This window comes from Klebsiella sp., assembly GCF_027492335.1.
Taxonomy (GTDB): Bacteria; Pseudomonadota; Gammaproteobacteria; order Enterobacterales; family Enterobacteriaceae; genus Klebsiella; species Klebsiella huaxiensis.
The window spans coordinates 114,659-164,201 of sequence record NZ_JAPUEW010000041.1 but is presented as its reverse complement, the minus strand read 5'-3'; the positions used below and the strand labels follow the sequence as shown (position 1 = coordinate 164,201).

Below are 49,543 nucleotides of genomic sequence, written 5' to 3'. Positions count from 1 at the left end.
TCGCTTCGCACAGAGGATTAGGTTGCCTGAAGCGTTTACCCCGCAGGACGCAATACCTGCGGGGTGAGAGGATGTATTACATCGCATCCAGCGCTTTCTGTAGCTTCCAGATATAGCGCGGAGCCTGCGGGGCCGGGTGCTTCTTCACTACGTGCTCAAAGAAGTCATCAGCGTCCATATCGTTAATCTCTTCAATCGCATCCTGTCGATTAGACGAGAATGTCCTTAACAGCGCGCCCGCGCCGTTGGCGTAGGAGACCACCACCGCATAGCGCATTACCTGCGGGTCCTTAATACCGGCCAGCGGACCGTTTTCAAGGATGCTCAGATAGGCGGCTCCCATGGAAATATTGCGTTCAGGATTTTTCAGCTCGCTCACCGAAGGATCGCCGCTCCAGCCCATGCGCCGGTAGACGTCGCGACCGGATGTCGAAGGTTTAAGTTGCATCAGGCCAACCGCACCGGATTTACTGATAACCGTCGGGTTGCCACCGGATTCAATGGCGATGATTGCGGTAATCAGTTGCGGGTCAACACCCCACGCCGCACCGGCTTTTTCACTGATTGGCATCCACTGCATCGCCCGCTTAACCGGGACTTCCGCGTTCCACGGCGGATTACGATAATCATGTTTCGAGCTACAACCGGCCAACAAGACCACTAAAAAAACACACCATCTTAATTTCACACATCTATCCTTATTGGCTGAAGTTTGCCGCCTGAAGATGACAATAAACGCTCCAGGCGGCATGATAACCCTTTCATTCTTAGCAAGGAATTGTCATGTCTCAGTTTTATCTCATCGCCCCTTCCGGTTATTGCATCAACCAGGAGGCGGCGAACCGCGGCGTTCAACGTCTGCAGGAGGCCGGACATCAGGTCATGCACGAAGAGGTTATCCCTCGCCGGGCGCTGCGTTTCGCCGGAACTGAGAGTGAACGCCTTGCCGATATCAACCAGCTCGCCTCTCTTGACGGCAAAAACCGCATCGTGCTGGCGGTACGCGGTGGCTACGGCGCGACTCGTCTGCTGCCGCACATTGACTGGCCGGCGCTGGTCGCTCGCCAGCTGCAGGATCCTCTACTTATTTGCGGCCATAGCGATTTCACCGCCATTCAAATGGGCCTGCTGGCAAAGGGTAGCATAATCACTTTTAGCGGCCCGATGCTGGCCGGAAACTTTGGCGCTGAAACGCTTAATGAATTTACCGATCATCATTTCTGGCAGGCGTTGCATAATCCGGCGTTTACTCTCGAATGGCACGGAGACGGGCCGAGCTGTCGCGCCGACGGCACCCTGTGGGGCGGTAATCTGGCGATGCTGACCTCGCTTATCGGTACGCCGTGGCTACCGCAAATTAGCGACGGCATTCTGGTCCTGGAGGACATTAACGAGCATCCGTTCCGCGTCGAACGAATGCTGTTGCAGTTGCTCAATAGCGGCATTCTGGCGCGCCAGCGGGCGATTATTCTCGGCAGTTTTACCGAAGCTAATACCAATGACTACGACGCCGGATATGACCTGCCGATGGTATACGACTACCTTCGCGCGCAGCTTAACATCCCTGTAATCAGCGGTCTGGATTTCGGCCATGAACAGCGTACCGTGACCCTACCGCTTGGTGCGCGGGCGCTGTTAGTGAACAACGCGTCCATCACCACGTTAACCATTAGCGGGCATCCAGTGCTGGTCGAATAAAAATTCCTCTAACGCATATCCTGACAAGCGTCGGATTGTTAAAATGGTGTAGTTTTTAATTAATCTTCACGCCAGTAAGGAGTACGTCAACATTGGACGCCGCTGCGGTCATTAGTCTGTTTATTCTGGGTTCTGTTTTAGTAACCTGTAGCATCTTATTAAGTTCCTTTTCCTCACGCCTCGGCATCCCCATTCTGGTTATCTTCTTAGCTATTGGGATGCTGGCAGGCGTTGACGGTATCGGCGGCATCCCGTTTGACAACTATCCTTTCGCCTATATGGTGAGCAACCTGGCGCTGGCGGTGATTCTGCTGGATGGCGGGATGCGCACCCAGGCCAGCTCCTTTCGCGTCGCGCTGTGGCCCGCGCTTTCGCTCGCCACGGTGGGGGTATTGATAACCTCCGCCCTGACCGGTCTGATGGCAGCCTGGCTATTCAACCTCAATCTGATTGAGGGAATGCTGATCGGCGCAATCGTCGGCTCCACCGATGCGGCTGCGGTATTCTCGCTGCTTGGTGGCAAAGGCCTGAACGAACGTGTCGGCTCCACGCTGGAGATAGAGTCCGGCAGCAACGATCCGATGGCGGTGTTCCTGACCATTACTCTTATCGAAATGATTCAGCAGCACGAAACCGGCCTGAGCTGGATATTCGTGGTGCATATCGTGCAGCAGTTCGGACTGGGCATTGCCATTGGTCTCGGCGGTGGCTATCTGCTGCTACAGATGATAAACCGCATTGTGCTGCCTACCGGTCTTTACCCTCTGCTGGCGCTGAGCGGCGGGATCATGATTTTTGCCGCGACCACCTCGCTGGACGGCAGCGGCATCCTCGCAGTGTATCTGTGCGGCTTCCTGCTGGGCAACCGACCGATTCGTAACCGCCACGGCATTCTGCAAAACTTTGATGGCCTGGCGTGGCTGGCGCAAATCGCCATGTTCCTTGTGCTCGGTCTGCTGGTGACGCCGTCCGACCTCTGGCCTATTGCCATCCCGGCGCTGATCCTGTCGATGTGGATGATTTTTATCGCTCGACCGCTGTCGGTGTTTGCCGGCCTGCTGCCATTTCGCGGTTTTAATCTGCGCGAGCGCATTTTCATCAGCTGGGTCGGCCTGCGTGGCGCGGTGCCGATTATTCTCGCCGTCTTCCCGATGATGGCAGGACTGGAGAACGCGCGCTTGTTCTTCAACGTGGCCTTCTTCGTGGTGTTGGTATCGCTGCTGTTGCAGGGAACATCGCTATCGTGGGCGGCGAAAAAGGCCAAAGTGGTGGTGCCACCGATTGGTTCGCCTATCTCCCGCGTCGGGCTGGATATTCACCCGGAGAATCCGTGGGAACAGTTCGTCTATCAGCTCAGCGCTGAGAAGTGGTGCATTGGTGCGGCCTTGCGCGATCTGCACATGCCACCAGAAACGCGCATTGCGGCATTGTTTCGCGATAACGTTCTGCTGCACCCCACCGGCAGCACGCGCCTGCTGGAAGGCGACATTCTCTGCGTAATCGGTCGCGAGCGCGATCTACCCGCACTGGGTAAAATGTTTAGCCAGTCACCGCCGGTGGCGCTCGATCAGCGTTTCTTCGGCGATTTCATTCTTGATGCCAACGCGAAGTTCGCCGATGTGGCGCAGATTTACGGCATTGACGGCGGAGAAGAGTTCCGCGACCAGCAGCAGTCGCTAGGCGACGTTGTCCAGCATCTATTAGGCGCAGCACCGGTTGTCGGCGATCAGGTGGAGTTTGCCGGGATGGTGTGGACGGTGGCGGAAAAAGAGGAAGATCACGTCCTGAGAGTCGGCGTTCGGATGGCAGAAGATGAAGCGGAGTGATCCGCCTCACATTAAGTTACAGCGTCACAACCGGCACTCGCGGCGCAAGAGCGCACATGAGTTCATAACCGACGGTGCCGCTGCTCGCAGCGACATCGTCAATTTTAATCTCTTTACCCCATAGTTCGACCGGTGTGCCAATCCCCGCCTGCGGGCAAGGGGTTAAATCCACCGCCAGCATATCCATCGATATTCGCCCTACCGTCGTCGTGCGTATGCCGTCAACCAGCACTGGCGTACCGCTCGGCGCCAAGCGGGGATAACCATCGGCATATCCGCAGGCCACGATGCCAATTCGCTGCTCCTGCGTAGTCCTGTAAATGCCGCCATATCCCACCGCTTCACCGGGTTTCAGATTCTGCACGCCGATAATCTCGCTGCTTAACGTCATCACCGGCTTCAGCCCGGTATTAGCCACATCCTGCCACAGACCGGAAGGCGAAGCGCCATAGAGTACAATCCCCGGTCTGACCCAGTTAAAATGCGACTCCGGATGCCACAGGGTTGCCGCTGAGTTAGCCAGCGATCGCGGGCAATCCAGCCCTTCGGCAGCCTGCTCAATGCGCCGCATCGGCTCCACAATTCCATGCGGATTTTCCGCTTCGGCAAAGTGCGACATCAGCGTCATTTCACTGACGTTAGCGAGCGCTCGTAGCTGCTGCCAGACGATTTGCAGACGGTCCGGCATAAAGCCCAGCCGATTCATCCCGCTATTAACCTTGACGTAAATATCAAGCGGCGCGTGGAGTTTTGCTTGCTGTAGCGCTTTTATTTGCCAGTTACTGTGCACACTGGTCGTCAGGCGGTATTTATCAAACAGCGCCAGTTCATCAGCATGGAAGAAACCCTCCAGCATCAGTATCGGCCCTTTCCAGCCCAGTTCACGCAGCAGGATCGCCTCTTCCAGATTTAACATGGCGAAACCGTCTGCCGCGCTTAGCGCATTCCAGACCCTCGCCAGACCGTGGCCATATGCATTAGCTTTAACGACCGCCCACAGGCGCGAGTCGGGTGCCGCGCGGCGAACAATTTGCTGATTTTGTCGTAAGGCTGACATATCAATGCTGGCCTTGACTGGACGGGACATGAAAGCTCCTTGTTAATTGTGAACACCGTGCAGATGTTGAGCGCGAGTCGGGATAAAACCACGGCCGTAGCGGGCAACGGCAAGATCATCATACGGGATCGCCGGAGTACGCCCGGAAATCAGATCGCTAATCAACTGTCCGGAACCGCAAGCCATCGTCCAGCCCAAAGTACCGTGCCCGGTGTTCAACCACAGATTTTTATACGCTGTGCGGCCGACCACTGGCGTACCATCTGGGGTCATTGGGCGCAGCCCAGTCCAGAATGCCGCTTGTTCAATGTGTCCACCGCGTGGGAACAGATCGCGTACCACCATCTCCAGCGTTTCACGCCTGGGCTGCAACAGTTCTTTATTAAAACCGACAATCTCCGCCATCCCGCCGACGCGAATTCGATTATCGAAGCGGGTGATGGCGATTTTGTAAGTTTCATCAAGGATAGTCGATACCGGCGCGCCGTCTTCATGGGCAATCGGAATCGTTAGTGAATAGCCTTTCAGCGGATAAACCGGAATATCCACCAGCCCTTTCAGCATCGCCGTTGAATATGAACCCATAGCCATGACGTAAGCGTCAGCTTTGATGATTTCAGCTCCGCACTTCACGCCGGAGATCTGCTCACCTTCATATAGCAGCGCATTCACTGAAGTATTAAAGCGGAAAGTCACCCCGGCCTGTTCCGCCATCGCCGCAAGACGAGTGGTGAAAAGCTGGCAATCACCGGTTTCATCATTGGGCAAACGCAGGCCACCGGTCAGCTTGTGGCTCACTTCAGCCAGTGCCGGTTCAACTTCCAGCAGTCGATTCGCTTCCAGCAGTTGATAAGGCACCCCCGCATCCTGCAGTACCGCGATATCACGGGTGGCATTTTCGAACTGTTTGTCGGTACGAAAAAGCTGGAGAGTGCCGCCCTGACGGCCTTCATACTGGATTCCGGTGCTTTCGCGCAGCGCTTTCAGGCAGTCGCGACTATATTCCGCCAGCCGTACCATGCGCCCTTTATTTTCCATGTAGTGGCGAGTGTCACAGTTGCGCAGCATCTGCCACATCCATTTCAGCTGGAACTGGGTGCCATCCAGACCGATGGCCAGAGGGGCATGTTTCTGGAACATCCATTTAATCGCCTTCAGCGGCACGCCTGGTGCCGCCCACGGTGCGGCATAGCCCGGAGAGATCTGTCCGGCGTTAGCAGCACTGGTCTCTTCAGCGGGACCCGGTTGGCGGTCGATAACCGTTACCTGATGTCCTGCCTGGCTTAAATACCATGCACTCGCGACCCCAACCACCCCACTTCCCAGTATGACGATTCGCATAGCGACTCCGTAATAGTTAAAGAACAATCATCTGATTACAAATTGATAACTCAGATGAAAATATTATTCAACATACGCTTTATTTATGGTGACTTATCTCACACGACACCGCATGATACCTGACACCAATGTTTTACTATCTCCTGCTACGCTTCATTTTTCAGCAGAATAAAGTTCTGATTAAAGGGATGAATATCGCCTTTAAGATTGTGAAATCGCGAAGAAAAGAAATTGCTGGCGGACGCAGTTTGTAGCACCGTGTTCTATGCTTGTTATGAGGTTTTCCGTACAGAGAGAACCATCAACAACGAGGGCGCGCTAATGGCTACGATTGATTCCATGAACAAGGACACAACCCGTTTAAGCGATGGACCCGACTGGACTTTTGAGCTGCTGGAGACCTATCTGGCAGAAGTCGATCGGGTAGCGAAGCTGTATCGTCTTGACACCTATCCGCACCAAATCGAAGTCATTACTTCCGAGCAGATGATGGATGCTTACTCCAGCGTCGGCATGCCGATTAACTACCCGCACTGGTCGTTCGGTAAAAAATTCATCGAGACCGAGCAAGCCTACAAACATGGTCAGCAAGGTCTGGCCTATGAAATCGTCATTAACTCCAACCCCTGCATCGCGTATTTGATGGAAGAGAACACCATTACCATGCAGGCACTGGTGATGGCGCACGCCTGTTACGGACATAACTCGTTCTTCAAAAACAACTATCTATTCCGCAGTTGGACCGATGCCAGCTCGATCATTGACTATCTGATCTTTGCGCGTAAATACATCACAGAATGTGAAGAGCGCTACGGCGTTGATGAAGTCGAAAAGCTGCTCGACTCCTGTCATGCGTTAATGAACTATGGCGTTGACCGCTACAAACGCCCACAGAAAATCTCCCTCCAGGAGGAGAAGGCTCGGCAGAAAAGCCGTGAGGAGTATCTGCAGAGTCAGGTGAATATGCTGTGGCGCACCCTGCCGAAGCGCGAAGAGGAAAAAACCATTGAAGCCGCGCGCCGCTATCCTTCCGAGCCACAGGAAAACCTGCTCTATTTCATGGAGAAAAACGCGCCGCTGCTGGAACCGTGGCAACGTGAAATTCTGCGCATCGTGCGCAAAGTCAGCCAGTACTTTTATCCGCAGAAGCAGACGCAAGTCATGAACGAAGGCTGGGCAACGTTCTGGCACTATACCATCCTTAATCATCTTTATGATGAAGGAAAAGTGACGGAGCGCTTTATGCTGGAGTTTCTGCACAGCCACACCAATGTCGTGTTCCAGCCGCCTTACAATAGCCAGTGGTACAGCGGGATTAACCCGTATGCGCTGGGTTTTGCGATGTTCCAGGATATTAAACGTATTTGTCAGTCGCCGACGGAAGAGGATAAATATTGGTTCCCGGATATTGCCGGTTCCGATTGGTTAGAAACCCTGCACTTTGCGATGCGCGATTTCAAGGATGAGAGTTTTATTAGTCAGTTCTTATCGCCGAAAATCATGCGTGATTTCCGCTTCTTTACCGTGCTGGATGATGATCACAATAACTACCTGGAAATTTCAGCCATTCATAATGAAGAGGGTTATCGTGAGATTCGCGCGAAGCTTTCAGCACAGTACAACCTGAGCAACCTTGAGCCGAATATTCAGGTGTGGAACGTCGATCTGCGCGGCGACCGCTCGTTAACTCTGCGCTATGTGCCGCATAACCGCGTGCCGCTGGATAAAGGACGCCGTGAGGTCCTCAAGCATGTGCACCGGCTGTGGGGATTTGACGTTCTGCTGGAACAACAAAATGCCGATGGCAGCGTTGAATTGCTCGAACGCACTCCGCCGCGGCAAAATCCGCTATAACCTTGAAAGCAAAACGCCCGGTTTCTCGCCGGGCGTTTTTTATCATATGGTCTTGCTTAACGCATATTCATGGCTAAGTCGCCCGGCAGGTTTTTCTGCATACGGTGCCAAATCTCACCGCTGTCATGCCCGTAGCGACGCACGATTTCATAAACCTGTTCATGTCGGCCCTCTTCACACACCTTTGCCAACTGGTGATAGAAGCCAAGCGCCAGGCTACGCGCTTCTGGATTAGCAAAGTAATGGCGGCCAATTCGGGTATACAACCCCTTCATCCCATTGATAATCAGGCCATAAATCGGGTTGCCTGAAGCAAAAGCCAAACCGCGGAAAACATTGTAATCCAGCTCAGCAAAGGCATCGGCATGATCTTCGATTTCGCGCGCCCGAGCCAGCACTTCCAGCGCTTTGTCCGGATGTTGACGGAAAGCGGTACGAATGAAGATAGTTGAAATATTGGTGCGAACCGACAGCAGATTATCAATCAGCTGCGGCACGCTGTCATGATCGAGGCGCGCCAGAGTTTCAAGAATATTAAGCCCTGAAGTTTCCCAGAAATTATTCACCTTCGTAGGTTTGCCATGCTGAATGGTCAACCAGCCATCGCGTGCCAGACGTTGCAACACTTCACGTAAGGTTGTACGGGTCACACCAATCAGTTCAGAAAGTTCACGTTCGGCGGGAAGGATCGTGCCGGGAGGAAAACGGTTATTCCAGATACTTTCAATGATGTACTCTTCAGCGAAACCCGCCGGGCTTTGCGCCTTAATGACCATAATAAGATTTCCATTACACAGCGTTGCAATTGGACTCATCATACCAGAGCCTCTATAGAGCAGATAGCGCCAGAAAGTAATTAAAAAGGGATCGCCGTTTCATTTTCGACTTTTCATTTCACACTTTCTCTATTCTAAAGAACGTGATGCGAAGAAAGTTGCATCCCGTTTTGCGCAACTGGTAATCTTGCGAATAGTCACGTATAAAATCATGTTTCAAATTTGGCGGAGAAAGGATGTCTGTCGTGGAAATGTCTTATGGTCGCGCACTATGGCGTAATTTTCTTGGTCAGTCCCCGGACTGGTATAAGCTCACCCTCATTATTTTCTTAATTGTTAATCCGTTAGTGTTTTTTCTTCATCCATTTATTGCCGGATGGTTGCTGGTTATCGAGTTTATCTTCACTCTGGCGATGGCTCTCAAATGTTATCCGCTGCTGCCGGGCGGCCTGTTGGCCATTGAAGCCGTAGTTATTGGTATGACCAGTCCGGGACATATCAGGGAAGAAATTGCCAGCAATCTTGAGGTTCTGCTGCTGTTGATGTTTATGGTGGCAGGGATCTACTTCATGAAACAGCTGCTGCTGTTCATCTTTACCCGTTTGCTATTAGGTATTCGCAGCAAAATGCTGCTGTCGCTGGCGTTTTGCGTCGCATCCGCCTTCCTTTCCGCCTTTCTGGACGCGTTGACCGTTGTGGCGGTGGTGATTAGCGTCGCCGTTGGCTTTTATGGTATTTACCATAAGGTTGCTTCGGCGCGGCCGGACGATGACGATCTACTCGACGATAGCCATATCGATCAGCACTATCGCGATGTGCTGGAGCAATTTCGCGGCTTTTTGCGCAGCCTGATGATGCATGCCGGCATCGGCACCGCGCTGGGTGGCGTCATGACCATGGTCGGCGAGCCGCAAAACCTGATTATTGCTAAGGCTGCTGGTTGGCATTTTGGTGAGTTTTTCTTGCGTATGATTCCGGTCACGCTGCCGGTATTCGTGTGCGGCCTGGTTACCTGTCTACTGCTGGAGAAGTTCCGTATCTTTGGCTATGGCGAACCGCTGCCGCCCACCGTGCGTAAAGTGCTGCAAGATTTCGACGATCGCAGCCGCCAGACTCGTAGTCGTCAGGATCGCCTGCGTCTTATCGCTCAGGGTATTATTGGCGTCTGGCTTATCGCAGCGCTGGCGCTGCACCTTGCTGAAGTTGGCCTGATTGGCCTCTCGGTGATCATTCTGGCTACCACCTTCTCCGGGATAACCGATGAACACGCTATCGGCAAAGCGTTTACCGAGGCCCTGCCGTTTACCGCACTGCTGACGGTCTTTTTCGCCATAGTGGCAGTGATTATCGATCAGCACCTGTTTGCCCCAGTGATTGAATTTGTCCTGCAGGCTTCGCCGCACGCCCAGCTGTCGCTGTTTTATCTGTTTAACGGTCTGCTGTCGTCGATTTCCGATAACGTGTTTGTTGGCACGGTCTACATCAATGAAGTGAAGGCCGCCCTGGAACAAGGCACCATCAGCATCCAACAGTTTGAACTGCTGGCGGTGGCGATTAATACCGGAACCAATCTGCCATCCGTTGCCACACCAAACGGTCAGGCGGCATTCCTGTTCCTGCTCACTTCTGCCCTGGCCCCGCTGATTCGCCTCTCCTATGGTCGAATGGTGTGGATGGCGCTGCCCTATACCATCGTCCTGGCCCTGGTGGGTCTGGCATGCGTTGAGTTTACCTTAATGCCGGCCACCCAGTGGATGCTTGATCAAGGCTGGCTGATTACGCCGCAGTTGCTTAAATAAAAACGGGAGTACCCAGACGGCAAGTTTGGGTGCTCCATATTCGTTTACGTAATATTTTCCGACTAGCTGCTGGCGTCGCTTCGGTTTTCGTTTACACTGCCATGATTTAGCATGTTCCAGGGAAATGATTATGTTGCGATTTTTAAACCAGTGCTCAAGGGGACGCGGTGCCTGGCTCCTGATGGCGCTAACCGCGTTTATTCTTGAATTGGTTGCATTGTGGTTCCAGCACGTGATGTTGCTACAACCGTGCGTGCTGTGTATTTACGAACGCAGTGCGTTGTTCGGTGTGATGGGTGCTGGTATTATCGGCGCCATTGCCCCGAAATCACCGCTGCGCTATATAGCGATAGTTATCTGGCTCTACAGCGCCTTACGCGGGCTACAGCTGGCATGGGAGCACACCATGATTCAGCTTCACCCTTCCCCCTTCCAGACCTGCGATTTTGCCGCGCGCTTCCCAACCTGGCTGCCGCTGGATAAATGGCTGCCTCAGGTATTCGTCGCTACCGGCGACTGTTCCGTGCGCCAGTGGGAGTTCCTGACGCTGGAAATGCCGCAGTGGCTGGTTGGGATCTTTGCCGCCTATCTGGTTATCGGCGTACTGGTGCTTATCGCTCAGCCGTTCAAGCCGAAAAAGCGCGATCTCTTCGGCCGCTAAAACCAGTTACAACTAAGGCGCTCCTTCGGGAGCGTTTTTTTGCCTGCGAGTTGACGTCAGCCCCTTAAAGTCGCATATTAAATGCAACTTATTCGTATTCACTAAGGAGCTCATGATGTCTCATCTGCGTATTCCCGCTAACTGGAAAGTAAAACGCTCCACCCCGTTCTTTACCAAACAAAACGTTCCTGCCGCTCTGCTGACGCACCACAACACCGCTGCGGGTGTTTTCGGTCAACTTTGCGTGATGGAGGGGACGGTAACCTATTACGGTTTCGCCGATGAGCAGGCGACGGAACCAGAGGCGAAGGTGATCATCAATGCCGGTCAGTTCGCCACCAGCCCACCACAATACTGGCATCGCATCGAGCTAAGCGATGATGCACAGTTCAATATTAACTTCTGGGTCGAAGACGATACCGACGGTGAAAGCGGGCTATTCCACGCCAGGAAAAATTAACTGAGCGCCTTACTGCGCCCAATCCGGTTTATTTAAGATGTGATCTTGCCAGTCCACTACGTTGGACTCTTTAACGGCGATATGGCGAACGGAGATACGTTCGCCATGCATCGCGGCCTTCGAGCCGGTCAACAACGGGTGCCAATGCGGCAGCGGTTTACCTTCAGCCAGTAAGCGATAAGCACAGCTCGGCGGCAGCCATTCAAACGTCGGTAAATTGTCACGGGTTAGCTTAATGCAGTCCGGTTCATATTCGAAGCGGCGCTCGTAGTTGCGGCACTGACAGGTTTTGATATTAAGCTGACGGCAGGCGACGTTAGTAAAGTAGATTTCGTCGGTATCCTCATCCATCAGCTTATGCAGGCAGCACTGTCCGCAGCCGTCACACAGTGATTCCCACTCCGCGTCGGTCATTTCATCCAGTGTTTTTTGTTGCCAGAAAGGTTGTTCGCTCATTGGGATGTCCGTCATTGCAATTCAGGGTGCACCTTATAACCAGTCTGGCACGCCGATGCAAGTTTTGCCGCCCGGAGAAGGCGGCAAGAGGACGTTACAGCACGCGGGTGGTCAACAATAATCCGTTGAAACCCACTTCCAGTTCGTCGCCGCTGCTTAGCGGACCTACGCCTTCCGGCGTGCCGGTCAGCACCACATCACCCGCCTTCAGAGTGAAGAAGCGCGACATGTAGGCAATCAGCGGCACAATTTTATGGATCATGTCAGCGGTAGTGCCCTGCTGGCGCACATCACCATTAATCTTCAGGCTCAACGGCGTGTTTTGCGCGTCGCCGTGAAATTCTGCCGCAGGAACAAATCCGGAGATTGGACAGGAGTTATCAAAACCCTTCGCCTTTTCCCACGGCTGACCGGCTTTTTTCAATTTACCCTGCAGGTCACGCAGAGTCAGATCCAGCGCCACGCCATAACCCGCGATGGCTTTTAGCACATGATCTTCGGTTGCCTGACGCAGCGTGCCGCCAATCAGCACCGCCAATTCGATTTCATGATGTACCGAACCCAATCCTTCAGGAAGCACCAACGGCTGGCGGATATCGCATAGCGCCGTTTCAGGTTTAATAAACAGCACCGGCTCGTCCGGCGTTGCACTGCCCATCTCCTTAATGTGGTTGGCATAGTTGCTGCCCACGCAAACCACTTTACTCACCGGATAATCCAGTAACGCGCCCTGCCAGTTATGATGTTGGTACATTTTTATCCCTCTATGGGTTAATCAGATTTATTCCCCTGTTCCGCCAGGTGTTTCTTGAGTAAATTTTCAGTCGGAGGGGGAAGTTGCAGGTAATAGCCTTGTTCGATCAGGGCCTGTTTCACCTTATCCAGGTCGGCGTGAATGGTTTTTTTCCGCCCATCAAGCGGCAGAATCATTGCCAATTTTGGTGTACCGAAGCCTTGCATTAATTCGTCGGGAACGCGGGAGAAATCGTCCCTTTTTTCGACATATAAATAGGTTTGCTCACGTTTAGTACTTCGATAGATCACACAAAACATAGTTTTACTCGGAATTAGACCTGTGGTCACTTGCCTCAATATATGAGTGACTATAACATGCCTTTTAGTCTTCGGAATATCACCGCACTTCGGCGGGTGATAAACAGCAAATTGAGTAAGGCCAGGATGTCAAATACGCCAATCGAACTTAAGGGCAGTAGCTTCACCTTATCTGTGGTTCATTTGCACGATGCAAATCCCGAGGTTATTCGTCAGGCGTTAGAAGACAAAATCGCCCAGGCTCCCGCCTTTTTACGTCATGCTCCGGTGGTTGTGAATATTAGCAGCATTGAAGATGCCGTCGACTGGCGCGCTCTTCATGAAGCGATTGCGGTCACCGGTTTGCGTATTATGGGTGTGAGCGGGTGTAAACTTCCTCGCCTGAAAACGGAAATTGACCGCGCCGGGATCCCTTTATTAACCGAAGGGAAAGAAAAAATAACCCGTCAGGCTGCGCCAGAGCCTGTCGCCCCGCCGCCTGTTGTTAATCAGATCACAAAAACGCGTTTGATTGATCAGCCGGTACGTTCCGGTCAGCGCATTTATGCGCCACACTGTGATCTAATTGTTACAAACCATGTGAGTGCCGGAGCGGAACTTATCGCCGATGGTAATATTCATGTCTATGGCATGATGCGGGGACGGGCGCTTGCCGGGGCTGGCGGCGACAGAGATGCCCAAATATTTTGCACTAACCTCTCGGCGGAACTGGTGTCCATCGCGGGGGAATACTGGCTGAGTGATAACATTCCGGCCGAATTTTATGGCAAAGCGGCGCGCCTGCGTTTGGGCGGCAGCGCTTTGACAATTCAATCGTTGAATTAATCCCTTTTTAACAAGGAATTTCTATGGCACGCATTATTGTTGTGACTTCGGGTAAAGGAGGCGTTGGCAAGACCACCTCCAGCGCGGCCATCGCTACTGGTTTGGCGCAGAAGGGAAAGAAAACGGTCGTTATCGACTTCGATATTGGCCTGCGTAACCTTGACCTGATTATGGGCTGCGAGCGCCGGGTCGTTTATGACTTCGTTAACGTCATCCAGGGTGATGCCACGTTGAACCAGGCGCTCATCAAAGATAAGCGCACTGAGAATCTCTTTATCCTCCCGGCTTCCCAGACGCGTGATAAAGACGCGCTGACACGCGAAGGCGTGGATAAAGTTCTCGAAGAACTGAAAAAGATGGAATTCGATTTTGTCGTCTGTGATTCCCCAGCAGGCATCGAAACCGGTGCACTGATGGCGCTCTACTTTGCTGATGAAGCCATCATCACCACCAACCCGGAAGTCTCCTCCGTTCGTGACTCCGACCGTATCCTCGGTATTCTGGCCTCCAAATCCCGCCGGGCAGAAAGAGGCGAAGATCCGATTAAAGAGCATCTGCTGCTGACGCGTTACAACCCAGGCCGCGTTAACAAAGGCGACATGTTGAGCATGGAAGACGTGCTGGAAATTCTGCGCATCAATCTGGTGGGCGTGATTCCAGAAGATCAGTCCGTACTGCGCGCATCTAACCAGGGTGAACCGGTTATTCTGGATGATGCTTCAGATGCGGGTAAAGCCTATGCCGATACGGTTGAACGTCTGCTCGGAGAAGAACGTCCTTTCCGCTTCATTGAAGAAGAGAAGAAAGGTTTCCTCAAACGCCTGTTCGGAGGATAAATTATGGCATTACTCGACTTTTTTCTCTCGCGGAAAAAGAACACGGCCAATATTGCGAAAGAGCGCCTGCAGATCATCGTTGCAGAGCGTCGTCGCGGCGATGCCGAACCGCATTATCTGCCGCAGCTGCGCAAAGATATTCTGGAAGTGATTTGTAAATACGTGCAGATCGACCCGGAAATGGTCAGCGTACAGTTGGAGCAGAGAGACGGTGATATTTCGATTCTGGAGTTGAACGTGACTCTGCCGGAAACCGAAGAGTCGAAACCCTGACCCTTTAGCACCCGAAAATGTCATTAAAAAACCGGCAACGCTGTGCGAAGCCGGTTTTTTTGTCTGAAACATTAGCCTGGTGCTGGTTAGCGCGGATACTCGCTTAATAATGCATTCAGACGATCGGCCATCAATTCTCCACGCCAGCCGGAAACGAGTTCAGGTTGACCGTTGCCGTTTTTCAGCCCCCAGTGCCAGTTCAACAGTTGGTTAATCTGTCGTCTTGACGCCAACAGCTCTGCGCTGACCCCTTTCTCGGCGCTGACAGCCTGTACAAGCGCTTTAATGTCCTTAAACACCTTGCGATAGCCCGGCATATCAATCAGGTTCTGTAGCGGCTCTGGTAACGCGTCTTCCGGCAGCGCCTGCGCTTTTTCGACGAGACTTATCAGCGTTTTGCCATGGAAGCGAATTTCACTACCCGATAATCCCAGGCTATCCAGCTCACCCAGGCTGCCTGGCATATAACGCGCCACGTTCCACAGATGCTCTTCACGAACCACAAAGTTGACGGCCAGATCGCGCTCACGGGCTTTGCGTAAACGCCAGTCAGCCAGCAGTTGCAAACAGCCCAATTGACGGGTACGCAGTTGCCAGGCATTGCCGATGTCGCGCCACGCCTGTGCAGGGTCCTGGATTTCCTGACGGCGCTGTTGCATCAGTTGACATTCATCCAGCGCCGCAGAGAGCCAGCCTGCGCTTTCGGTCTCGGCCATCAATTTGCTGGCAATCGGTAGCAGGTACCAGACGTCAGCTGCGGCATAAATGCACTGGCGTTCGGTCAGCGGACGTGCCAGCCAGTCGGTACGAGATTCGCTCTTGTCCAGCGCTACGCCAGTATACTCTTCAACCATCGCAGCAAATCCCCATGACATCGGACGACCGCAAAAAGCGGCCAGAATTTGCGTATCGATCAGCGGTTGTGGCATCAGATGAAATGCGTTGAGAAACACTTCTAAATCTTCGCTGCCAGCATGCAGAAATTTAGTCACATTTTGATTCAACAGCAGTTCACGCATTGGCGCCCAGTCGGTGATAACCAAAGGGTCAATCAGAGAAACCTGTTCACCGTCGAATAACTGGAGCAGACCGAGCTGCGGATAATAGGTGCGGGTGCGGACAAACTCTGTATCCAGCGCAACCGCCGGGACCGCGCTTGCCGCTTCACAGATGGCGCGCAGGCCATCGTCGGTGGTGATCATCTGATAGTTCACATCATACTCTCTTAACTTGCGCCCATAAAAAACGCCGGCTTAGCCGGCGTCTGGCGATTCACTCATAGCTTCAGGCTTTATTGTCTACTTTAGCGCGAGCTTCGTCACGTAGTTCTCGACGTAAAATTTTGCCGACGTTGGATTTCGGCAATTCATCACGAAACTCGACCAGCTTAGGTACTTTGTAACCGGTCAGTTGACGGCGGCAAAAGGTAATCAGCATCTCTTCCGTCAGCGCGGCGTCTTTTTTCACCACGAAGATTTTCACCGCTTCACCGCTGCTTCCTGACGGTACGCCTACGGCAGCAACTTCCTGAACGCCAGAATGCTGCATCACCACGTCTTCAATTTCATTCGGATAGACGTTGAAACCGGACACGAGGATCATATCTTTCTTACGGTCGACAATGCGCAGAAAACCTTCATCATCCATCACTGCGATATCGCCGGTATGCAACCAGCCATTCTTAATGATTTCAGCCGTGGCGTCCGGACGCTGCCAGTATCCCAGCATCACCTGCGGGCCTTTGACGCACAGCTCGCCCGGTTCCCCTGGCGCGACTTCATTATCGTCGTCATCGACCAGCTTGGCTTCAGTCGAGGGTACCGGCAAACCAATACTGCCGCTGTGGTAGTCGATGTCATGCGGATTCACACTCACCAACGGCGCACACTCCGTCAGACCATAGCCTTCCAGAAGATATTGCCCGGTCAGTTTAACCCAGCGCTCCGCAACCACCTGCTGCACCGGCATCCCGCCGCCCGCAGAAAGATGCAGAGAAGAAAAATCGAGCTGCTGGAACTCTTTGTTATTGAGCAATGCGTTAAACAGGGTATTCACCCCGGTCATCGCGGTGAAGGGGTATTTCGCCAGCTCTTTGACCAGACCCGGAATATCGCGCGGATTGGTGATCAGCAGATTCTGCCCGCCCAGCTCAATAAACAGCAGGCAGTTCATGGTCAGCGCAAAGATGTGGTACAGCGGCAACGCGGTAACCACCAACTCTTTTCCACGATGCAACAGCGGCCCGTAGGTACCGTTCACCTGCTCAAGGTTCGCCAGCATATTACGGTGGGTCAGCATCGCCCCCTTCGCTACGCCGGTTGTCCCGCCGGTGTACTGGAGGAAAGCGAGATCCTGAGGGACGATTTCAGGCTTGATATACTGCATACGGTAACCGTTCTGCAGCGCACTACGAAATGAGATAGCATCCGGCAGGTGGTATTTTGGCACCAGGCGTTTAATGTACTTCACCACGAAGTTAACCAGCGTACCTTTCGCCGTTGAAAGCTGATCGCCCATGCGCGTTAAAATCACGTGCTTAACCTGGGTTTTATCGACGACCTTTTCAAGGGTATGCGCAAAGTTGGAGACAATCACAATGGCGGCGGCGCCGCTGTCATTGAGCTGATGTTCCAATTCACGCGGCGTGTACAGCGGGTTCACGTTCACCACGATCATGCCCGCGCGCAGGATACCAAATAGCGCCACCGGGTATTGCAGCAGGTTGGGCATCATCAGGGCGACGCGGTCGCCTTTTTGCAGGCCCAGGCCCTCCTGAAGATAAGCGGCGAACGCCCGGCTGCGCTCCTCCAGCTTACGATAAGTCATCACCTCGCCCATGTTGATAAATGCCGGTTGGTCGGCATAGCGCGTGGTGGATTGTTCAAACAGTTCAACCAGGGATTGATAGCGGTCAGGGTTTATCTCCGCAGGAACATCCGCGGGATAACGGTTTAGCCAAACCTTTTTCACTGCATCACCTCTGAAATAATTATTCGTCGTCATCACAACCCCTGATCAACAAACATTTTGTTAACATTATATTAACTCAGCGTACCAGTTTATTAATTAGGCGTTTTACAGGTTGCGAAGCACGTCACTATTTATTTTTCTTATTTGACTGAAAACAAAGAAACAGCGGACCAGCCGCTGTTTCTTTTTGTTTATAAAAACTACAAAATCATTCAGTTACGACGTTTCTGACTTCTGCAGGGCCTGGGTTATACCAGCCCCAACCGCCGTATCCGTAGCCCCACGGGCGCGGGCCAAACATCCAGGGATCAATGGGCTGCGGCGGCATCACCACCTGCTGCACGACGTTCCAGCGCTTGTAACCGCTGGCATTCATTAGCATAAATTTGTACGGCGTGTTGCCAACTTTACCGTCCACAACGCCGACTATCGGGCCAACCACGGTCACCAATTGACCGCGAAAATCAACCGGATCGATAAAACCATTCACATCGGCAAAAATACGCCCACGAGAAGGTTCACCCAGTTCCGGACGCGCTGCGCCGTCCAGTTGGACAGTGGCAATCTCTAAGCGAGTTTTGCCCTGCTGATTCTGTACGCTAACAACCTTACCGCCAAACCGCGCTTCCTGACCAACGTAAAGCTGCGGCGCGTTCATCACCCGGACTAAATCTTGCTGCGGCGTCGGGGTAGTGCCTTTAATAGCATCCGGTACCGAAGCACATCCACTTAGCGTAGCGACAACCGCTGTCGCGACTAACCAACGTACTACCGTTTTTTGACCCGCCATGACGCGACTCCTTCCTTCTTCTCAGACTTATTAGTTACTGAGATTCACTCGCGGCCAGGAAGTTTCTTCCAGGCGACTTCATTACGTAAATAAACTGGTTCTGCGTGCTCAACGGCCACGGTTTTCCCCACCGTGAGCAGATGGCAAGCCAGCGGCAGCATATCCTGCGCTTCCGGTAACTGAATTTCACCATCAGTTAATGTTAGTCCGGAATCGTTAGCCATATCTGGCCATGCCTGCCAGCCGGTACCGACGGTCGCCCACTGCCCTTCGAGCTGTTGCAGGCGTTCACTGACGACTTCCGGCTTGAGCACCGCTTCGCTCTCTTCGCCATGCCAGACACCCTGCTCATCGCGCTGATATTCCGCCCAGTAGACTTCGCCCATTCTGGCATCAATCGCCGCCAGAACGCGGGTTGCGCCGGTTTTACGCCACGCGCCCTGCGCCATGGTTGCCAGCGTTGAAACACCAATCATCGGTAGCTCTGCGCCTAACGCCAGTCCCTGAGCAATACCGATACCGATACGCACGCCGGTAAAGCTACCTGGACCGCGGCCAAAGGCCAGCGCGTCGAGTTCAGTAAGCATGATGCCGCTTTCGTTGAGGACATCCTGCACCAGCGGCAGGATCCGTTGAGTATGTTCACGGGGACAGATTTCGAAATGAGCACTGAGGGTGCCATCATTCCACAGCGCCGCAGAGCAGGCCTCTGTGGCGGTATCGATAGCCAAAATTTGCATGGGTCGTCACGCTCTCGTTTTATACCCTTCGTCTTTCAAGCTGCATTTTTGTTGGCTACGTCCATTCACCCCAATCACATAGTTACCTATGCTCACGGTGATTCATGAACTTGCCGCCTCAATGCAACTCGAAATCCATTGGGTATAGCAGATTGACAAAATGGCGCGCAGCTTACCACATTTTGCCACGCATTACCTCGCTGGCGGCACCGCCAGGAAACGCACCGCCCGACGGATATCGCGAGTTCGCGGCGCGGGCGGCAGGCTAGCGAGGAACGTTGCGCCATACGGACGCATTACCAGGCGGTTGTCGCAGATAACCAGCACGCCGCGATCGTCGATATCGCGAATCAAGCGCCCGACGCCCTGTTTTAGGGTGATAACCGCATCCGGCAACTGAACCTCATCAAATGGGTCGCCTCCGCGCAGACGGCAGTCTTCCATTCGCGCTTTGAGTAGCGGATCGTCCGGTGAGGTGAAAGGCAGTTTATCGATAATCACCAGTGAGAGCGCATCACCGCGCACGTCCACCCCTTCCCAGAAGCTGCTGGTCGCCACCAGCAGGGCGTTACCAGCGCTAACAAACTGCTGCAGAAGTTGGCCTTTACTGGTTTCCCCTTGCAAAAGAACGGGCAGCGTCATGGTGGCACGGAATTGTTCAGCGAGATCGCGCATCATGGCGTGCGAGGTACACAGCATAAAGCAGCGACCATCGTTGGCTTCAATCAGGGGTTTGAGCATCGCCGCCAGATGCCTTGCTGCACCGGGTTGATTGGGCAATGGCAAATTTCGCGGTACGCACAGCAGCGCCTGATGAGCATAATCAAAGGGGCTGGGCAGCAGCAGCGTTTGCGCTTCGCCAATTCCCAGACGATCGGTGAAATGGTGCAGATCATCGTTAACCGACAGCGTCGCCGAGGTAAAGATCCAACTCCCCGGTTTTTGCACCATCACTTCTTTAAATTTATCCGCCACCGTCAGCGGAGTCAGCGCCAGCGTAAAGTGGCGGGAGTTACATTCGTACCAATAGCTGTAGCCGGGCTGATTGGTATCCTTCAGTCGTTTAAGCCGCCCGCGATATAATGTCGCCCGTTCGAAGGCGGCATCCAGCAGCGCTGAGCGGCCCAGCGATAGCTTTGCCACGTCGTAACACAGCTCAAGAGCATCATCGAGCAGTAACAGCGCGCGCTGAATGTTGTTATCCGCAAGAAGTTCCCGCAGATTCCCGCGATAGCCAGGCTCCCCTAGCTGCAGACGAAAATCCTGCGCGCTCTGGGCCAGGCGGTCAGCGCATTTCTGTAGCTGCTGGGTGTCTTTCAGTTCGGTACGGTAAGCAATCGTGATGTCTTTCGCCAGATCCAGCAACTGGCGGCTGGAGAGCGATTGACCAAAATATTGGCTGGCGATGTCCGGCAACTGATGCGCTTCATCGAAGATCATCACTTCCGCTTCCGGAATCAGTTCGCCGAAGCCGCTCTCTTTCACCACCATATCGGCGAGGAACAGATGGTGGTTAACGACAACGACATCGGCATCCATCGCCTTTTTCCGCGCTTTAACGACAAAGCAATCTTTATACAGGGGGCAGTCGCTACCCAGACAGTTGTCGTTGGTACTGGTGACCAGCGGCCAGGCCTGAGAGTCTTCCGCCACGCTGACGCAGGTGCTGATATCGCCATCAACAGTTTGGTTCGACCACGAGCGCAGCAGAATGACGTCGCTGAGGGTTTGCACCGGCAGGTCGCCCCCGGCAAGCGCTTGTTGTTCAAGACGCTCAAGGCAGAGGTAGTTCGAGCGCCCTTTCAGCAAGGCCAGCTTCCCGGCGAACTTCAGCGCTTTGGCAACGGTAGGCAAGTCCCGACTATAGAGCTGATCCTGCAACGCTTTCGAGCCGGTGGAGATGATGACTTTTTTATTTGCGCGCAGCGCTGGCGCCAGGTACGCGTAAGTTTTCCCGGTTCCTGTTCCCGCTTCAACAACCAGCGGACGGGTTTCTTCAATCGCGCTGGCGACGGCGAAAGCCATCTGGCGCTGCGGCTCGCGTGGTTTAAATCCCGCAATCGCGCTGGCCAACTGGCCGTCTGCTGCAAAATCGTCGATCACATTACCCCCTGGTTATTTGGACAGTGATTATGTCAGGGTGGGCTGGTTTTCGCCAGTACGGGTAGTGACGCAGATGAAACATTGTGGCAGTCTTGCCGCACATTGATGAACCGGAACAGAGAGGAAATAAAAATGACAATTACGCGTATCGATGCCGAAGCCCGCTGGTCTGATGTGGTTATCCATAACAACACGCTGTACTACACCGGCGTACCGTCAAATCTGGATGCCGACGCCTGCGCGCAAACCGCCGACACTCTGGCGCAGATTGACGCAGTGCTGGAAAAACAGGGCAGCAGCAAGTCGCGCATTCTTGATGCCACTATTTTCCTCGCCGACGGCGCTGACTTTGCGGCGATGAACCAGGCATGGGATGCCTGGGTTGTCGCTGGCCACGCGCCGGTACGCTGCACCGTACAGGCCAAACTGATGAATCCAAAGTACAAAGTCGAGATTAAGATTATCGCCGCGGTGTAAATTTTTGCGCCGAGCTTCTCCGGGGCCGGCGTAAACACCTCGCCCGGGCTATCAGCCCGGGCACCACATCAGTTGCTCTTTGAGCTGCAACGTCTCCTGCGGCAAACACTTCAGCACTTCACGATAGCTGGCCGACTGTTTCGGATAACCACGTACCGATTGCAACAGTAGCCGCAGCGCGCTATCCCAGACAATCCCTTGCAAATCACTGTATGGCCACAGATCCGGCTCGCGAATAAACGGCACCAGGTAATCGATCCCCTGCTTCACCCCACGCCCGTCGCGAATGTGATTCCAGCGGTCAAATTCCACGTGCTCGGCGTAACGGTTAAGCAACAGATGCGCTTCGAGGTTAAACAGCGAGTAGTGGAACGGAATGGTGCGCTCCAGCTCCATCGTCTGCTTGCCGTCCTGGTCGATTTGCGCCGCCATCCGCTGGGTAATCCCCTGCTCGATGATGCGCGCCGCCAGCCCTTTATCACCATAAAACAGCGCGTTGACCGTGCGCTGGGCGTCATACCAGGTACCGTGGTTGTTGTGCCAGACGTATTCAGAGTGGCCGATATCGCTGTAGTACATCCAGTGGTTAAAATCGCGGAACCACTGATGCAGGCCGATGATATCGTCGGTATCCAGCACGCTAGCCGCGTTGATCAGCCCGATAGTATCGACCACCATCCACAGCAGACGGGTGTCGATAAGCCCGGTCCCGCGCCCGGAGACCACGCCGGGGATCGCCTGCCCGTAGTTCAGGTGTGGATTCATGCGCGTGTCGCCGTCGAGGAACCAGCAGCGGATCTGCGCGGCGGCGGCCTGCGCGTACTGACGCTGGCCGGTGAAGTACCACGCCAGCCCCAGCGTCAGGCAACGCTCGCACATACGAATGATGCGGGAGGTATCGGTGTCGTTATTTTCGCATTGCGGGTTGATATGCCCATCGCGGCGAATATAGGGTAGCCCGTTGGGCCGCCTTGGATTTGGCCACCAATAGGTGCCCAGACTGTAATAATCATGCGCATCGCCGCTCGCCGGGCGCAGTTTTTTATGCACCACGCTTTCCGGTGGTTCGCGCCGGAGGACGTCAGCCTCTGAAAGGAGTTTGCTCAGCGCTAACTGCAAGGGCGAAAACGGCTGCTTCAAACCCGCACGGGCATTTTCCAGACAATTTTCATCCAGGGTGTACAGCTTCATCGCCACCTTATTGCTCCTCCAGACAGGCTATGCGCAGGCCGCTTTGCGCATCAAACAGATGCACACCGGAGAGTTTCGGTTGCAGCCAGATGTTATCGCCCTCTTTGACAGGCAGACGCTGTTTGAACACCGAAGTAAACGCCCCGCCGCCGGTGTCGCAGAACAGCTGCATATCAGAACCCGTGTTCTCTACGGCAGTAACCTTCGCCGCCAGCGCATCGTCCCGTGCTTCGTGCACCACATTCACCTGCTCCGGGCGAATGGCGTACACCACCTGTTGGCCGTCGGTCACCTGTAGTCCTGGCGGCAACGCCAGCAGCGAGCCATCTTTCAGGCGCAAGTTGGTCGTATTTCCGGTGAGCACCACTTCCCCTCGTAGCTGGTTAATCTCCGGTGAGCCGATAAACCCGGCGACAAACAGGTTGGCCGGCTGGTCGTACAGCTCCAGCGGCGTCCCCGCCTGCTCGATGCGCCCGTCGCGCAGCACCACGATCATCTGCCCCATTGTCATCGCTTCGATCTGATCGTGGGTCACGTACACGGAGGTCGTTTTCAGGCGACGGTGCAGCTCGCGAATTTCACCGCGCACCTGGGTACGTAACTTGGCGTCGAGGTTCGACAGCGGTTCATCGAACAGAAATACCTGCGGCTTACGCACAATGGCGCGCCCCATCGCTACGCGCTGACGCTGACCGCCGGAGAGATCTTTTGGCAGACGCTCCAGCAGTGGTTCCAGCCCCAGCAGCGCCGCCGCTTCGTCGACTTTCTGTTTGATTTCCGTTTTCGGCAGTCGCGCCATCTTCAGCGCAAAGCCCATATTTTCGCGTACCGTCATCTGCGGGTAGAGCGCATAGCTCTGGAACACCATCGCGATATCGCGCAACTTCGGCTCCACTTCGGTGACATCACGTTCGTTGATGTGCACTTCCCCGGCGGAAATTTCTTCCAGACCGGCAATCATGCGCAGCAGCGTTGATTTCCCGCAGCCGCTCGGCCCCACCAGCACGCAGAACTCACCGTCAGGAATAGTCAGCGACACATCTTTAATGACGTGAGCATCACCGTATGATTTGCGCACGCTATTTAATACAACAGATCCCATCGGTAACCCCTTATCCTTTGACCGCGCCGGACATGATCCCGCGGTTGAAATGTTTTTGCAGACCCAGATAGACGATGATGCTTGGCAGCATCGCCAGTAGCGTAATGGCGATAAAAATGTTCGGCGTGATGCTCTCATCGGTACGCAGCGTGCCGAGAATGACCGGAATGGTGTTCAGGCTGTCCTGGTTCACCACAATCAGTGGCAGCAGGTACTGGTCCCAAATCATAATGAAGCCGAAGGTCACCACAGTACCGAGCGCCGGTTTCACCAGCGGCAGAATGACGTGGAAGAAAATCTGCCACTCGTTCGCGCCGTCGATACGTGCCGCCTCTTCCAGCTCTTTCGGGATAGCTGACATAAATTCGGTCAGCACGAAGATGGAAAAGGCCCAACCCACCACCGGCAGAATCATGCCGAGATAGCTGTTGTAGAGCGACGCATCGATAAACGGCAGCCGCCAGTTGATAATCATGTACAGCGGAATGGCGATAACTTCTTCCGGCAGCATCATGGTGGAGAGGATCACGAGGCTCACCAGCGCGACGCCGCGAAACTTTTTACGCGCCAGGGCATAGGCGGCCAATGCACTCACCGATACCTGCAAAATGGTGCCAAAGAACACCACCAGGATCGAGTTCAGCAGATACTGCCAGACGCCGATATCCATCCACGCAAAGATGAAGTTTTCAAAAGAGAACTGGTTCGGCCAGGCCAGCAGTTCACCCGGCTTCACCGGCGCTCCGCTAAAGGCGGTAGCAACAATGCCCCAGAACGGCCCGACGAAAACAATCAATAACAGCGCGTAGATGCACCAGCGTCCTGCGGTATCCCAACGTTTACTCAACATCACGGCTCCTTAGTAACGTGCGATACGTTTTTTCAGCGTCAAATGACAGATGGTTAAGATCACCGTGAAGGTGAATAGCAGGAACGACACCGCCGAAGCGTAGCCATAGTCAAACTGCTCAAAGCCCAGCTTATAGATATGGGTCATCACCATTTCCGTGGCGTTAGACGGCCCACCGCCGGTGGTGGCATACACCTCGGCAAACACACGGAAGCCACGAATAAAGGAGAGCATCAGCACCACCGAGAGCGCTGGGATCATCCCTGGCAGCGTGACGTAGCGCAGGCGGTTCCACCAGTTCGCACCGTCAACGTTTGATGCGTCGTACAGGTCACGGCTGATACCCGCCAGACCGGCGATAAAAATCACCATGTTATAGGGCACCGCTTTCCAGATATGCAGCAGCATAATGACCCATAACGCCTGGTCGGAGCTGGCAAGGAACCCCTGGTCCGCCACGCCAAACCAGCTCAGGATGTGGTTCATCACCCCGTTTGGCGTAGGGTTGAACAGAATGCGCCACATTTCCGCGACAATCGCCGCACTGGTTACCGCGGGCAAGAAGATGGCGGTACGAATGAAGCGCAGATGGCGTGCGGGGCCTTCCAGTAACATGGCGAGGAAAAATGCCAGAATGGCCGCCGCAAACATCGTTACCACCACGTACAGCAGGGTGTTGACCACCGCCGCATGCAGTTCAACGTCGGCAAAAGCGCGGGTGAAGTTGTCAAAACCTACCCACTCGTTCGGCTGATTAAAGTTGACCTTATAAAAGCTCATCACCAGACCCTGAATCATCGGGATGAACTTGAACCAGCTAAAAATAATCAGCGCGGGGGCTAAAAACAGCCACGGGATCAGCGCTCGCTTACGTTTTGACGTCAGCCACCCGGTGGCGTCAGGCGAAGCGGTTTGCTTTAGCGGCCCGGACTTCGTCTCATGCAGCGTCATAACTCAATTCCTCACTTAGCCAGCACATTTTGTTTTTCCAGCTCGGCGTTCACCTTGCCATCAATAACTTTCAGTTCAGCCGTCATGTCACTGTTGCAATCAGCAAAGATTCGGTTAAAGCCATCGGCGGCAACCTGGCGTACCGGCGTCCAGTTAGGGATCTGCGGTACATAGCGGCCCTGTTCGTTATAAAGTTTGGCGAAGGTCTCCCAGCGCGCGTCCTGATAGACGGCTTTGACATCCACATTCTTGTTCACCGGCAGACGCACAACCGGGATATGTTTGCTGCCTTTACCCATGCCAATTTCCTGGCCTTCTGGCGAAATCATAAATTCGATGAACTTACGCGCGGCCTCTTTTTGCTTGCTGCTCTTCATCATAAAGACCGTGGTTCCTTCGGCGAGAGTGGCCTCACCTTTTGGCCCGACAACCGGGACAACTTCAAAGTTATCTTTGCCAGGATCTTTATCAAACAGCGCAATATGGTACGGGCCGCTAAAGAACATCCCGCTCTGACCGGAACGGAAGGATGGGATAACATCGGCGGTGGTCGCGTTAATGGCACCCGGCTGGGTCACTTTTTCACACATCATGGTGCGCATAAAGGTCATCGCCTGAGCTACTTCCGGGGTATCGAGCGACGCGCTGAACTTGCCGCCGTTTTCTTTGACGAAATCACCACCGGCCTGCCAGATAAAACTACTCATAAACCAGCTGGCGTAGCCTCGGGTCGTTGATGCAGGAACGATAAAACCGTAAGTGTCATTTTTACCGTTGCCATCGGGGTCTTGTGTCGTGAATGCTTTCGCCAGCGTCTGGATGTCATCCCAGCTTTTCGGCAGCGGTAAGCCCAATTTTTCACGCCAGTCTTTCCGGACGAACAGCGCAAAGGTCTGGGCGGAGGTCGGCACGCCGTAGTATTTGCCATCGATGTAACGGGTACTGTCCCACGCGGTCTGGTACAGCTGATCGCCGCCATTTATCGCTTTAGGATCGATTTCGTCGGCAATGCCCAGCTGGATAAATTGTCCCAGCGACGCCGCATCATTAAAGATCAGATCCGGTAAAGCGTTACCTGCCGTTGCACGCGCCAGGCGCTGTTCAAAATCGGTGGTCGCATTGAAGTATTCGATTTTGATGCCGGTTTTTTCTTCAAACTTTTCCGCCTCTTGTTTGTAGATATTTTTCGAGTCGTTACTTGCACGGATCCAAACGTTAAGGGTCGTGGCGGCGTAACTCTGCCCGACGCCCAGTCCCAGAGCGGAAAGAAGTAACAAAGAACGTAATTTATTCGCAGACATGATTGCATATCCTTTATTGTTGGGCACAAAGGTAATTAAATTCGCAAAAGTGCATTTTCAGAGAAAGATAAAAATCATTTCGATATTAATTCAATATGCGTAAAAATATTTACGATCATTAAATAGAAATATATTTCCCAATACAACCACACAAAAAAGAAATCGTATTTCAAAAATCAAAAAATTGAAGCAGGTCACACACAAACGTGACACAAAAAGTGACATTATATTTTATCTCATTAAAATCAATGCATTATAATTTTACCAATTTCGTTAAAATTTTAAACAAAAATAGAAAAACGCTTAATTCTGTGACTCGCCTTGCATTAAATTCGTCATTTTTTATCCATGGCGATAAGCTTGATACTCATCACAAAAAAAATCACTTTGTCTTTTACACTGCACGGCATCGCTTTCATAAACACATTATTTTTAATTAAACCGCCTGTCTCTTATGCCTCTTAAATACGTGGCAGGTATAATTCTGTTGTTATCTTTTCTCTTATTTGCAGAAGGGTTATCACGATGAACTCAATACCTCTCCAGGGAATATTCGGCATTGCGCTGCTTTGTTCTGGTTTAAGCACATCGCTGTACGCCGCCGAGCCTTATACGCTTGATGGCAAAGATTTGGCCTTCAGCCGCCAGCAAATCGCCGCCAAAGACCCGTTATTTGTCCAGGCACAAAGCGCGCTGTTAAAAAAAGCGGATCTCGCATTAAAACACCCGTTGTTTTCGGTGATGGATAAAACGCTGGTCGCCGCCAGCGGCAACAAGCACGACTATTACAGTTTCCCACCGTACTGGTGGCCAGACCCGAACACGAAAGACGGACTGCCGTACATTCGCAAAGATGGGCAAACCAACCCGGACGCCAACAGCGATGCCACCGACAAAAACCGGTTGGTGAAGATGAGTAACGATGTGTCCACGCTGGCGCTGGCGTGGTATTTCTCTGAGGATAATCGCTATGCGCAGAAAGCTGCCGAGCAGATTAAAAGCTGGTTCCTTAACCCGGAAACTCGCATGACGCCAAACCTGCAATACGCGCAGGCGATCCCTGGCATTAATACCGGACGCGGCATCGGTATCATCGACAGCCGGGCGCTGGTTGAGGTGGTTGACGCTATCGCGGTGTTACAATCCTCCGGTGCATTAAGCGAGACCGAGGTGGCTGAGCTTAAACAGTGGTTCGGCAAGTTTTATCACTGGATGACCACCAGCCAGAACGGTTTTGAAGAAGAGAATTGGCATAACAACCACGGCACCTGGTTTGACATGCAGGCCGCTACGTTTGCCCTATTCAGCGGCAAAACCGATGAGGCGAAAAAGCGTTTAACTATCACGCAGCTGCGGCGCATTGCCGGACAGTTTGACGTTGAAGGGCGTCAGATGGCGGAGCTTGAGCGTACCCGTCCGTGGCACTACAGCAACTTCAACCTCGAAGCCTACAACCGCCTGGGACGTCTGGGTGAGAAAGCGAGCGTTGATATCTGGAACTTCACCCTCGACGACCATAGTCTGCGCAAGGGCTATCAGTATGTCGCTGGATTTATTAACAGCGATACGCCATGGCCGTGGAAAGACCTCGACAAAATGGACGATAAGAAAGCGCTGCGTAATATTGCCACCGCTGCCCACGCCTGGCCGGATGACAAGTTGTTCCGCGAAAAAGCCCAGTGGTTGCGCGCGAAATACCCTGACGATATCACCACACTCATCGCCCCGCTTCCCGCGTCAGCAGAGGTCAAGGATAACCACTGATGAAACAATTTTCTGGGCTATGGCCCGACATTGCCAGACGTGCAGCCGGCAATAACGGCCTGATTGAACAGCTCGTGAAGAATGCACAACCGATGCTCGACGCCGCCGTATGCATCCCGCAAACCGGTATTGCGAGCTGGAATCTCTACTATTTTTGCCCGCACCATGGGGTGCGGCTCACCTGGCAGGCAGACTCCTCTCATCAGCACGCCTGCCCGGTTGACGGCGAAGTTTTTAGCGGCGAGCCGTGGGACGGAGCCTGGTGGCGGGAGATGAACGGACGCAACGCCAGCGCCTGTCAGCAGTTGGGGCTGCTGTGGCAGTTGACCCGCGAAACGGTGTATCGCGATAAAGTCCGCACGTTACTGATGGGGTATGCAGACGTGTACCCCGCCTATGAAGTCCACGGCGATATCCCCAACAACGGTCCGGGGAAAATGAACGCCCAAACGCTGTGTGAAGCAAACTGCATTCTGGAGATGGCGCTGGGCTACGACTTTATTCGCGACGGTTTAACACCCGCCGAACAGCAGCACATCAGCCAAAATCTGCTGCGCTGCGCGGCGACGTTTTTGCGCGAGCATCGCAGCCCGCAAATTCATAATCACGAGGTGAAAATCAGCGCTGCGCTCGGCGTGCTGGGTTTTGTCCTTGAAGATGACGATCTACTGGAGTTTGCCGTTAACCAACCCTACGGCCTGCGCTGGCAACTCGAGCATGGGCTGCTGGCGGAAGGCCTGTGGTTTGAGGGTTCGGTACATTACCACTACTACGCACTGCAGGGGTTCTTTGCCTTTGAGAAGCTGGCGCGCGGCACTCGCTGGAGCCTGATTGATGGCCCGTGGTATCAGCCGATGCTGAAGTTTCCCCTCTCATTACTGTTGCCGGATGGCACCTTCCCACGGCTGAATGACTGCCTTGCCGGACAGGAGAAACTGCATCACCGGGATCTGTACGAATTTGCCTGGTTTATCTGGCACGACCCGCTGTATGCCGCCGTTCTGAAGTTTACCGACTCCCAGCCTGACGAACGTGAAACGCTCTTATGGCGCGACCAGCCGCTACCGGAGACGACTGAGGAACTTATCCCGCAACAATCTCTCTTTGCGCCGGGCGCGGGCATCACCCTGTGGCGACGACCACAGCAGCAGACGCTATTGATTAAGCACAGTCCATGGGGCGGCGAGCATGATCACTACGACAGGCTTGGGCTGATGCTGTGGCAGCGTAATGGCTGGTTGTTACCGGATTTGGGCACTACGGGCTACGGCGCCAAAATGCACTATGACTATTACAAGAATAGTGCCACCCATAACACTCTGACGGTCAATCAGACCAACCAACCTCCGGCTAACCCGGATGTGCTTGGCTGGCATATGGGAGAGGATTATCTCTGGCTGGACAGCGAAGTAGACTGGAGCAAACCGCCACCTGAGCTGAACAGCCATTCGCGGGTCGAATGGGACGTTGATGCCTGGCGCGAGGTACGCTTTCGCCGCCGCTTACTGTGGCTGGACGATGTGCTGATCGACCTGTCGACGGTGGAGAACCCGCATCGCCAGCAGCTCGACTGGACGCTACATCTGGCGGCACAGGCGCTGGACCAGAGCGGCACACCGCAGCCCTTCTCGCTCAGCGGGCCGCTGCGTAATATGGAAGGTTCCACCATGACGCCGCTGCACGGCTGTCAGCCACGCCATTTTGCCCGTGACGGTGATACGGTAGCGCTGTGGCTGGCGGGTGACGGTGAGCTGTGGCAAGGGTTGGCACCGGATAACCCGGCGGTAAGCAATCTCAGTTATCTGGTGTTACGCAACCATCTGCCGCAGGCGAGATTTGTCTGTCTGTGGGACCTGACGAAGTCTGCGCCGTTAACCGAGGTCAGCGTGAACCACACGACTATTAGCACACAGCTCACCTACTGGCGTGGCGAAAGCATGGCGCAGATAACGCTACACGACGATCCCGAACGGCTACCTGATGTCATAAATTGACTTTCCGCCTTCTGCCTAAGGAAGGTGGCATGATACGAATGACGGTATTAGCTTACTCGTCTTCATCCTCAAAGCGCGCCACAATCCGATCGCCGGTATGCGAGGCGCGCACTTCGTTAGCCACTAAAGAGATAGCCTCGCCGCTGCTCATGCCCTGCGACATCAGTTCCTGAATTCGTTCTACTGCTTTTTGCTGTTGCTCGTGGCTCAGCGAAGGTAAACCTGCAAACATCACTCACTCCTGCTACATTGTGGGGCGTAATTATTTCACGCCGTCCTCTAGTATACCAGCAGGCGGTCACGATCAGGATTGAAGAAGACGATGTTGTCCCCCGCGATTATTTCCCTGCCCTGGCGTCCGGATGCCGCTGAACACTATTTTAACCCATTAAGTTCACAACCCTGGGCAATGCTGCTGCACTCCGGTTTTGCCAATCATGCACATAGTCGGTTTGACGTTATTGTCGCTCAGCCGTGCGCAACGCTGGTGACCCGCGGTCAAACTACCGTCATAAGCGAGGGCGAAGCGACCACAATGTCAAGCGCCGATCCGCTCGCGCTCGTGCATCAACAACTGGTGAAGCATAATCTGCAACCGCAAGCTCACCCGCATCTGCCGTTTCTTGGCGGCGCGCTGGGGCTGTTCGGCTACGATCTTGGGCGGCGTTTTGAAACGCTACCGTCGCAGGCGGATGCGGATATCGCCCAGGCCGATATGGCGGTGGGGATCTATGACTGGGCATTGATTGTCGACAATCAGCGCCAGGAAGTGTCGTTAATCAGCTATGACGATCCACAGCGCTGCCTTGCGTGGCTGGAGGCGCAGTCAGCCCCGGTCGTTGAGCCTTTTGAACTGACTTCGCCGTGGCGCTCAAATATGAGCCGCGAGGAGTACAGCAAAAAATTTCGCCAGATTCAGGCTTACCTACACAGCGGCGACTGCTATCAGGTCAACCTGGCGCAGCGCTTCAGGGCCAGCTATCGCGGGAATGAATGGCAAGCTTTCTGCCAGCTTAACCACGCAAATCGCGCACCGTTCAGCGCCTTTATCCGCCTGCCTGAAGGGGCAATATTGAGCCTGTCGCCCGAGCGCTTTATTCAGCTACATCAAAGTGAAATCCAGACCCGACCGATTAAAGGCACCTTGCCAAGACGGTCCGATCCCGAGCTGGATGCGCAGCAGGCGAAAATGCTGGCGAACTCGCCGAAAGACCGCGCTGAAAACCTGATGATCGTCGATTTAATGCGCAACGATATTGGCCGGGTTGCCGTACCCGGTAGCGTTCGCGTCCCCGAACTGTTCGTCGTTGAGCCGTTCCCTGCCGTACATCATCTGGTGAGCACCATTACCGCCAGATTGCTCGCTCATCTTCACGCTACCGACCTGCTGCGTGCAGCGTTTCCCGGCGGCTCAATTACCGGTGCGCCGAAGGTCAGAGCGATGGAAATTATCGATGAACTGGAGCCGCAAAGGCGCAACGCGTGGTGCGGGAGCATCGGCTATATCAGCTTCTGCGGCAATATGGATACCAGCATCACCATCCGCACGATCACTGCCTGGCAGGGGCAGCTTTTCTGCTCCGCCGGTGGCGGCATTGTGGCCGATAGTGAAGAAGCGGCGGAATATCAGGAAACTTTTGATAAAGTTAATCGTATCCTGCATCAACTGGAGAGCTAGAACATGGCGGACAGCGCCCTCGACCTTGACGACTTTCTTTCTCGTTTTCAGCTTCTGCGACCACAGCCCGCAGCCAATGCGCTCAACCAGCGCCAGGCTGCGGTTCTGGTGCCAATTGTTCGCCGTCAGCAGCCGGGGCTGTTGCTGACCCAACGCTCGCCGCTAATGCGTAAACATGCCGGACAGGTCGCTTTCCCAGGCGGCGCGGTGGATAACAGCGATGCAACGCTTATTGCCGCCGCGCTGCGCGAAGCGCAGGAGGAGGTAGCGATCCCACCGGAATCTGTTGAAATTATTGGTGTTCTTCCGCCAGTTGATAGCGTCACCGGTTTTCAGGTGACGCCGGTGGTCGGGATTATCCCGCCTAATCTGCACTATCATGCCAGTCAGGATGAAGTCGCGGCGGTCTTCGAAATGCCGCTGGCTGAGGCGCTGCGACTCGGGCGCTATCACCCGCTGGACATTCATCGGCGCGGTAATTCACATCGCGTCTGGCTATCGTGGTATCAGCATTATTTTGTCTGGGGCATGACCGCGGGCATTATTCGTGAACTGGCGCTACAGATAGGCTCCCGTCCTTAACTATACTTAAACGAGGACGATGCTCTCAGTATTAGTAAATTCTCGGTTATCCATTAGTTTAATTCATGTGAATACTTAAGCTGATGGCACGGTTCCCTCTTACACTATGCGCAGTTATTACATCGTTACCGCACCCGCGGTAACCCTGTCAGGAGTGTTATCGTGATTAGTATATTCGACATGTTCAAGGTGGGGATCGGTCCCTCATCTTCCCATACTGTAGGGCCGATGAAGGCCGGTAAACAGTTCGTCGATGACCTGGTCGAAAAGGGATTGCTTAATGAAGTGACGCGCGTGGCGGTTGACGTCTACGGCTCACTGTCATTAACCGGCAAAGGCCACCACACAGATATTGCCATCATTATGGGACTGGCAGGCAATCAGCCTGATACGGTCGACATTGACGCAATTCCGGCATTTATCCGCGACGTTGAAGAGCGCGGACGTCTACTGCTGGCGCAAGGGCAGCATGAGGTTGATTTTCCGCAGGATGACGGTATGCGTTTTCGTAGCGATAACCTGCCGCTGCACGAGAACGGCATGACCATTCACGCCTGGGCTGGCGATAAAGAAATCTACAGCAAAACTTATTATTCCATCGGCGGGGGCTTTATCGTCGATGAAGAGCATTTCGGCAAAGAAAATGTTGGTGAAGTCAGCGTCCCATACCCGTTTAAATCCGCGCACGAGATGTTGGGCTACTGTAAAGAAACCGGCATGTCGCTCTCCGGCATGGTGATGCAGAATGAACTGGCACTTCACAGCAAAAAAGAGATAGAAGACTATTTTGCTAATATCTGGCAGACCATGCGCGCCTGTATCGATCGCGGGATGAACACCGAAGGCGTACTGCCTGGCCCGCTGCGCGTTCCTCGCCGCGCTTCTGCGCTGCGGAGGATGCTGGTTGCCAGCGATAAGCTCTCCAACGATCCGATGAACGTGGTGGACTGGGTCAATATGTTCGCGCTGGCGGTCAATGAAGAGAACGCTGCCGGTGGTCGGGTGGTCACCGCGCCGACCAACGGTGCCTGCGGTATTGTTCCGGCGGTGCTGGCCTACTACAACCACTTTATCGAGTCCGTCAGCCCGGATATCTATATTCGCTACTTCCTGGCCTCTGGCGCTATCGGCGCGTTGTATAAGATGAATGCTTCAATTTCCGGTGCAGAAGTTGGCTGTCAGGGTGAAGTCGGCGTGGCCTGCTCAATGGCGGCGGCGGGCCTGGCTGAAATCCTCGGAGCCAGCCCGGAACAGGTTTGCGTGGCGGCAGAAATCGGGATGGAGCATAACCTCGGTCTTACCTGCGACCCGGTAGCCGGACAGGTGCAGGTTCCCTGCATCGAGCGTAATGCGATTGCCTCGGTTAAAGCGATCAACGCCACCCGAATGGCAATGCGCCGAACCAGCGAACCGCGCGTCTCCCTCGATAAAGTCATTGAGACCATGTACGAGACCGGTAAAGACATGAACGCCAAATACCGGGAAACGTCGCGTGGCGGTCTGGCTATCAAAGTTCAGTGCGATTAATAATTATTTAAACGAATGCGTCCGTCTGACGCATTCTTCTTTTTTATCTGTCCCTACTACACTTGCCCAATGGCGGCTGTTACTCTCATTGACACTTTCTAGCCGACAAGGCGTCGCGCATGCAGACTGCACAAAAAGTCATCACGACATACCGCAGGAAACGTATCCTGGTATGTTTGCTCGTGGCGCTATTAACGCTAACAACAACGTTAGTGATTCGATTTATTTCGCAGCGTAGTTTAAATCAGCAGCGCGTCCAGACGAGCACCAATAAAATGGTGGGGGCGATGGATAACATTTTACGCCCCCTCGCCGCTCAGCACACTTCACTGCTTCATCTGGTGAATCAACCCTGTCAGGATGCCCACCTTGCGCTTCGCAAGCTGGCCTCATCGTTGCAAACAGTACGTTCCATTGCGTTGGTCCAGTCGAATATACTCTACTGCTCCAGCATTTTTGGCGAGCGCCATACTCCTGTTCATCAACTACAGCCTGCATTACCGACAAATCATCCCCTGTTAGTCTTCAGCTACGACGCTTCGCTGCTTAAAGGAACCCCGGTACTTATTCAGTGGTATCCTGCCTCGCTTAGCGGTGCTGACGGCGTGCTGCTGCTCATCAATATTGAGCTGTTAGGTGGGTTAATTTTCAATGCAAAATCATCGTTAATTACCGGGATTGGCCTGCAGGTTGGCGAGAAAAGTTTTATCAGCGGTTCGGGTCTGGTAAGCCAGGAGATGTTGCCGGGAGAGCAGATTATCTACCGCCAGCGTTCAACAGAATTTCCTTTTACTATCAACGTTAGCGGCCCCGGAGCCTCGGCGGTCGCCCTTAGCGATCTTCCCAATGAATTACCACTGGCACTAATCCTTAGCATGTTAATGACCGGCATCGCCTGGTTGGCGACGGCGGGACGAATGAGTTTTTCTCGTGAAATTAATCTCGGCATTATTGCGCACGAGTTCGAACTTTGGTGCCAGCCTTTACAAGACCTGCATACCCGAAAGTGCTGTGGAGTTGAGATACTGCTGCGATGGAATAATCCGCGACGAGGGGCTATTTCACCGGATGTTTTTATTCCCATCGCTGAAGGCTATAACCTGATTATCCCCCTCACCCGCTATGTGATTTCACAAACCGCACATAAATTAGCGCTGTTTCCTCAGGACAAACATTTTCACATCGGGATTAACGTCGCCGCCCGCCACTTCGCCAATGGCGAACTGCTGCGCGACCTGCACCGTTACTGGTTTAGCGCGCATCCGGTACAGCAATTGGTTGTCGAACTCACTGAACGTGACGTGCTACAGGATGGCGATCACCATATGGCTGAACACCTGCATTTCAAGGGGGTACAGTTAGCGATTGATGATTTTGGCACCGGCAATAGTTCCCTTTCGTGGCTGGAGAAACTGCGCCCTGATGTGTTGAAAATTGATAAATCTTTCACCAGCGCTATTGGTATCGATAGCGTCAACGCCACGGTGACCGATATGATCATCGCCCTTGCGCGTCGGCTAAAAATTGTCACGATTGCTGAGGGTGTCGAGACCCGGGAGCAAGAGGAGTATCTGCGCAGAAATGGCGTGGATTTATTGCAAGGTTTTTATTATGCCCGCCCGATGCCAATAGACGACTTCCCAGAGTGGTTGGCGGCTGAAAAACACAAAGAGGCATTCACCTAGAGAATACCCTGTCGGCTTCATGATACAGCCGACAGGGTCAACCATTACTCTTCTTCGTCGTTATCCTGGCGTACTTTCACGACCCGCACCAGGTCGACACGGTAGTCGTTGGCTTCGACAATCGTGAACTGCAAAGGCGGCAAATCAAGCACATCACCCGCACGAGGGATATGACCATTGACCGCGATCACCAGCCCGGCAACCGTCGCGATATCTTCATCTTCATCAACCAGGTGATCCAACCCCAGCGCCTGCTGCAACGCATGAACGTCGGTTGAGCCTTTCACCAGCCAGCCATCACCATCAATGACTATTTCCGGGGTTTCGTCAGCGTCCGGGAATTCACCGGCAATCGCCTCCAGCACGTCCAGCGGCGTGACCAGCCCCTGCACCACGCCAAACTCGTTGGTCACGATAACAAAGCTGCCACGAGCACGGCGCAGCACGCCCAACAGGTTTATCGGATCCAACGTTTCCGGAACCACGATCGCCGGAGAAGCCGAGGCCAGCGCGGCAACGTTATCCCCGGCTTCCAGCGCCACCAGCATTTCTTTCGCACGGACGATACCGATGATTTCATCCAGCTCGCCCCGGCACACAGGGAACAAACTGTGCGGTGACGAGAGCAGCTGGCGACGAATTTCCTCTTCGCTCTGCTCGGCGTTCACCCAGCTGATTTCCCCGCGCGGCGTCATGATGCTGCGCAATGAACGCTGCGCAAGGGTTAGGACACCGTTAATCATATAGCGTTCTTCTTCAGCAAACGCGCCTTCCGGTATCGGCACCACGGATGGGTTATCGCTATCGTGCGCCACGACGCTCTGTTTACGACCTCCCATCAGACGCAGGATCGCATCGGCGGTTCGCGCACGCAGCGGCAGCATCGACTGGTGGCGGATAAAGTTACGGCGCGCCACCTGGTTGAAGAATTCGATGGTTATCGAGAAACCAATTGCGGCGTACAGGTACCCCTTCGGTATATGGAAACCAAAACCTTCAGCCACCAGGCTCAGGCCGATCATCAGCAGGAAGCTCAAACAGAGCACGACGACCGTCGGATGCTGGTTGACGAAGCGGGTCAACGGCTTCGAAGCCAATAGCATCACCGCCATCGCAATCACTACCGCCGCCATCATCACCGGCAGATGGTTAACCATCCCGACCGCCGTAATGACAGCATCCAGCGAGAACACGGCGTCAAGCACGACGATTTGCAGTACTACCACCCAGAAACTTGCGTATCCCTTACCATGGCCGGAATCATGCTGGCGGTTTTCCAGCCGTTCGTGCAGTTCGGTGGTCGCCTTAAACAGCAAGAAGATCCCCCCGAGCAGCATGATGAGGTCGCGCCCGGAAAACGCGTAATCGGCAACGCTGAAAAGCGGTTTGGTTAACGTCACCATCCAGGAGATGACCGACAGCAGGCCCAGACGCATAAACAGCGCCAGAGAAAGTCCGATCAAACGCGCTTTATCGCGCTGTTTTGGCGGCAGCTTGTCAGCAAGGATGGCAATAAACACCAGGTTGTCGATACCTAATACGATTTCGAGGACGACCAGCGTCAGCAAGCCAACCCAAATAGAGGGATCCATTAAGAATTCCATGAGCAGCTCCAGTTAACGACAGACATAGTCATCGCTGTGTCATGCACAGACGAGACACTTATTGCTGGTAAAAAAACGTAGCAGATGATGGCGGCAGACGAGTGCCTGAAGGTGAAAAGACGTCGGTGACGATCCATATAGCGGGCTATGCCCTATACTCCTGAGTAATTAAACGGAACGTAAACATATCAAAATATAGAGCTAGATTGGAAAAAATTTACCTGTCTTTGCAATAGCTAAGACTATTTTTTGCGCTGCAAAATAATCCCAAACTTATCCATGATTAGCGGAGCTTCATCACATTAATTATTTTTTCACTGTCTAAAATAATTCGCTGTAGTAATTACTTTATATCTTACACCCCTACTGAATCGATTTTGTTCGCAAGAGTGATTCAGTATGTATCACAACAGATGATGCATTCACGATTATAAAGGAGGTAGCAAGTGACGATTGCTATTGTAATAGGCACACATGGTTGGGCTGCAGAACAGCTGTTGAAAACGGCAGAAATGCTGTTGGGCGAACAGGAAAACGTTGGCTGGATCGATTTCGTTCCTGGCGAAAACGCAGAAACGTTGATTGAGAAGTACAACGCTCAGCTAGCGAAGCTGGATACAGCAAAAGGCGTGTTATTTCTCGTCGATACATGGGGAGGCAGCCCGTTTAACGCAGCTAGCCGCATTGTCGTCGATAAAGAACATTATGAAGTCATCGCGGGTGTAAACATCCCGATGCTGGTGGAAACACTGATGGCGCGCGACGATAACCCGTCGTTCGATGAACTGGTCGCGCTGGCTGTGGAAACCGGTCGTGAAGGCGTGAAAGCACTGAAAGCGAAGCTGGTGGAAAAGGCCGCCCCAGCACCGGTTCAGGCAGCAGCACCGAAAGCGGCAGCACCATTGAAACCAATGGGGCCGAAAGATTACATGGTCATCGGGCTGGCACGCATCGATGATCGTCTGATCCATGGTCAGGTCGCTACCCGCTGGACCAAAGAAACTAACGTTACCCGCATTATCGTCGTCAGCGACGAAGTGGCGGCAGACACCGTGCGTAAAACGCTGCTAACTCAGGTTGCTCCTCCGGGCGTTACCGCCCACGTTGTAGACGTCGCGAAGATGATTCGTGTCTATAACAACCCGAAATACGCAGGCGAACGCATCATGCTGCTGTTTACTAACCCAACTGACGTTGAGCGCGTTGTTGAAGGTGGGGTGAACATCACCACTGTCAACATCGGCGGTATGGCTTACCGTCAGGGCAAAACGCAGGTGAATAACGCTATTTCGGTCGATGAGAAAGATATTGAAGCGTTCAAAAAACTGAATGCTCGCGGTATCGAACTGGAAGCTCGCAAAGTTTCCACAGACCAGAAACTGAAAATGATGGATCTGATCGGTAAGGTGAATAAGTAACCTTACGGACCACAACCCAATTTTCAACTTAAGACTTAATCAACAGGAGAAGTACAATGGAGATTACCCTTCTTCAGATTGTGCTGGTGTTCATCGTCGCGTGTATTGCGGGTATGGAGTCGGTACTTGATGAATTTCAGTTCCACCGTCCGCTGGTGGCCTGTACGCTGATTGGCGCCGTTCTCGGTGATATGAAAACGGGTATCATCATCGGTGGTACCCTGGAAATGATCGCTTTGGGCTGGATGAACATCGGTGCCGCCGTTGCGCCTGATGCCGCTTTAGCGTCAATCATCTCAACCGTTCTGGTTATCGCAGGTCACCAGAGCATTGGCGCTGGTATCGCGCTGGCTATCCCACTGGCAGCAGCAGGCCAGGTTCTGACCATTATCGTTCGTACCATCACCGTTGCTTTCCAGCACGCTGCGGATAAAGCCGCAGAGAGTGGAAACCTGACGGCCATTTCCTGGCTTCACGTTTCGTCTCTGTTCCTGCAGGCCATGCGTATCGCTATCCCTGCGGTTATCGTGGCGATCTCCGTCGGCACCAGCGAAGTACAGGGTCTGCTGAACGCCATTCCTGAAGTGGTAACTGGCGGTCTGAACATCGCAGGTGGCATGATCGTGGTAGTCGGTTACGCGATGGTCATCAACATGATGCGCGCAGGCTACCTGATGCCGTTCTTCTACCTGGGCTTCGTTACCGCTGCATTCACCGATTTCAACCTGGTTGCTCTGGGCGTGATTGGTACAGTAATGGCTGTCCTCTACATCCAACTGAGCCCGAAATATAACCGCGTAGCGGGTGCGCCAGCGCAGGCTGCTGGTAATAACGATCTCGATAACGAACTGGACTAACAGGTGAGCGAAATGGTTGATATGACTAAAAATACCACCGAGAAAAAACTCACTCAGAGTGATATTCGTGGCGTGTTCATTCGTTCTAACCTGTTCCAGGGTTCATGGAACTTCGAACGTATGCAGGCGCTGGGCTTCTGCTTCTCTATGGTACCGGCAATTCGTCGCCTGTATCCGGAGAACAACGATGCGCGTAAACAGGCGATTAAACGTCACCTTGAGTTCTTTAACACCCACCCATACGTTGCCGCGCCGGTTCTCGGCGTAACGCTGGCGATGGAAGAGCAGCGTGCTAACGGCGCAGAAATCGACGATGGTGCCATCAACGGTATCAAAGTTGGTCTGATGGGCCCTCTGGCGGGCGTAGGCGACCCAATCTTCTGGGGCACCGTTCGTCCGGTATTCGCCGCGCTGGGTGCAGGTATCGCGATGAGCGGCAGCCTGCTTGGTCCCCTGCTGTTCTTTATCCTGTTTAACGCAGTACGCCTGCTGACTCGCTATTACGGCGTAGCGTACGGTTACCGTAAAGGTATCGACATCGTTAAAGATATGGGCGGCGGCTTCCTGCAGAAACTGACAGAGGGGGCGTCAATCCTCGGCCTGTTTGTTATGGGAGCGCTGGTTAACAAGTGGACGCACGTGAACATCCCGCTGGTGGTTTCTACCATCACCGGTCAGGATGGTCAGACTCGCGTCACTACCGTGCAGACCATCCTTGACCAGCTGATGCCGGGCCTGGTGCCACTGCTGCTGACCTTCGCTTGTATGTGGCTACTGCGTAAGAAAGTAAACGCCCTGTGGATCATCGTTGGCTTCTTCGTCATCGGTATCGCGGGCTACGCTGTCGGCCTGCTGGGCCTGTAATTATTGTGTTGTGCGCCGGGGGCTTGCCCCCGGCTTTTTTATTTGGAGGATGGATGACAATCACGGACCTGGTGTTAATCCTGTTTATTCTCGTTCTGCTCGCTTTTGCGATTTACGACCAGTTCATTATGCCGCGTCGTAACGGCCCAAGTCTGCTGGCTATCCCCCTGCTCCGCCGCAGTCGTGTTGATGGCATTATTTTCGTCGGCCTTATCGGGATACTGATTTACAACAATATGGCCAACCAGGGCGAACTTATCACCACTTGGTTATTATCTGCCCTGGCATTAATGGGACTGTATCTGTTCTGGATCCGCGCTCCGAAGATCATCTTCAAAAAGAGTGGTTTTTTCTTCGCCAATATCTGGATTGAATATAAGCGAATTAAAGAGATGAATTTATCGGAAGATGGCGTATTGGTGATGCAATTAGAGCAACGCCGTTTACTTATTCGTGTCCGCAATATCGACGACCTGGAGAAGATTTACAAGCTTCTTGTTTCAACTCAATAAGTTATAAATATAGCTCACGCTATATCTCACTATTTCCCAACGGATGATGTATAGCCAGTGCTATATTTCATCCGTCTAATATCCTCATATTTATTAACGAGTCATTTACGCCTAAATTAAAATGAAAATCGTTATCATTTAGTTATCAAAATAACCTAACTCTGTTATTGTTTTATATTCTAAAATTATGTTAAGGTTGCGCCCGTCGTTGGGGAGTAGCCGATTTCCTGCCAGTCAGGAAATGTACGTGTCAACATACTCGTTGCAAAACGTGGCACGTACGGGTTGAAGAGAGTATTCAATCAGGCGAGACCATAGACACATCACTGCTGTACGCAGCGCTTCATCATCAGGATGAGCTGCGTATGCTTACTGGGGGTAGCGATGTGTCATATGGATTATCCCCGGTCAGGACGCTCTAATGAATATTTCCGCTACCATTCTTCTTGCCTTCGGCATGTCCATGGACGCCTTCGCGGCTTCTATCGGTAAGGGCGCGACCCTCCATAAACCCAAATTTTCCGAAGCCCTGCGCACGGGTCTCATCTTTGGCGCTATCGAAACGCTCACCCCGCTCGTCGGTTGGGGTATGGGGATGCTGGCCAGCCAGTTCGTTCTCGAATGGAATCACTGGATTGCCTTCATACTGCTGGTGTTTCTCGGCGGTCGTATGGTTATCGAAGGATTTCGCGGCAACGACGACGAAGAGTGTGAAGCTCCCCGCCGTCACGGTTTCTGGCTGCTGGTCACCACCGCTTTCGCCACCAGTCTCGATGCAATGGCTGTCGGCGTTGGTCTGGCGTTCTTACAGGTCAATATTATCGCCACCGCGCTGGCCATCGGTTGTGCCACGTTGATGATGTCAACGCTGGGCATTATGGTAGGACGCTTTATCGGCCCGCTGCTGGGCAAACGGGCCGAAATACTGGGTGGTATCGTTCTGATTGGCATCGGCGCCCAAATACTCTGGAGCCATTTTGCCGGCTAGCCATCAGACATCGCGCTGCCAGCAGTGAATCGCAAAATCAGTCTGGCAGCTAAATAGTTCCTGCTGACGTAAGGTTTCTCGAACCGCCGGTTTTGCCCGCCACGCAAACGGCGTCATCTGCAGTAACGCTTCTGCCTCACTTCCATTTAGCTGCATTGGATAGGCCACCTGCTGCTGGTGGCATAACGTGAATCCCGTCATCTCTTCCGTGTTCTGCTCATGCAGGCGCACGTCGTCGTAAATTAATCCCTTGAGTTCCAATAAATGACGCGGGCCAGGCGTCGCGGTGATCACCCAGCCGCCGGGCCTGACAACACGCGCCAGTTCTTGAGCATTACACGGGGCATAAATTCGCACGACCGCATCAAGGCTGGCATCGTCAAACGGCAAGCGCTGGCTGGATGCGACGCAAAAATTGACTTGCGGATAACGTTTAGCCGCGGCGCGAATAGCGGATTTAGAAACATCCAGCCCCCAGCTATGGGCGGCAATGGCAGCAAAAGCATGAGTGTAATACCCTTCCCCACAGCCGATATCCAGTAAATCAATCGGAGCGAAGGTTTGCAGATAAGCGCTGATAGCATCTCGCAGAGGTTGATAATGACCCGCATCGAGAAACGCCCGACGGGCCTGCATCATCTCCGCGCTGTCGCCAGGATCGCGAGACCGCTTAAACTGCACCGGCAGCAAATTAACGTAGCCCTCCTTCGCCAGATCGAACTGATGCCGCTGTGGGCAAATATAGCTATTGTCGCGGCGCTCAAGCGGCGCGTGGCAAAGTGGGCAACTGTAAGACATGACAACTCCGGTGTCGCTGAAAGGGCGAAAGTGTAGCGCTATTCGCCCTTTCAGACCACTGTTACAGCGCGGGGGACAAGGCCTCGCCGTTGTGCATTACGATGAGGTTTTCTGAATCCTGCGGCATTCCATCCGGCATAACGTTCTCCAGGCGCAGGACATCGCCCATGATCTGGCTGAATACCGGCGCAGAAACCGCCCCGCCGTAATACGACCCGTTGCTGGGGTCGTTCATCACCACCACCAGCGCAAATTTCGGGTTGCTGGCTGGCGCAACGCCTGCCGTATAAGCGACGTACTTATCAATGTATTTGCCATCGGGACCGATTTTTTTTGCGGTACCTGTTTTTACCGCCACCCGGTAGTCACGTACCGCGGCTTTAGTGCCTCCGCCGCCCGGTAAGGCTACGCTCTCCATCATATGTTCGACTTCATGCACAATCTGTTCTGGCATCACCCGTGTCCCCATAACCGGCGGATCGATGCGAGTGATCGATAGCGGGCGTTCAATGCCGTAGCCACCGATGGTGGCATAAACATGCGCCAGCTGTAGCGGCGTCACCATCAGACCATAGCCAAAAGCAAAGGTCGCCCGGTCCAACTGCCCCCAGTAGCGGCGCTGTGGCATCAGCCCGGCGCTTTCACCGGTCAGCCCTAATCCGGTTGAGTCGCCAAAACCGAACGCTTTATAGGTATCGATGAGATGCTGGACCGGCATGGCCAGAGATAAATGTGAAACGCCGGTATCGCTGGATTTTTGCAGGATACCGGTGAGGGTTAATTCCGGATAATAGCCCACGTCGCGAATTCGATGGCCGTCGAGGATAAACGGATGGGTATCCACCACACTATCCGGCTGAACAATCCCCTGCTGTAGCGCAGTCATGAGCACCAGCGGTTTTACCGTTGAGCCAGGCTCAAAAGTATCGCTTATTGCGCGATTGCGGAAATCATCCAGCTTCGCATCATCGCGATTATTAGGGTTGAAATCCGGATAGCTGGCCATCGACAGAATCTCTCCGGTATCAATCTTAATCAATACTGCTGCGCCTGATTCCGCTTTATTCCAGCGTACGGCATTATCCAGCGCGTCTTCCGTGACCGTTTGCAGTCGTTCATCGATGCTCAACTGCAAATTATGCGCAGGGACGGCCGCAACTTCAGTGATATTTTCGATAACGTTGCCGTGGCGATCTTTACGCACCAGCCGACGCCCTGGCTGACCCATCAGCTGCGCGTTAAAGCTTTTCTCTACTCCTTCAATGCCCTGGTTATCAACATTAGTAAACCCCAGCAGATTCGCGGCAACGTGTCCCGCAGGATAAAAACGTCGCGACTCATCGCGCAGATTGATGCCCGGCAGGTGGAGTTTGTCGATCCATTCCGCCTGCTCTGGGTTTATCTGGCGCGCCAGATAGAGAAAACGCGCATGAGGATGCGATTCAACGCGATGGGCCAGTTCGCTAAGGTTGAGATGTAGAGCCTCGGCCATCGCCTGCCAGCGCGGACCGTATCCTACGCCCCCCTTTTCAAGGGTGGTTTGCGGGTCAATCCAGATAGCACTCACTGGAACGCTAACCGCCAGCGGACGGCCTTCGCGATCGCTAATCATCCCACGTTGAACGTCAACAGGCTCCTCGCGCAAGGAGCGCATATCCTCTTGTTTAACCAGGTTGTCTGGGGAGACAATTTGTAGCCAGCCCACTCGAGCCAATAGCAGCCCAAGACAACTGAGAATCGCCACGCACAGCAACCCAAAACGGATCGGGGTAAAATTGGCGGCTGACTTAATTTTGTTCTTTTGCACCTTAGCTCCATCATTATTTTGCAACCCTCTGATTTAACAGAAAATAAGCAAAAAAGACTGCTAAACAATGCGAATAAGGGTGTTGTTTTGCAACAAAGCACAACGAAGGGTGGGAAATAGAAACGTTTTGCAATAGAAACTAAAAAGCCCCGCACAGGCGAGGCTTTCTTACAAGATTCAGTGGTCTTGAATCAGATAGCAGTTACGTTAACTGCTGCTGGACCTTTCTGGCCGTCCTGAATTTCGAACTCAACGTTCTGGCCTTCAGCCAGAGTTTTGAAGCCGTTACCCTGGATTGCAGAGAAGTGTACGAACACATCTTTGCTGCCATCAGCAGGAGTAATGAAACCAAAACCTTTAGACTCGTTGAACCACTTAACTTGACCTTTAATCTTTGCCATTTGCAAAATTCCTTAGACTGTTTTCTTTCTTCGCCCTTAGGCGCTTACATAGATAAAACTGACACATAACTGCATGAGGCACTAATATAAGGTTCGGCAGAGAAGCGGTATTCAACGACAACGTGTTTACTCAGGACTTCTTTACTGAAAATGCCACACATAAACAGAACTGTACCTCGTTTAACCCGAACGGTGTTATCACATACAACGTAAATAATGGCAAGCCATTTTTAGGCGGGTCTCGATCGCTCGCACAGATTATAAGGTAATCATTTGATCATCTGCACATTTATGCGTCTTACCTCCTACAGCCGAATCCTTCACTGTCATACGGTTCCAGCAATAACACATCCCCCACAACTGCAACTTTTTCGCCATAGCTCAACGACTTCAGAGTGTTGTCATCGGTTCGCATACGAACTGCCAATTTTAGGGGTATACAAAGAAAACTGCATAATGATGCACATAAAAGCTCATATCGATAGTTGAAAATTCGCGTTAACTATGCGCACTCCATAATAATGAAACGCGTTAATTGAAGTGCTCAAAATATTGTCTACATTGCACGATAATAATGAAGTATTGATGACATGATGTTTGTTCTGGCAATTGACCCACATCATAATTCTTTTATTTGCGTATCTAAACAAATCACGGAAACATGCGAATGAAATCATATCTTAACCGTTCAGACTGGCGCTGAAAACGGATAAATAGATAAGGATAAGTTATAGCCGGGTGATATGCAGGCGCACACCGCAGTGGTGCACACCTGTCAGTCGGATTACCGTTCTGCGACAAGGCGAATGAAGTCGTCGTCGCCTTTTCCCTTCTCAACTGTAGAAGGCTCGGCAATGTCCTCTTTCTCAGGTTCATTGGCTTCACACAGACGGCGGAGCAATGCATTTTGCCGCTTTTGCTGATCCAGCAAGGCTTGCAGCAGAGCAATCTGCTCATTGGCGCGCGAGCTGGCGCGATTAACAAAAAACCACAACAACAGGCCGACAAGCAACAGCACAACCGACAATGCTACTGACGCCAGATTTACGATCCCAGGATTTAATAACTCACTCATTTCACCACCTCAAAGAGAAGGCGTTCATTCTACCACCCACGCAGCAGAAGAAAATCAGTCATATTAAAAATGTCTTACCAGGGTATAAACTTGTTGATAGTGCAGATGCCGCTGAAGAACTGTACATCCTGATCGCACATTACGTTAAGCATCTGAGTCCATAGCAGTAAACAACCCGCGATGATAACTATCAGCAAAACCCACCGTAATTTTTTCACTCCACTCTCCGCATCAGAATCAGATGTCGCCAGGATAACATGACCTTCTTAAACCGCGGCTAACTGTAATACGAAAGGCAAGTTTAGGAATCATAGACTTGTATCAACTCGTGTTCATGACAAAATAAACGCAAGGATAATACAAATAATGAGGCAACAATGCGATTGATCATACGTACCATTGTGGTGCTGGCTATCTTGTGGATCGGCGTATTATTAAGCGGTTACGGCGTATTAATGGGCAGTAGTGAGAATGCCGGAGGACTAGGGTTGCAATGTAAATATCTTACGGCTCGCGGCATAAGTACCGCACAGTATGTTCATTCCAGTAGCGGTATTATCGGCATTACCGATTGCCCTATACTGCGAAAAAGCGCCACGGTCGTTGATAACGGTTAGTCATGGTTCGGGCTACAATGTCAGTAGCCCGAATTTACAACGATTAAGACCTGTCAAAACGGATAATCGTTGTAACCCATCTGCTCAGAAATCTTACGTGCTGCCGTGTGCAGCATCTCAACATACTCGTTCAAACGCTCTTCAGAAAAACGCAGCGTCGGGAAAGAGATGCTCAGGCCAGCAATAACCACGCCAAAGCGGTCGAAAACCGGCACGCCAATACAGCGCAACCCTTCTTCCTGCTCTTCGTTATCTTCGCCATAACCCTGTTCACGGACCTTATCCAGAACCGATAACAACTCTTCAGTACTGGTGATGGTGCGGTCAGTGCTGCGCTTGTACTCTACGCCTTCGAGAATCTGCTCAACTTCTGCGCGATCGCGCCACGCCAGCAGAACTTTACCGATAGCGGTACTGTACAGGGGGTTGCGGCGACCAATGCGCGAATACATGCGCAAGTTGTACATTGAGTCGATTTTATGGATGTAGACAATACTGTCTTCGTCCAGAGCACCCAGGTGGACCGTCTCTTTCGTCAGGCGAGAAAGTTCGCGCATCTGAATATCCGCACTACGGACCAGATCAACATTCTGCAATGCCCGCGCGCCCAATTCGAACAGCTTCAGGGTCAGGGAATATTTCTCAGACTCGCCTTCTTGTGCCACATATCCCAACGATTTCATGGTCTGCAAAAAGCGATAAACGGTGCTTTTTGACATCATGACGCGCTGGGACAGTTCGGTAATGCCAATTTCACGCTCTTCGCCAAGCGCCTGCAAAATGCCAAAAACCTTCAACACCGAAGAGACAGAATCTGGCTGTTTATCCAAATCTGCAACTGCCATTTATCACCTCATCGCAACTGTTTTATAAAAATTAGAACCGGTTTTTATTATAAATTCGCATCCCAATACCCGCAATCGTTCTTCTGCCTATTCGTTACAAATCTGCGACATGCCGCTGAATAATCAATGCTAAAATTATTGTCCAGTAAATAGTTTTCACTAAGACATAGATTTCACATGGATAAAAACACTTCCGATGGGCTGCCGTTACCGCAGCGTTACGGCGCAATTCTGACCATTGTATTAGGTTTGACGATGGCGGTACTGGATGGTGCTATCGCCAACGTGGCGCTGCCGACAATCGCCAGCGATTTAAATGCTTCTCCGGCATCGTCTATTTGGATAGTTAATGCCTATCAAATTGCCATCGTTATCGCCTTACTACCGCTCTCTTTTCTCGGCGATATGGTCGGCTACCGACGCATTTATAAGATTGGACTGGTAGTCTTTACCTTCACCTCTCTCGCCTGCGCGCTCTCCAGTAGTCTGGAAATGTTGACTCTGGCACGCGTCGCGCAGGGTCTTGGCGGCGCTGCGCTGATGAGCGTCAATACCGCACTGATTCGTCTGATATATCCCCAGCGCTTCCTTGGCCGCGGAATGGGGATCAACTCTTTTGTCGTGGCGGTATCTTCCGCGGCAGGGCCGACAATTGCCGCAGCGATTCTCTCCGTAGCCTCCTGGCAATGGCTGTTCCTGATTAACATTCCGCTGGGCATTATTTCGCTGGTCCTCGCAATGCGCTATCTGCCTGTCAACGCCGGGCGGAGTAAAATTACCCGCTTTGATCTGCCCAGTGCAATTATGAATGCGCTGACTTTTGGCCTGCTGATTACTGCCCTCGGCGGCTTTGCCCAGGGCCAGTCTACACAACTGGTTCTGGCTGAGGTCGTGGCGATGCTGATCGTTGGATTCTTTTTTGTTCGTCGTCAACTCCAGATGCCGGTCCCCTTGCTACCCGTTGATCTGCTGCGCATTCCGCTGTTTTCGCTTTCGATTTGTACCTCTATCTGCTCCTTCTGTGCCCAGATGCTGGCGATGGTTTCGCTGCCGTTTTTCCTGCAATCCGTGATGGGGCGCAGTGAGGTAGAAACCGGTCTGCTCCTGACGCCGTGGCCGCTGGCCACAATGGTGATG

Annotated in this window: 49 protein-coding genes (1 of these 49 only partly in view); 23 read left to right on the top strand and 26 right to left on the bottom strand. The window is 53.0% G+C overall.

All coding sequences use genetic code 11. The features are described 5' to 3' along the window. Positions 1 to 76: 76 nt before the first annotated feature. Positions 77 to 688: a membrane-bound lytic murein transglycosylase EmtA gene (gene emtA / locus QVF11_RS11600; protein WP_287857022.1), complete on the bottom strand. Its 612-nt coding sequence runs from the start codon at positions 686 to 688 to the stop codon at positions 77 to 79. 95 nt (positions 689 to 783) lie between these two features. Here emtA and ldcA point away from each other — a divergent pair, with 95 nt between their 5' ends. After that, a complete protein-coding gene (gene ldcA, locus QVF11_RS11595) occupies positions 784 to 1,698 on the top strand; it encodes a muramoyltetrapeptide carboxypeptidase (protein WP_112213339.1) in 915 nt (304 codons plus the stop codon). Between the two features lie 92 nt (positions 1,699 to 1,790). Next, positions 1,791 to 3,524, top strand: a complete 1,734-nt coding sequence (locus QVF11_RS11590; protein ID WP_112213338.1) for a potassium/proton antiporter — start codon at positions 1,791 to 1,793, stop codon at positions 3,522 to 3,524. A 16-nt stretch (positions 3,525 to 3,540) separates the two neighbouring features. Here the strand turns inward: QVF11_RS11590 and dadX are convergent, their stop codons facing one another. Next, complete coding sequence (gene dadX, locus QVF11_RS11585) at positions 3,541 to 4,611, bottom strand: catabolic alanine racemase DadX (protein ID WP_112213337.1); 1,071 nt, start codon at positions 4,609 to 4,611, stop codon at positions 3,541 to 3,543. A 12-nt stretch (positions 4,612 to 4,623) separates the two neighbouring features. Further along, complete coding sequence (locus QVF11_RS11580; RefSeq protein ID WP_287857021.1) at positions 4,624 to 5,922, bottom strand: D-amino acid dehydrogenase; 1,299 nt, start codon at positions 5,920 to 5,922, stop codon at positions 4,624 to 4,626. Between the two features lie 321 nt (positions 5,923 to 6,243). Between QVF11_RS11580 and QVF11_RS11575 the strand changes: the two genes are divergently transcribed. After that, the gene (locus QVF11_RS11575) at positions 6,244 to 7,776 is read left to right on the top strand and encodes a SpoVR family protein (protein ID WP_110274239.1); all 1,533 of its coding nucleotides are present in this window, start codon (positions 6,244 to 6,246) and stop codon (positions 7,774 to 7,776) included. Positions 7,777 to 7,832: 56 nt separating this feature from the next. On the opposite strand, the gene fadR is transcribed toward QVF11_RS11575, so the two are convergent. Then, positions 7,833 to 8,552 carry a fatty acid metabolism transcriptional regulator FadR gene (gene fadR, locus QVF11_RS11570; RefSeq protein WP_287857087.1) on the bottom strand — a complete coding sequence of 240 codons (720 nt, stop codon included), beginning with the start codon at positions 8,550 to 8,552 and terminating at the stop codon, positions 7,833 to 7,835. Between the two features lie 245 nt (positions 8,553 to 8,797). Between fadR and nhaB the strand changes: the two genes are divergently transcribed. The 3 genes from nhaB to QVF11_RS11555 all read left to right on the top strand — a co-directional run bounded on the left by nhaB (position 8,798) and on the right by QVF11_RS11555 (position 11,472). Next, on the top strand, positions 8,798 to 10,351 hold the full coding sequence (gene nhaB, locus QVF11_RS11565) for a sodium/proton antiporter NhaB (protein ID WP_112213498.1): 1,554 nt from the start codon (positions 8,798 to 8,800) through the stop codon (positions 10,349 to 10,351). Positions 10,352 to 10,481: 130 nt separating this feature from the next. Beyond that, a complete protein-coding gene (dsbB, locus tag QVF11_RS11560; RefSeq protein WP_287857020.1) occupies positions 10,482 to 11,012 on the top strand; it encodes a disulfide bond formation protein DsbB in 531 nt (176 codons plus the stop codon). Between the two features lie 115 nt (positions 11,013 to 11,127). Continuing rightward, positions 11,128 to 11,472: a TehB-like domain-containing protein gene (locus QVF11_RS11555; RefSeq protein WP_112213333.1), complete on the top strand. Its 345-nt coding sequence runs from the start codon at positions 11,128 to 11,130 to the stop codon at positions 11,470 to 11,472. Between the two features lie 9 nt (positions 11,473 to 11,481). On the opposite strand, the gene QVF11_RS11550 is transcribed toward QVF11_RS11555, so the two are convergent. The 3 genes from QVF11_RS11550 to QVF11_RS11540 all read right to left on the bottom strand — a co-directional run bounded on the left by QVF11_RS11550 (position 11,482) and on the right by QVF11_RS11540 (position 12,981). After that, a complete protein-coding gene (locus tag QVF11_RS11550) occupies positions 11,482 to 11,928 on the bottom strand; it encodes a YcgN family cysteine cluster protein (RefSeq protein WP_142670527.1) in 447 nt (148 codons plus the stop codon). 94 nt (positions 11,929 to 12,022) lie between these two features. Continuing rightward, on the bottom strand, positions 12,023 to 12,682 hold the full coding sequence (locus tag QVF11_RS11545) for a fumarylacetoacetate hydrolase family protein (RefSeq protein WP_112213331.1): 660 nt from the start codon (positions 12,680 to 12,682) through the stop codon (positions 12,023 to 12,025). 17 nt (positions 12,683 to 12,699) lie between these two features. Then, positions 12,700 to 12,981, bottom strand: coding sequence for a YcgL domain-containing protein (locus tag QVF11_RS11540; RefSeq protein ID WP_142514153.1), 282 nt, complete (start codon positions 12,979 to 12,981; stop codon positions 12,700 to 12,702). A 126-nt stretch (positions 12,982 to 13,107) separates the two neighbouring features. Here QVF11_RS11540 and minC point away from each other — a divergent pair, with 126 nt between their 5' ends. The 3 genes from minC to minE are packed head-to-tail and all read left to right on the top strand — an operon-like array spanning position 13,108 to position 14,915. After that, entirely contained in the window at positions 13,108 to 13,806 is a 699-nt protein-coding gene (minC, locus tag QVF11_RS11535) for a septum site-determining protein MinC (protein WP_181486394.1), read from the top strand. 23 nt (positions 13,807 to 13,829) lie between these two features. Continuing rightward, complete coding sequence (minD, locus tag QVF11_RS11530; RefSeq protein WP_110274247.1) at positions 13,830 to 14,642, top strand: septum site-determining protein MinD; 813 nt, start codon at positions 13,830 to 13,832, stop codon at positions 14,640 to 14,642. Positions 14,643 to 14,645: 3 nt separating this feature from the next. Next, positions 14,646 to 14,915, top strand: a complete 270-nt coding sequence (gene minE / locus QVF11_RS11525; protein WP_004103270.1) for a cell division topological specificity factor MinE — start codon at positions 14,646 to 14,648, stop codon at positions 14,913 to 14,915. A gap of 86 nt (positions 14,916 to 15,001) precedes the next feature. Here the strand turns inward: minE and rnd are convergent, their stop codons facing one another. The 5 genes from rnd to QVF11_RS11500 form a co-directional block, all read right to left on the bottom strand. Further along, positions 15,002 to 16,117, bottom strand: a complete 1,116-nt coding sequence (rnd, locus tag QVF11_RS11520; protein ID WP_185930845.1) for a ribonuclease D — start codon at positions 16,115 to 16,117, stop codon at positions 15,002 to 15,004. An 82-nt stretch (positions 16,118 to 16,199) separates the two neighbouring features. After that, positions 16,200 to 17,885 (bottom strand): long-chain-fatty-acid--CoA ligase FadD, encoded by a 1,686-nt coding sequence (fadD, locus tag QVF11_RS11515; RefSeq protein ID WP_110274249.1) that lies wholly within the window; start codon positions 17,883 to 17,885, stop codon positions 16,200 to 16,202. Positions 17,886 to 18,093: 208 nt separating this feature from the next. Continuing rightward, positions 18,094 to 18,675, bottom strand: coding sequence for a Slp family lipoprotein (locus QVF11_RS11510; RefSeq protein ID WP_112213326.1), 582 nt, complete (start codon positions 18,673 to 18,675; stop codon positions 18,094 to 18,096). Between the two features lie 44 nt (positions 18,676 to 18,719). Then, positions 18,720 to 19,415, bottom strand: a complete 696-nt coding sequence (gene tsaB, locus QVF11_RS11505) for a tRNA (adenosine(37)-N6)-threonylcarbamoyltransferase complex dimerization subunit type 1 TsaB (protein ID WP_112213325.1) — start codon at positions 19,413 to 19,415, stop codon at positions 18,720 to 18,722. Positions 19,416 to 19,607: 192 nt separating this feature from the next. Further along, complete coding sequence (locus QVF11_RS11500; protein ID WP_287857019.1) at positions 19,608 to 21,518, bottom strand: ATP-dependent DNA helicase; 1,911 nt, start codon at positions 21,516 to 21,518, stop codon at positions 19,608 to 19,610. 132 nt (positions 21,519 to 21,650) lie between these two features. On the opposite strand from QVF11_RS11500, the gene QVF11_RS11495 reads away from it, so the two are divergent. Further along, complete coding sequence (locus QVF11_RS11495; RefSeq protein WP_112213323.1) at positions 21,651 to 21,995, top strand: RidA family protein; 345 nt, start codon at positions 21,651 to 21,653, stop codon at positions 21,993 to 21,995. A gap of 51 nt (positions 21,996 to 22,046) precedes the next feature. Here QVF11_RS11495 and QVF11_RS11490 read toward each other — a convergent pair whose 3' ends face one another. From QVF11_RS11490 to QVF11_RS11470, 5 genes are read right to left on the bottom strand one after another with little or no spacing between them, the layout of a single operon-like run. Continuing rightward, positions 22,047 to 23,186, bottom strand: coding sequence for an alginate lyase family protein (locus tag QVF11_RS11490; protein WP_287857081.1), 1,140 nt, complete (start codon positions 23,184 to 23,186; stop codon positions 22,047 to 22,049). 7 nt (positions 23,187 to 23,193) lie between these two features. Continuing rightward, entirely contained in the window at positions 23,194 to 24,288 is a 1,095-nt protein-coding gene (locus QVF11_RS11485; RefSeq protein ID WP_287857018.1) for an ABC transporter ATP-binding protein, read from the bottom strand. A gap of 10 nt (positions 24,289 to 24,298) precedes the next feature. After that, positions 24,299 to 25,138 (bottom strand): carbohydrate ABC transporter permease, encoded by an 840-nt coding sequence (locus tag QVF11_RS11480; RefSeq protein ID WP_115074719.1) that lies wholly within the window; start codon positions 25,136 to 25,138, stop codon positions 24,299 to 24,301. 9 nt (positions 25,139 to 25,147) lie between these two features. Continuing rightward, positions 25,148 to 26,089, bottom strand: a complete 942-nt coding sequence (locus QVF11_RS11475; protein ID WP_287857017.1) for a carbohydrate ABC transporter permease — start codon at positions 26,087 to 26,089, stop codon at positions 25,148 to 25,150. Positions 26,090 to 26,100: 11 nt separating this feature from the next. Further along, entirely contained in the window at positions 26,101 to 27,390 is a 1,290-nt protein-coding gene (locus tag QVF11_RS11470) for an ABC transporter substrate-binding protein (RefSeq protein WP_287857016.1), read from the bottom strand. A gap of 525 nt (positions 27,391 to 27,915) precedes the next feature. On the opposite strand from QVF11_RS11470, the gene QVF11_RS11465 reads away from it, so the two are divergent. Together QVF11_RS11465 and QVF11_RS11460 are read left to right on the top strand one after the other, a co-directional pair. Beyond that, on the top strand, positions 27,916 to 29,154 hold the full coding sequence (locus QVF11_RS11465) for an alginate lyase family protein (RefSeq protein ID WP_287857015.1): 1,239 nt from the start codon (positions 27,916 to 27,918) through the stop codon (positions 29,152 to 29,154). Next, positions 29,154 to 31,148 (top strand): heparinase II/III domain-containing protein, encoded by a 1,995-nt coding sequence (locus QVF11_RS11460; protein WP_287857013.1) that lies wholly within the window; start codon positions 29,154 to 29,156, stop codon positions 31,146 to 31,148. Before QVF11_RS11465 ends, QVF11_RS11460 begins: the two co-directional genes overlap by 1 nt. Before the next feature lie 52 nt (positions 31,149 to 31,200). Here QVF11_RS11460 and QVF11_RS11455 read toward each other — a convergent pair whose 3' ends face one another. Beyond that, positions 31,201 to 31,380: a YoaH family protein gene (locus QVF11_RS11455; RefSeq protein WP_112213318.1), complete on the bottom strand. Its 180-nt coding sequence runs from the start codon at positions 31,378 to 31,380 to the stop codon at positions 31,201 to 31,203. A 90-nt stretch (positions 31,381 to 31,470) separates the two neighbouring features. Here QVF11_RS11455 and pabB point away from each other — a divergent pair, with 90 nt between their 5' ends. From pabB to QVF11_RS11435, 4 genes are all read left to right on the top strand, one after another. Next, a complete protein-coding gene (gene pabB / locus QVF11_RS11450) occupies positions 31,471 to 32,826 on the top strand; it encodes an aminodeoxychorismate synthase component 1 (protein ID WP_287857010.1) in 1,356 nt (451 codons plus the stop codon). Between the two features lie 3 nt (positions 32,827 to 32,829). Then, positions 32,830 to 33,408, top strand: a complete 579-nt coding sequence (locus QVF11_RS11445; RefSeq protein WP_112213316.1) for a CoA pyrophosphatase — start codon at positions 32,830 to 32,832, stop codon at positions 33,406 to 33,408. 162 nt (positions 33,409 to 33,570) lie between these two features. After that, the gene (sdaA, locus tag QVF11_RS11440) at positions 33,571 to 34,935 is read left to right on the top strand and encodes an L-serine ammonia-lyase (RefSeq protein WP_287857007.1); all 1,365 of its coding nucleotides are present in this window, start codon (positions 33,571 to 33,573) and stop codon (positions 34,933 to 34,935) included. 119 nt (positions 34,936 to 35,054) lie between these two features. Next, positions 35,055 to 36,620, top strand: a complete 1,566-nt coding sequence (locus QVF11_RS11435; protein ID WP_142514094.1) for an EAL domain-containing protein — start codon at positions 35,055 to 35,057, stop codon at positions 36,618 to 36,620. Positions 36,621 to 36,664: 44 nt separating this feature from the next. On the opposite strand, the gene yoaE is transcribed toward QVF11_RS11435, so the two are convergent. Further along, positions 36,665 to 38,224: a CNNM family cation transport protein YoaE gene (gene yoaE / locus QVF11_RS11430; RefSeq protein ID WP_112213313.1), complete on the bottom strand. Its 1,560-nt coding sequence runs from the start codon at positions 38,222 to 38,224 to the stop codon at positions 36,665 to 36,667. A gap of 446 nt (positions 38,225 to 38,670) precedes the next feature. On the opposite strand from yoaE, the gene manX reads away from it, so the two are divergent. The 5 genes from manX (at position 38,671) to mntP (ending at position 42,863) form a co-directional block, all read left to right on the top strand. After that, positions 38,671 to 39,642: a PTS mannose transporter subunit IIAB gene (gene manX / locus QVF11_RS11425; RefSeq protein WP_112213312.1), complete on the top strand. Its 972-nt coding sequence runs from the start codon at positions 38,671 to 38,673 to the stop codon at positions 39,640 to 39,642. A gap of 56 nt (positions 39,643 to 39,698) precedes the next feature. Then, positions 39,699 to 40,499, top strand: a complete 801-nt coding sequence (locus tag QVF11_RS11420; RefSeq protein WP_110274265.1) for a PTS mannose/fructose/sorbose transporter subunit IIC — start codon at positions 39,699 to 39,701, stop codon at positions 40,497 to 40,499. A 12-nt stretch (positions 40,500 to 40,511) separates the two neighbouring features. Further along, entirely contained in the window at positions 40,512 to 41,363 is an 852-nt protein-coding gene (locus QVF11_RS11415; RefSeq protein WP_110274266.1) for a PTS mannose transporter subunit IID, read from the top strand. A 53-nt stretch (positions 41,364 to 41,416) separates the two neighbouring features. Beyond that, positions 41,417 to 41,875 carry a DUF986 family protein gene (locus QVF11_RS11410; protein WP_112213311.1) on the top strand — a complete coding sequence of 153 codons (459 nt, stop codon included), beginning with the start codon at positions 41,417 to 41,419 and terminating at the stop codon, positions 41,873 to 41,875. Between the two features lie 421 nt (positions 41,876 to 42,296). After that, complete coding sequence (gene mntP, locus QVF11_RS11405) at positions 42,297 to 42,863, top strand: manganese efflux pump MntP (protein ID WP_112213310.1); 567 nt, start codon at positions 42,297 to 42,299, stop codon at positions 42,861 to 42,863. Between the two features lie 3 nt (positions 42,864 to 42,866). Here mntP and rlmA read toward each other — a convergent pair whose 3' ends face one another. The 6 genes from rlmA to mgrB form a co-directional block, all read right to left on the bottom strand. Next, the gene (gene rlmA / locus QVF11_RS11400) at positions 42,867 to 43,661 is read right to left on the bottom strand and encodes a 23S rRNA (guanine(745)-N(1))-methyltransferase (RefSeq protein WP_287857001.1); all 795 of its coding nucleotides are present in this window, start codon (positions 43,659 to 43,661) and stop codon (positions 42,867 to 42,869) included. 61 nt (positions 43,662 to 43,722) lie between these two features. Continuing rightward, entirely contained in the window at positions 43,723 to 45,468 is a 1,746-nt protein-coding gene (gene ftsI, locus QVF11_RS11395; RefSeq protein ID WP_287856999.1) for a peptidoglycan glycosyltransferase FtsI, read from the bottom strand. Positions 45,469 to 45,659: 191 nt separating this feature from the next. Next, the gene (gene cspE / locus QVF11_RS11390; RefSeq protein WP_001062678.1) at positions 45,660 to 45,869 is read right to left on the bottom strand and encodes a transcription antiterminator/RNA stability regulator CspE; all 210 of its coding nucleotides are present in this window, start codon (positions 45,867 to 45,869) and stop codon (positions 45,660 to 45,662) included. Between the two features lie 44 nt (positions 45,870 to 45,913). Continuing rightward, the gene (locus QVF11_RS11385) at positions 45,914 to 46,030 is read right to left on the bottom strand and encodes a DUF2627 domain-containing protein (protein WP_071530300.1); all 117 of its coding nucleotides are present in this window, start codon (positions 46,028 to 46,030) and stop codon (positions 45,914 to 45,916) included. 623 nt (positions 46,031 to 46,653) lie between these two features. Next, positions 46,654 to 46,944 carry a YebO family protein gene (locus QVF11_RS11380; protein WP_112213307.1) on the bottom strand — a complete coding sequence of 97 codons (291 nt, stop codon included), beginning with the start codon at positions 46,942 to 46,944 and terminating at the stop codon, positions 46,654 to 46,656. A 74-nt stretch (positions 46,945 to 47,018) separates the two neighbouring features. Next, positions 47,019 to 47,162 carry a PhoP/PhoQ regulatory lipoprotein MgrB gene (mgrB, locus tag QVF11_RS11375; protein WP_002911375.1) on the bottom strand — a complete coding sequence of 48 codons (144 nt, stop codon included), beginning with the start codon at positions 47,160 to 47,162 and terminating at the stop codon, positions 47,019 to 47,021. A 159-nt stretch (positions 47,163 to 47,321) separates the two neighbouring features. Between mgrB and QVF11_RS11370 the strand changes: the two genes are divergently transcribed. Continuing rightward, positions 47,322 to 47,561 (top strand): YobH family protein, encoded by a 240-nt coding sequence (locus QVF11_RS11370; protein ID WP_004122000.1) that lies wholly within the window; start codon positions 47,322 to 47,324, stop codon positions 47,559 to 47,561. A gap of 53 nt (positions 47,562 to 47,614) precedes the next feature. Here the strand turns inward: QVF11_RS11370 and kdgR are convergent, their stop codons facing one another. Next, positions 47,615 to 48,406, bottom strand: a complete 792-nt coding sequence (gene kdgR / locus QVF11_RS11365; protein ID WP_110274273.1) for a DNA-binding transcriptional regulator KdgR — start codon at positions 48,404 to 48,406, stop codon at positions 47,615 to 47,617. Between the two features lie 177 nt (positions 48,407 to 48,583). Between kdgR and QVF11_RS11360 the strand changes: the two genes are divergently transcribed. Continuing rightward, positions 48,584 to 49,543: the 5' portion of an MFS transporter gene (locus QVF11_RS11360; protein ID WP_287856979.1), read on the top strand. The gene runs 414 nt beyond the window's last position; the window shows 960 of its 1,374 coding nt (coding positions 1-960); its start codon is at positions 48,584 to 48,586; its stop codon lies off the right edge, out of view.

Bases quoted from the DNA above. Each gene is read 5' to 3' on its own strand.
- mntP (WP_112213310.1), top strand. From the start codon at position 42,297: ATGAATATTTCCGCTACCATTCTTCTTGCCTTCGGCATGTCCATGGAC.
- tsaB (WP_112213325.1), bottom strand. From the start codon at position 19,415: ATGCAAATTTTGGCTATCGATACCGCCACAGAGGCCTGCTCTGCGGCG.
- QVF11_RS11495 (WP_112213323.1), top strand. From the start codon at position 21,651: ATGACAATTACGCGTATCGATGCCGAAGCCCGCTGGTCTGATGTGGTT.
- QVF11_RS11510 (WP_112213326.1), bottom strand. From the start codon at position 18,675: ATGGCGGGTCAAAAAACGGTAGTACGTTGGTTAGTCGCGACAGCGGTT.
- dsbB (WP_287857020.1), top strand. From the start codon at position 10,482: ATGTTGCGATTTTTAAACCAGTGCTCAAGGGGACGCGGTGCCTGGCTC.
- cspE (WP_001062678.1), bottom strand. From the start codon at position 45,869: ATGGCAAAGATTAAAGGTCAAGTTAAGTGGTTCAACGAGTCTAAAGGT.
- QVF11_RS11485 (WP_287857018.1), bottom strand. From the start codon at position 24,288: ATGGGATCTGTTGTATTAAATAGCGTGCGCAAATCATACGGTGATGCT.
- QVF11_RS11420 (WP_110274265.1), top strand. From the start codon at position 39,699: ATGGAGATTACCCTTCTTCAGATTGTGCTGGTGTTCATCGTCGCGTGT.
- QVF11_RS11435 (WP_142514094.1), top strand. From the start codon at position 35,055: ATGCAGACTGCACAAAAAGTCATCACGACATACCGCAGGAAACGTATC.
- QVF11_RS11455 (WP_112213318.1), bottom strand. From the start codon at position 31,380: ATGTTTGCAGGTTTACCTTCGCTGAGCCACGAGCAACAGCAAAAAGCA.
- QVF11_RS11545 (WP_112213331.1), bottom strand. From the start codon at position 12,682: ATGTACCAACATCATAACTGGCAGGGCGCGTTACTGGATTATCCGGTG.
- QVF11_RS11385 (WP_071530300.1), bottom strand. From the start codon at position 46,030: ATGTGTGGCATTTTCAGTAAAGAAGTCCTGAGTAAACACGTTGTCGTT.
- ldcA (WP_112213339.1), top strand. From the start codon at position 784: ATGTCTCAGTTTTATCTCATCGCCCCTTCCGGTTATTGCATCAACCAG.
- QVF11_RS11460 (WP_287857013.1), top strand. From the start codon at position 29,154: ATGAAACAATTTTCTGGGCTATGGCCCGACATTGCCAGACGTGCAGCC.
- QVF11_RS11380 (WP_112213307.1), bottom strand. From the start codon at position 46,944: ATGAGTGAGTTATTAAATCCTGGGATCGTAAATCTGGCGTCAGTAGCA.
- QVF11_RS11480 (WP_115074719.1), bottom strand. From the start codon at position 25,138: ATGTTGAGTAAACGTTGGGATACCGCAGGACGCTGGTGCATCTACGCG.
- QVF11_RS11470 (WP_287857016.1), bottom strand. From the start codon at position 27,390: ATGTCTGCGAATAAATTACGTTCTTTGTTACTTCTTTCCGCTCTGGGA.
- minC (WP_181486394.1), top strand. From the start codon at position 13,108: ATGTCAAATACGCCAATCGAACTTAAGGGCAGTAGCTTCACCTTATCT.
- QVF11_RS11490 (WP_287857081.1), bottom strand. From the start codon at position 23,186: ATGAAGCTGTACACCCTGGATGAAAATTGTCTGGAAAATGCCCGTGCG.
- kdgR (WP_110274273.1), bottom strand. From the start codon at position 48,406: ATGGCAGTTGCAGATTTGGATAAACAGCCAGATTCTGTCTCTTCGGTG.
- minD (WP_110274247.1), top strand. From the start codon at position 13,830: ATGGCACGCATTATTGTTGTGACTTCGGGTAAAGGAGGCGTTGGCAAG.
- QVF11_RS11410 (WP_112213311.1), top strand. From the start codon at position 41,417: ATGACAATCACGGACCTGGTGTTAATCCTGTTTATTCTCGTTCTGCTC.
- rnd (WP_185930845.1), bottom strand. From the start codon at position 16,117: ATGATCACCACCGACGATGGCCTGCGCGCCATCTGTGAAGCGGCAAGC.
- QVF11_RS11550 (WP_142670527.1), bottom strand. From the start codon at position 11,928: ATGAGCGAACAACCTTTCTGGCAACAAAAAACACTGGATGAAATGACC.
- QVF11_RS11465 (WP_287857015.1), top strand. From the start codon at position 27,916: ATGAACTCAATACCTCTCCAGGGAATATTCGGCATTGCGCTGCTTTGT.
- QVF11_RS11445 (WP_112213316.1), top strand. From the start codon at position 32,830: ATGGCGGACAGCGCCCTCGACCTTGACGACTTTCTTTCTCGTTTTCAG.
- QVF11_RS11415 (WP_110274266.1), top strand. From the start codon at position 40,512: ATGGTTGATATGACTAAAAATACCACCGAGAAAAAACTCACTCAGAGT.
- pabB (WP_287857010.1), top strand. From the start codon at position 31,471: ATGTTGTCCCCCGCGATTATTTCCCTGCCCTGGCGTCCGGATGCCGCT.
- fadR (WP_287857087.1), bottom strand. From the start codon at position 8,552: ATGGTCATTAAGGCGCAAAGCCCGGCGGGTTTCGCTGAAGAGTACATC.
- QVF11_RS11580 (WP_287857021.1), bottom strand. From the start codon at position 5,922: ATGCGAATCGTCATACTGGGAAGTGGGGTGGTTGGGGTCGCGAGTGCA.
- rlmA (WP_287857001.1), bottom strand. From the start codon at position 43,661: ATGTCTTACAGTTGCCCACTTTGCCACGCGCCGCTTGAGCGCCGCGAC.
- yoaE (WP_112213313.1), bottom strand. From the start codon at position 38,224: ATGGAATTCTTAATGGATCCCTCTATTTGGGTTGGCTTGCTGACGCTG.
- QVF11_RS11540 (WP_142514153.1), bottom strand. From the start codon at position 12,981: ATGTTTTGTGTGATCTATCGAAGTACTAAACGTGAGCAAACCTATTTA.
- minE (WP_004103270.1), top strand. From the start codon at position 14,646: ATGGCATTACTCGACTTTTTTCTCTCGCGGAAAAAGAACACGGCCAAT.
- dadX (WP_112213337.1), bottom strand. From the start codon at position 4,611: ATGTCCCGTCCAGTCAAGGCCAGCATTGATATGTCAGCCTTACGACAA.
- QVF11_RS11575 (WP_110274239.1), top strand. From the start codon at position 6,244: ATGGCTACGATTGATTCCATGAACAAGGACACAACCCGTTTAAGCGAT.
- QVF11_RS11475 (WP_287857017.1), bottom strand. From the start codon at position 26,089: ATGACGCTGCATGAGACGAAGTCCGGGCCGCTAAAGCAAACCGCTTCG.
- QVF11_RS11370 (WP_004122000.1), top strand. From the start codon at position 47,322: ATGCGATTGATCATACGTACCATTGTGGTGCTGGCTATCTTGTGGATC.
- QVF11_RS11555 (WP_112213333.1), top strand. From the start codon at position 11,128: ATGTCTCATCTGCGTATTCCCGCTAACTGGAAAGTAAAACGCTCCACC.